48 protein-coding genes and 1 pseudogene (1 of these 49 running past the window's edge) are annotated in these 57,671 nt (G+C 42.6%); 23 read left to right on the top strand and 26 right to left on the bottom strand.

Features of this window, described 5'->3' with window-relative positions:
- The 9 genes from L4C33_RS03715 to L4C33_RS03675 all read right to left on the bottom strand — a co-directional run.
- A protein-coding gene (locus tag L4C33_RS03715; protein WP_428811101.1) for a hypothetical protein crosses the window boundary here: on the bottom strand, positions 1–485 show its start. Its footprint begins 1,420 nt before the window's first position; the window shows 485 of its 1,905 coding nt (coding positions 1–485); its start codon is at positions 483–485; the stop codon falls past the left edge of the window.
- Positions 486–681: 196 nt separating this feature from the next.
- Positions 682–1,380, bottom strand: coding sequence for a hypothetical protein (locus tag L4C33_RS03710; protein ID WP_428811100.1), 699 nt, complete (start codon positions 1,378–1,380; stop codon positions 682–684).
- A 202-nt stretch (positions 1,381–1,582) separates the two neighbouring features.
- Positions 1,583–2,389, bottom strand: a complete 807-nt coding sequence (locus L4C33_RS03705; RefSeq protein ID WP_428811115.1) for a LytR/AlgR family response regulator transcription factor — start codon at positions 2,387–2,389, stop codon at positions 1,583–1,585.
- A 47-nt stretch (positions 2,390–2,436) separates the two neighbouring features.
- Positions 2,437–3,474, bottom strand: a complete 1,038-nt coding sequence (locus L4C33_RS03700) for a sensor histidine kinase (protein WP_428811099.1) — start codon at positions 3,472–3,474, stop codon at positions 2,437–2,439.
- Positions 3,474–4,892, bottom strand: a complete 1,419-nt coding sequence (locus tag L4C33_RS03695) for a hypothetical protein (protein ID WP_428811114.1) — start codon at positions 4,890–4,892, stop codon at positions 3,474–3,476. The genes L4C33_RS03700 and L4C33_RS03695 overlap by 1 nt, the downstream gene beginning before the upstream one ends.
- Before the next feature lie 2 nt (positions 4,893–4,894).
- Positions 4,895–5,659, bottom strand: a complete 765-nt coding sequence (locus tag L4C33_RS03690; RefSeq protein WP_428811113.1) for an outer membrane lipoprotein-sorting protein — start codon at positions 5,657–5,659, stop codon at positions 4,895–4,897.
- A gap of 82 nt (positions 5,660–5,741) precedes the next feature.
- Positions 5,742–7,085, bottom strand: a complete 1,344-nt coding sequence (locus L4C33_RS03685; protein WP_428811098.1) for an ABC transporter permease — start codon at positions 7,083–7,085, stop codon at positions 5,742–5,744.
- Positions 7,073–7,768 (bottom strand): ABC transporter ATP-binding protein, encoded by a 696-nt coding sequence (locus tag L4C33_RS03680; protein ID WP_428811097.1) that lies wholly within the window; start codon positions 7,766–7,768, stop codon positions 7,073–7,075. Before L4C33_RS03680 ends, L4C33_RS03685 begins: the two co-directional genes overlap by 13 nt.
- A gap of 36 nt (positions 7,769–7,804) precedes the next feature.
- On the bottom strand, positions 7,805–8,518 hold the full coding sequence (locus tag L4C33_RS03675; protein WP_428811096.1) for a hypothetical protein: 714 nt from the start codon (positions 8,516–8,518) through the stop codon (positions 7,805–7,807).
- 297 nt (positions 8,519–8,815) lie between these two features.
- Here L4C33_RS03675 and L4C33_RS03670 point away from each other — a divergent pair, with 297 nt between their 5' ends.
- Positions 8,816–9,568 carry a substrate-binding periplasmic protein gene (locus L4C33_RS03670; protein ID WP_428811095.1) on the top strand — a complete coding sequence of 251 codons (753 nt, stop codon included), beginning with the start codon at positions 8,816–8,818 and terminating at the stop codon, positions 9,566–9,568.
- 123 nt (positions 9,569–9,691) lie between these two features.
- Here L4C33_RS03670 and L4C33_RS03665 read toward each other — a convergent pair whose 3' ends face one another.
- Positions 9,692–10,567 (bottom strand): NAD(P)-dependent oxidoreductase, encoded by an 876-nt coding sequence (locus L4C33_RS03665; RefSeq protein WP_428811094.1) that lies wholly within the window; start codon positions 10,565–10,567, stop codon positions 9,692–9,694.
- Positions 10,568–10,579: 12 nt separating this feature from the next.
- Positions 10,580–11,482 carry a LysR family transcriptional regulator gene (locus tag L4C33_RS03660; protein ID WP_428811093.1) on the bottom strand — a complete coding sequence of 301 codons (903 nt, stop codon included), beginning with the start codon at positions 11,480–11,482 and terminating at the stop codon, positions 10,580–10,582.
- 122 nt (positions 11,483–11,604) lie between these two features.
- Here L4C33_RS03660 and L4C33_RS03655 point away from each other — a divergent pair.
- A pseudogene (locus L4C33_RS03655) lies at positions 11,605–11,823 on the top strand (DUF2798 domain-containing protein); the annotation flags it as partial.
- A 272-nt stretch (positions 11,824–12,095) separates the two neighbouring features.
- Here L4C33_RS03655 and L4C33_RS03650 read toward each other — a convergent pair.
- The 3 genes from L4C33_RS03650 to L4C33_RS03640 all read right to left on the bottom strand — a co-directional run bounded on the left by L4C33_RS03650 (position 12,096) and on the right by L4C33_RS03640 (position 15,576).
- Positions 12,096–12,812: a YebC/PmpR family DNA-binding transcriptional regulator gene (locus L4C33_RS03650; protein WP_428811092.1), complete on the bottom strand. Its 717-nt coding sequence runs from the start codon at positions 12,810–12,812 to the stop codon at positions 12,096–12,098.
- Between the two features lie 96 nt (positions 12,813–12,908).
- The gene (locus L4C33_RS03645) at positions 12,909–13,118 is read right to left on the bottom strand and encodes a DUF3283 family protein (protein WP_428811091.1); all 210 of its coding nucleotides are present in this window, start codon (positions 13,116–13,118) and stop codon (positions 12,909–12,911) included.
- Positions 13,119–13,230: 112 nt separating this feature from the next.
- Complete coding sequence (locus tag L4C33_RS03640; RefSeq protein ID WP_428811090.1) at positions 13,231–15,576, bottom strand: response regulator; 2,346 nt, start codon at positions 15,574–15,576, stop codon at positions 13,231–13,233.
- An 85-nt stretch (positions 15,577–15,661) separates the two neighbouring features.
- On the opposite strand from L4C33_RS03640, the gene L4C33_RS03635 reads away from it, so the two are divergent.
- Complete coding sequence (locus L4C33_RS03635) at positions 15,662–16,420, top strand: substrate-binding periplasmic protein (protein ID WP_428811089.1); 759 nt, start codon at positions 15,662–15,664, stop codon at positions 16,418–16,420.
- Positions 16,421–16,575: 155 nt separating this feature from the next.
- Here the strand turns inward: L4C33_RS03635 and ribA are convergent, their stop codons facing one another.
- Together ribA and L4C33_RS03625 are read right to left on the bottom strand one after the other, a co-directional pair.
- The gene (gene ribA / locus L4C33_RS03630) at positions 16,576–17,628 is read right to left on the bottom strand and encodes a GTP cyclohydrolase II (RefSeq protein ID WP_428811112.1); all 1,053 of its coding nucleotides are present in this window, start codon (positions 17,626–17,628) and stop codon (positions 16,576–16,578) included.
- A gap of 200 nt (positions 17,629–17,828) precedes the next feature.
- Positions 17,829–18,026, bottom strand: coding sequence for a PA3496 family putative envelope integrity protein (locus L4C33_RS03625; RefSeq protein ID WP_428811088.1), 198 nt, complete (start codon positions 18,024–18,026; stop codon positions 17,829–17,831).
- Between the two features lie 386 nt (positions 18,027–18,412).
- Here L4C33_RS03625 and L4C33_RS03620 point away from each other — a divergent pair, with 386 nt between their 5' ends.
- From L4C33_RS03620 to L4C33_RS03610, 3 genes are read left to right on the top strand one after another with little or no spacing between them, the layout of a single operon-like run.
- Positions 18,413–19,240, top strand: a complete 828-nt coding sequence (locus tag L4C33_RS03620; protein ID WP_428811087.1) for an ABC transporter ATP-binding protein — start codon at positions 18,413–18,415, stop codon at positions 19,238–19,240.
- A gap of 8 nt (positions 19,241–19,248) precedes the next feature.
- On the top strand, positions 19,249–20,181 hold the full coding sequence (locus L4C33_RS03615) for an ATP-binding cassette domain-containing protein (RefSeq protein ID WP_428811086.1): 933 nt from the start codon (positions 19,249–19,251) through the stop codon (positions 20,179–20,181).
- Positions 20,178–20,648, top strand: a complete 471-nt coding sequence (locus tag L4C33_RS03610; protein ID WP_428811085.1) for a transcriptional regulator — start codon at positions 20,178–20,180, stop codon at positions 20,646–20,648. Before L4C33_RS03615 ends, L4C33_RS03610 begins: the two co-directional genes overlap by 4 nt.
- Before the next feature lie 278 nt (positions 20,649–20,926).
- Here the strand turns inward: L4C33_RS03610 and L4C33_RS03605 are convergent, their stop codons facing one another.
- Positions 20,927–22,900 (bottom strand): replication initiator protein RctB domain-containing protein, encoded by a 1,974-nt coding sequence (locus L4C33_RS03605; protein ID WP_428811084.1) that lies wholly within the window; start codon positions 22,898–22,900, stop codon positions 20,927–20,929.
- Positions 22,901–24,133: 1,233 nt separating this feature from the next.
- On the opposite strand from L4C33_RS03605, the gene L4C33_RS03600 reads away from it, so the two are divergent.
- From L4C33_RS03600 to L4C33_RS03525, 16 genes are all read left to right on the top strand, one after another.
- Positions 24,134–25,351, top strand: a complete 1,218-nt coding sequence (locus L4C33_RS03600; RefSeq protein WP_428811083.1) for a ParA family protein — start codon at positions 24,134–24,136, stop codon at positions 25,349–25,351.
- 8 nt (positions 25,352–25,359) lie between these two features.
- On the top strand, positions 25,360–26,337 hold the full coding sequence (locus L4C33_RS03595; RefSeq protein WP_428811082.1) for a ParB/RepB/Spo0J family partition protein: 978 nt from the start codon (positions 25,360–25,362) through the stop codon (positions 26,335–26,337).
- A gap of 121 nt (positions 26,338–26,458) precedes the next feature.
- Entirely contained in the window at positions 26,459–28,519 is a 2,061-nt protein-coding gene (locus L4C33_RS03590) for a tRNA(Met) cytidine acetyltransferase TmcA (protein WP_428811081.1), read from the top strand.
- A 318-nt stretch (positions 28,520–28,837) separates the two neighbouring features.
- Positions 28,838–29,113 (top strand): STAS domain-containing protein, encoded by a 276-nt coding sequence (locus L4C33_RS03585; RefSeq protein ID WP_428811080.1) that lies wholly within the window; start codon positions 28,838–28,840, stop codon positions 29,111–29,113.
- A gap of 9 nt (positions 29,114–29,122) precedes the next feature.
- Complete coding sequence (locus L4C33_RS03580; RefSeq protein WP_428811079.1) at positions 29,123–29,482, top strand: response regulator; 360 nt, start codon at positions 29,123–29,125, stop codon at positions 29,480–29,482.
- 65 nt (positions 29,483–29,547) lie between these two features.
- Positions 29,548–31,713: a chemotaxis protein CheA gene (locus L4C33_RS03575; RefSeq protein ID WP_428811078.1), complete on the top strand. Its 2,166-nt coding sequence runs from the start codon at positions 29,548–29,550 to the stop codon at positions 31,711–31,713.
- Positions 31,714–31,826: 113 nt separating this feature from the next.
- On the top strand, positions 31,827–32,291 hold the full coding sequence (locus L4C33_RS03570; RefSeq protein ID WP_428811111.1) for a chemotaxis protein CheW: 465 nt from the start codon (positions 31,827–31,829) through the stop codon (positions 32,289–32,291).
- 3 nt (positions 32,292–32,294) lie between these two features.
- Positions 32,295–32,759: a chemotaxis protein CheW gene (locus L4C33_RS03565; RefSeq protein ID WP_428811077.1), complete on the top strand. Its 465-nt coding sequence runs from the start codon at positions 32,295–32,297 to the stop codon at positions 32,757–32,759.
- Positions 32,760–32,767: 8 nt separating this feature from the next.
- Entirely contained in the window at positions 32,768–35,560 is a 2,793-nt protein-coding gene (aer2, locus tag L4C33_RS03560) for an aerotaxis transducer Aer2 (protein ID WP_428811076.1), read from the top strand.
- Complete coding sequence (locus L4C33_RS03555) at positions 35,545–36,411, top strand: CheR family methyltransferase (RefSeq protein ID WP_428811075.1); 867 nt, start codon at positions 35,545–35,547, stop codon at positions 36,409–36,411. Before aer2 ends, L4C33_RS03555 begins: the two co-directional genes overlap by 16 nt.
- 68 nt (positions 36,412–36,479) lie before the next feature.
- Positions 36,480–37,103, top strand: a complete 624-nt coding sequence (locus tag L4C33_RS03550; RefSeq protein WP_428811074.1) for a chemotaxis protein CheD — start codon at positions 36,480–36,482, stop codon at positions 37,101–37,103.
- Between the two features lie 2 nt (positions 37,104–37,105).
- Positions 37,106–38,152 (top strand): protein-glutamate methylesterase/protein-glutamine glutaminase, encoded by a 1,047-nt coding sequence (locus L4C33_RS03545; protein ID WP_428811073.1) that lies wholly within the window; start codon positions 37,106–37,108, stop codon positions 38,150–38,152.
- A gap of 45 nt (positions 38,153–38,197) precedes the next feature.
- A complete protein-coding gene (locus L4C33_RS03540; protein ID WP_428811072.1) occupies positions 38,198–39,367 on the top strand; it encodes a methyl-accepting chemotaxis protein in 1,170 nt (389 codons plus the stop codon).
- A gap of 9 nt (positions 39,368–39,376) precedes the next feature.
- On the top strand, positions 39,377–39,676 hold the full coding sequence (locus L4C33_RS03535; protein WP_428811071.1) for an STAS domain-containing protein: 300 nt from the start codon (positions 39,377–39,379) through the stop codon (positions 39,674–39,676).
- Between the two features lie 103 nt (positions 39,677–39,779).
- Entirely contained in the window at positions 39,780–41,462 is a 1,683-nt protein-coding gene (locus L4C33_RS03530; protein ID WP_428811070.1) for an ATP-binding SpoIIE family protein phosphatase, read from the top strand.
- 163 nt (positions 41,463–41,625) lie between these two features.
- Complete coding sequence (locus tag L4C33_RS03525; protein ID WP_428811069.1) at positions 41,626–43,296, top strand: flagellar assembly protein A; 1,671 nt, start codon at positions 41,626–41,628, stop codon at positions 43,294–43,296.
- Positions 43,297–43,409: 113 nt separating this feature from the next.
- Here L4C33_RS03525 and L4C33_RS03520 read toward each other — a convergent pair whose 3' ends face one another.
- The 6 genes from L4C33_RS03520 to L4C33_RS03495 form a co-directional block, all read right to left on the bottom strand.
- Positions 43,410–45,524 carry a type I secretion system permease/ATPase gene (locus L4C33_RS03520; protein WP_428811068.1) on the bottom strand — a complete coding sequence of 705 codons (2,115 nt, stop codon included), beginning with the start codon at positions 45,522–45,524 and terminating at the stop codon, positions 43,410–43,412.
- A 17-nt stretch (positions 45,525–45,541) separates the two neighbouring features.
- A complete protein-coding gene (locus tag L4C33_RS03515) occupies positions 45,542–47,452 on the bottom strand; it encodes a bifunctional diguanylate cyclase/phosphodiesterase (protein WP_428811067.1) in 1,911 nt (636 codons plus the stop codon).
- 5 nt (positions 47,453–47,457) lie between these two features.
- Positions 47,458–48,126, bottom strand: coding sequence for a transglutaminase-like cysteine peptidase (locus tag L4C33_RS03510; protein WP_428811066.1), 669 nt, complete (start codon positions 48,124–48,126; stop codon positions 47,458–47,460).
- A gap of 53 nt (positions 48,127–48,179) precedes the next feature.
- Positions 48,180–49,571, bottom strand: coding sequence for an HlyD family type I secretion periplasmic adaptor subunit (locus L4C33_RS03505; protein ID WP_428811065.1), 1,392 nt, complete (start codon positions 49,569–49,571; stop codon positions 48,180–48,182).
- Between the two features lie 103 nt (positions 49,572–49,674).
- Positions 49,675–50,916 carry a sigma-54-dependent transcriptional regulator gene (locus tag L4C33_RS03500; protein WP_428811110.1) on the bottom strand — a complete coding sequence of 414 codons (1,242 nt, stop codon included), beginning with the start codon at positions 50,914–50,916 and terminating at the stop codon, positions 49,675–49,677.
- A 2-nt stretch (positions 50,917–50,918) separates the two neighbouring features.
- Positions 50,919–52,706 (bottom strand): ATP-binding protein, encoded by a 1,788-nt coding sequence (locus tag L4C33_RS03495; protein ID WP_428811109.1) that lies wholly within the window; start codon positions 52,704–52,706, stop codon positions 50,919–50,921.
- Between the two features lie 205 nt (positions 52,707–52,911).
- Between L4C33_RS03495 and pdxH the strand changes: the two genes are divergently transcribed.
- Positions 52,912–53,547, top strand: a complete 636-nt coding sequence (pdxH, locus tag L4C33_RS03490; RefSeq protein ID WP_428811064.1) for a pyridoxamine 5'-phosphate oxidase — start codon at positions 52,912–52,914, stop codon at positions 53,545–53,547.
- 72 nt (positions 53,548–53,619) lie between these two features.
- Here pdxH and L4C33_RS03485 read toward each other — a convergent pair whose 3' ends face one another.
- From L4C33_RS03485 to L4C33_RS03475, 3 genes are all read right to left on the bottom strand, one after another.
- Positions 53,620–54,336, bottom strand: a complete 717-nt coding sequence (locus tag L4C33_RS03485) for a helix-turn-helix transcriptional regulator (protein ID WP_428811063.1) — start codon at positions 54,334–54,336, stop codon at positions 53,620–53,622.
- 372 nt (positions 54,337–54,708) lie between these two features.
- Entirely contained in the window at positions 54,709–56,529 is a 1,821-nt protein-coding gene (locus L4C33_RS03480; RefSeq protein ID WP_428811062.1) for a formylglycine-generating enzyme family protein, read from the bottom strand.
- Between the two features lie 132 nt (positions 56,530–56,661).
- Positions 56,662–57,669, bottom strand: coding sequence for a PEGA domain-containing protein (locus L4C33_RS03475; protein WP_428811061.1), 1,008 nt, complete (start codon positions 57,667–57,669; stop codon positions 56,662–56,664).
- Positions 57,670–57,671 lie beyond the last annotated feature (2 nt).

Genomic DNA, 57,671 nt, shown 5'->3' with positions numbered 1-57,671 from the left:
TGAGTATCACGGATATCTCCATTGCGGTCGACAAAGGCATTAGATCCCGTTTCATTGTCAGTTATGTGCCAACCCGAGCTTGTTTCAGAGATTGAGTACGGGTCTTGAATTGGATTACTTTGATCCACACTAGGTAAGTGTGATGGGGAATGCTCAATAGGAAGCTCTATACCAGGTAAGTCATTGCCGTTGCTCGAACTAGAAGACGAACTAAGCAGCCCTGCAAACAAGGCCGCTGACGCTGCACCTACCGCAGCCCATGTTCCATCAGATTGCTTTTCATAAATAACATCATCGACCACTGCAACATTATTGCTTTGTGCATTTAGCTTAGCTAATGCTGAAGCCTCAATATCTGTCATTTGGGTTTCAATTAATTGGTGAGTATGTTGATCCGCTAATTGACGATCAACTTGCATAGGTGCCGCAACAACCGGAAGAGAGATGGCCGCTGTAATAGTTAAGGCTAAGATAGTCTTTTTCATAATGTACTCTTTTATATCTAGGTTAATAACGGCATCCGTGCGTTGAGTGGCTATATAATAGACAGCTCTATTCATGAGTAATAATGAGTTGAAGATATAAGCGTGATAACCAAATGGAATCACCAAGCTATCTGATATCAGAAGATCCCAGATACAAAAAAGCCCCTATTAAGGGGCGTTCTAAAAAATACGTAGATTAAAAATCGAAAGTGAGCCCGAACTCCACGCTATTTTCAAAATGTTCACTTATGGTGTACGTCACCGATGGACGGATATATTTTAAGTTCAAATACATGATAGCTTCGTGATAAATGAGGTTTGTTCTTGCGACTTTTACTCGACCTGAATCAAAAGCTGTAATGACGTTATGCGAGGTGCCCACTTCTTGGTTAAATTTATAAAGTAAATCAACGTAAGTATGCGCGCTCCACATTGCACCTAAGCTGTAGTCGATACTGTCTGATGGCAAGTAGCTCACCCCAAAAGGGTTTCCATTACAAATATCCATCCCTTTACAAAGTGGATCATCAACCTCCAGTTTATAGTTGTAATTGATATCACCAATAGCAATCCATCTATCATTCAATACTTTAGCGACGAATATTCCCGTCGAGTATTGGCGATCATTCACCTTAATTGTATTTTCAGTGTAATACGTTTCACCTTGCCAAAACGAATAGCCAAATCCAGCCTCCCAATTGGATTCCGTATCAATATCACCAAAGACTCTTAAATTATCAGTGACGTCATAAGTAACATCTAAGGTATAGATTGTTTCACCGTTGCTATTGGATAAGCTGACACCAAAAATATCGGTAAACTTTTCTATAGATTCAACAAGATCAGCGTGGCTTGGGAGAGAAATTAAACTCAATATTAGTAGGCTGCGTTTCATGGGGCTCTGTGTAATTAGCTTTCCCTAACGAAATTCAACTGACCTAATCCATTAGGTAAAGCTCAGTCGTGATAGCCAAATTACAGGGGTGTCTCGAAAGGCTATTTACTCATATAGGATAAATAGCCATGATTGAAAGGAATAATGAAATAGAGGTATTAGCGTGATAACCAATTGGAATGATGTAAAACTAAGCCGTAACTTACATTCCTTTAAATAACGATTGAGATGAACGACTGACGGGTAATTTATTCCCTTCAATGAAGGCTGACATCTGCCCAGTAAAATCTTTCTTTACCTTCTCAATAGCCGCGACTCGGACTACGGTTGAACGGTGAATTTGCCAAAACTCATCAGGATTCAGCTGAGTAATAAGTTCTTTCAACGACGTTCGTATAATGTACTCCTCTAACTGAAGCTCTCCCTTTTTAAATACAGAGACATACTTGTCTTCAGCCTTAAAAAACAAAACATCGGAAATAGAAATAAGGTGTAAATCTTCGCCAGCTGTTGCTTTTATCCAACTTAAATATTGAGGTGTTTGAGTAGGTTGAGACAATTGCTGGATCTGGTTCATTAGCGCTGTAAGGTCTGGAGCGGTCTGATTAATATTCTGCACCTTGCTGGTTTCTGATAAACGCGCTTTGATCTTGTCACAGGTCGCAACCAGTCGATTTTCACTGATCGGTTTAAGGATGTAATCAATAGCATTATGTTCAAAAGCTTTCACCGCGTATTCATCGTAAGCGGTAATAAATACCACAATAGGAGGGTTAGGCAATTTTTGAAGTTGCTTCGCTACGCTCATACCATCAAGTTCAGGCATGCGAATATCCAAAAAGGCAATATCTGGTGAGTGTGCTTGGATAGACGTTAACGCTTCTGTTCCATTTTTAGCTTTTACTATAACTTCAAGTTCCGGCCAAACTTCCGCTAACGTCTTATCAAGGTGATGTCTCAACAAAGCCTCGTCGTCAGCTATAATCGCAGTGATTGCACTATCCAAAATCGTTCCATCTCCTTTGTCGGTTTCAATTCACACTGTAAATTGAGCGGTTAGCGGTTCATTTCCATCGGAATTGAGATTGAAGACGTGACACCGCCAGATCCATTTTCAATTATTGTCATTTTGGCTCGCCCTTCAAACAAAGTATTGATTCTCTGGCGAATGTTATCCAATGCTACACCGTGACCAGTTGTCACAAAACCGGCATTGAGCCCAACACCGTTATCAGAAACCGTCATCGTTAACATACCCTCTTTCGATGAGATTTCGATATCGACACATCCACCATTAACACTCGGTTCAATGCCATGTGTTAACGCATTTTCAACCAAGGGTTGAATAAGAAAGGGCGGCAATGCTTGAGTATCATCAACACCTAGCGCTGTTATTGAAAAAGCTAAACGTTCACCTAAACGGATTTTTTGAATGTTTAGATACGCATCATTCAGTGCCAGCTCTTGCCCTACCGTTGATGATTCATTACGGCTGTTTTTCAGCGTTGCTCTCAATAAATCAGTGAGTTTTTCCAACATAAGCTTTGCTTTGTCGCTGTCGGATTCTATCAAAGCACTAATATTGGCAAGTGTATTAAACAGAAAATGCGGTTCAATTTGGCTCTGTAGCTGCTTTAACTGGCTAACCACAACCACTTTTTCTTGATCAGCTTGACGACGTTTCGCGACTTCAAGTTCATGTTCCGCGAGCATTTTTTGCTCTTTTGTGTAGAAATAGTAATAACACATGCCACAAAAAATCACGCCAAGCAGTACGACTGATTTCATCTCTGAGAAATTGTAATCGAAGTAACCATTAATCCAGAATTGAGCGTTTATTGTTCCGACCGATATTGCAATTATCATTGAAAGAATCGTCTCTACCAACCTAGAGACTTTAGGGAACAACTTTGCAATAACAAACGAAGAGACTAACGCGCTATAGCCAAACCCAAGACTAATAATGACGTTACCGAAAAAGTCCCCTCCCCAAATAGTTTGAGTGGTAATGGCAATCAAAAGACAAAATAGTGTAGTGAGAAGAGAACTCTTCACCCAAGATGCGCTGTTTGAACGCGAATTAGAATCTGTCATTAAAATCGTCCTTTGATATTTAGAAGAATCATATGGCTTTCAGGTAAATTGGCGTAAGCAGAATCGTGTTTACCGGCTAAGAATCGTGCGGCAAGTTCCAAATCAATCGACGACTCACCTGTGTCTGATAACTGATAGTTCAGCCACTGCGTCGCAATAATGCCGCCATCTTGGGGGGCGTAGATAAGATCAAATGTTGGTGTTAAATTATCCAGCCAATCAAACACACTAGCAGTCACGTTGTCTGACGAGCCAGAAAAAATCTGAGCCCAGGCCGAAGAGTCTAAAGACCAGTGGAACATAAGGTTATGCTCAACGATATTAGCGTGTTGGAAGCCTTGACCATAAGACAGCCCCAACATTTCAGTCTGCGATTGCCCCGTTAAAGACTTCGCATTACCTTGCGCTTCGTTCCAGTCAGAATCACTCCAGGCGCGGCTATCAAACCAATATTCAAGCACCACATTATGCCCAACCTCATTCGCCCAAGTTAAACCAAGTAAAGCCTGAAGTGCGTCACCTTGCTCCCCTAATTCAACAGGAAGGTACACACTACTCGGTAACTGATATCCAACACTCTGACGCTGATACACCATAGACCCATGAAACTCCCACGCCAAGTTCAGTACAGACACTAGGCTAGCGCCCACGAGCCCGTGACGAACATCATCGTAATAAGCTAACCATTGATATTCATGCTCCCCAACCATGTTGTAACGGCGAATACCCACGCCTTGTTGAGCATTCGCGCTTTCAAATTCGTTGACACTTTGCGATGTCCATGAGGAGTCGCTGTAAAGTAGTGTCCATTCACCCGACGTATCGAACAAGGATATCGAAGCAATACCGGCTCCCTCTTCAGCGACAATACCAACAGGATTTTGTCGGTAAAGCTTGATGATATCTAACGGGCGATAACCGTACCCAACTCCCCAATCTAAACGAATTTTACCAAGAGCAAGATCAAGGTAGTGATCGCCAAACAAGGTATTAGAAACTTCCACGCCCCCCTGCCAAAACAGCTCTTGAATTATAAATTCTGCTTCAGGATCTGGCTCTGGTGGATACTGACTCGAATTGGCATCCAATGAGCGTTCAAACCATAAATCGTTACCTTTTATGGCAAATAACCCAAGCCAGTTTTTATACCCTACCTCTAAATCAAGTAACGCATTCAAAGACTGAGACTGAGACTGAGACTGAGACTGAGACTGAGAATGATATTGAGATGAGTCTCCTTGCGAAGTATTCGAATTGAATGATGTTTCTCTTGACTGACTAGACTCAATGCCCACTTGCCAATCCCAACCAAAACTCCACTCTTGCGCACTTACCGTAGAAATCTCACCTAGCAATGCTGCGCAGAAGATCGGGATATGCAATCCGAACACAGAATGAGAGAGACTCTTATTTCCCATCACTACAACCCCGACACTTTGTTACGTGAAAGGTAAGCAGGGTTATAGTATTTATCTTCTAGGCTCTGCTGGCTGATCTCTTGGTATTCAATGACCGTTTTCTTACTTGACTGTATCTTATCGAGCAAGGTCATCGCAGTCACACTGGGAAGTCCGTTCCTTTCACCTTGTTCAAACCAAGCCTGTTTGGCTATTTTTCCGGAACGTAGATACATATCCGCTTTAATAGGAAACGAATCCTCTGTACTCAACCAAAGATCGATGGTTTGATAGCTTGCGCCTTTGGTTTTAGCCACCAGCTTTATAAGGTCAGTCGATATTTCCTTCCCAGAAAGCAGCTTCACCGTTTGTTGCTCAATCCACTCCCCTTGGTAATCCTCACTCCAGGTTAAGGTAGAAATGTCCCCGACAGATGCTTCACCCAGCAGTTTTTGCATCGGCGTGATTCGAATTGGACGACGACTTTTAGGCATTAATAGCCAGTAGTTGCCTTCAACCATCAACATCTTTTGTCCTGCCTCAACAGCTGATTTGAAAATAACTAAAGATTCACGGTTCGGCCGTGTATAGACATTATATTCTCGGGTTTTATCCAGCTTTTCGCTCTCGTACAAGCTGACTAGTGACACTACTTTGGAGGCTTCATCCGAATTGAGGCGGAATCGATCCGCTTTTAAAATCATCTCGCTAACGGCTTGTTTGTCCATAGACTGCATATCGAGAACTTGCGAATCGGCAGACTGTCCCGCGACCGAAAACCCACTCATTAACAATGCACTCAAAACCCAGTATTTTCTCGCTGATACACTGACGTTGGTGACCAGAGCCCAATGGCTGAATCGTTTTGAATTACACATACACTAGCGCCTCTGTTATTGGTTTATTTACGCCTTTTTTTGCAGACAGGTAAGCCGCACACAAACAAATCAGCATCACTCCTAGAGTTGCGTATGCGACAAGCTCGATAGAGAAGTAAATATTCAATGGATAGCCATCAGTTCTGCCAGGAGGTGGCGGCATCTGCACATCAACAATCAACAACAGTAAACTCATTAAGCCACTCGCCAGCGCGCCAACCAAACTGCCGATAACAGCAAGCAAACCAGCCTCTTTCATAAAGCCAGAGATAATTTCAGACGGGTAACTCCCAAGAGCAGATAAGGTGCCGATCTCTCGTGTGCGCTCCGTGACTGACATCGTCATAGTGTTAAACAGCGCGACAAATACCACCAATGCCATAACTGCGCCCATGATGCCGAAAATTCGGTCGTATAAATCTTTCACTTTGGTGTAGAAAAAAGCGCGATCTTGCCAAGGCGTAATCTCAATGGTCTGCTCGTTTATTCCCAATGGTTGATCAGGTTCTGAAACTGCCCCTGAATCGCTCGTGTGCGAACTTGCTAGCTGAATGTCTAATCGGTCTTGGACGGTAGAAGTCAATTCTGTTTCAAACAAGAAAACAGAAAGCGTACTGACTTTTTCTGAGGCTAATAGCTCTTGCGCACTCGTGATATGAACATAAAGCTGACGTTTATCTAATTCAGGAACACCTGTGGAGTAAATACCGCGAACCTTAAAATCAAACGCATTTAATGCGCCATCGCTGGTGGTTGCGAGCAGAGTAACCCAGTCCCCGACAGCCACTTTAAGGTTACGTGCGAGTTCAATACCAAGCATAACTTGAGGCTCTTGTGCGTTGTAACGTGGCGAATTGACACCTGATAAAGTACTGCCGCTACGCACATCCAAAAAAGGGCCTTTCATATCAAACTCGCGTTCGTTAACGCCAGTCCCCATAAAAATGTTCGATTTAGTACCGTTTGAAATTAAGCCACTAAAGTAAACCCTAGGTTGCACACCTCTCACATCAGCATCACCTATGATGTTACGCATTATTTCCTGAGCATTACGCAAACCATTACTCAGAGGCATGTCTTCATCTGCTTCAAAGTAACCAGGAATACTTAACGTTAAATGACCAGTATCGCGGGCGGTAGACTCTCGCAAAGATTCATAAGTATAAAGGCCATACCCCCCAGCACTGGTTAACGCAAATACTGCAATGGCAATGATCAAGACGGTAAGCAAGCTTCTACGTCCATTTCGCAATAAGTTTAACCAAGCTAAACGTAGCGCATTTGGTAAGAACCAAGTCTGAATAGAAGCGACTGGAGAATTCATTAACTTGCCCATGAGATAGCCTCCACTTGCGCTGAAGAAGCCAATTTCCCATCAAATAGTTCTATTGCTCTATCACAACGCTGCGCCATTCTAGGATCGTGTGTCGCTACAATAAAAGTCGTGCCAAACTCGTAGCCTAACTCTTTCATAATATCGATAACCAAATTGGCGCTTTTACTATCTAAACTGGCGGTAGGCTCATCGGCTATAACTAGCTTTGGGTTATGTACGAGGGCTCTAGCAATAGCGACACGCTGTTGCTGACCACCAGAAAGATTATCTGGCCTATGATGAACAAACTCTCCTAGTCCAACACGTTCCAACATCGCTTTAGCGCGGTTATACAGCTCTGGTTGAGCCATATTGTTTAACATCAGAGGGTAGGCAACATTTTCAAGAGCCGTCATAACAGGAACTAAATTAAACTTCTGGAAGACAAAACCAAGTTGCTGCCTTCGAAAGTGTGCCGCCGCTATACGTTCGGTTGGGTACGCCTTCCCATCAATCACAATGCTTCCTTGGTAGTCCATATCAAGCAAACCGAGAATATTAAGCAAACTGCTCTTTCCTGAACCTGACGGACCACAAAGTGCGACCATTTCACCTTGCTGAATGTTGCCGTCTACGCCTTGTAGCGCGCAGACGGACTGCTTCCCTAGCTGATAGTTCTTACTTAACTGTTTAAATTGAATCATGCTCACTTCCTTCTAAGCTACTCACAAAACACTCACCTAGCCGCGTGCTTTTTCCAGTAAAGCGCTCGCCGTCATCGTCTCGATGTTCTTAGCATCTTTGCTTTCCATTAGTGCTAACCACAACTCGGCTTGTTGCAGATCTTGTGCTCGAATAGACGCTTCAATGGCATAGCGATACACCCAGGCTGTTGCGGAAAAGTGTTGCTGTGAAAATGGTTCTTCAGCCAGCAAAGAAAGGAATAAATCGTAGCCTCGTTCAAAGTGATTAAAGATATCAGGCAAGGAAGTATAAGTGACTGCTGCCATTGCACGAGTAAGGTACGACTCTGGTAAACCTTGGATACGTTCTTGTTCATGAAGAGGAGAGTCAACGTCGTTGAGTAAGTTTAAAGACTTATCAATCGTTGCTAAGCCCTTTTCGACATACTTCATCTTATTCCAAGGTAAGAAGGCATCGCGCCCCATGAGCGTCTCTGTGCTGCCGATGTACACCAAAGTCAGTGGTGTCGCTCCTTGTGCCTTTAGGGTTTCATTTAGACGTTGGTACGCGACATCTACAGACTCTTCATCACCTTGCGCCGCTTGGTTGTAAATAGACAAAGTTTCGAGGCTTGGGTTAGCTTGAGCGACGGAGTAGCCCGTCATACCAAATGACATCATTGCGATAAGAAAAGACTGTTTAAGTACAGAATGAGATTTGCGGTTTGTGTTACTTACGTTATTCGTGTTGACCTTGCTAATAGTTACCATAACATGTGTCCTTTCATAAGTTGATGATGAAAGGTTAACGACTCTTTGTCGCGCTTGTTGCTCAATGCGACAAACGGTCATTATGTTAGATGAACGGCAGAAAATAAGAGTAAGCGGTTTGTTTGGATCTGCGTTATGGCTATTTGGAAAGGGGAAATCTCAATATCCTGCTGATCTTCAGCGTCGATTCAGCCTCCCCTAAGCTAACGTGCAATCCCATTCAGAGATATTTGTTGAAGTGAGTAAAAGCTACTAATCTTTTTATCATTAGAGGCGTAACTTAAAGGACTATCCGCCATGTTTCATGTCATCAATAAATATCTATTACTGGTAACTGCATTACTGTTTACCAGCTTAGTCGCAGCCAATACCGTCAAACTCGCGACAGGTGAATGGGCTCCGTACCAATCTAAATCGCTAAAACACGAAGGCTTTATTACTCAAATTATTACGGAGGCGTTTGCTGCCGAGGGTTATACCGTTGAGCTTACGTATATGCCTTGGAAACGAGGATATGAAGAGGCTAAATCAGGTAATTTAGATGGCTCGTTTATCTGGAGTAAAAACCCAGATCGAGAGGCTTCCTTTCACTATTCTGACCCTGTAATCACCTTAAGTACTTCTTTGTTCCAGCAAAAAGGTAAGAGCATCAATTGGAGTACCCTAGAAGACTTAGCCAAGTACAAAATTGGAGGGGTAGTTGGTTACGCATACGGAACGGAAGAACTAGAGAAGCAGGGTAAGTTGAAAATATTACGTATTTCTAAAGCGGAAAGTAATTACAAAAAACTAGGTGCCGGACGGTTGGATATCATATTGGAAGATACCGATGTCGGTAAAGAAACCGTTAATCGTTTAGGTTTATCCGGAAAAATTGAAACGAACAGCAAAACGCTGACCGAAAGAGATTATTCACTCATCATTTCTAAAAAGTCCCCAAGAGCACAAGAAATCTTAGACGCTTTTAACCGTGGCCTCTCTAAACTGAAAGCAGAAGGAAAAATCGAAGCGTATCGTGAAGCTTCTGTGAAAGGTGAGTATAAGCAGTAAGCTATAGGTGGAAAACGCAAAAATTGATTCAAAACTAACAAAAAGGCGCAGATACCATTCGAATCTGCGCCTTACTATTTATACCATTCTGTTAGCTCAAACTATCAAGCTAGACGGTTCTCGTTACTTCTTAGTTTGTTCAACTACAGCTTTCATGAGTACCGAAGTATCCATACGGTTATCACCTCGTGCAGATAAAGCCTTGTAAGAAGCCATTGTCTTTTCAGTCAAAGGCAGCTGTAGCCCTTGTCGTTCTGCTTCATCTAGACAGAAACCAAGGTCTTTGATCATCCAATCAATGGCAAAGCCAAAGTCGAATTTATTCTCAGCCATCGTCGTGGCACGATTTTCCATCTGCCAAGAACCTGCAGCACCATTTTTCAAGCAATCCACCAGCGTAGGGATATCTAACCCCGCTTTCTCCGCCAGCACTAAGCCTTCAGATAGACCTGTAAGGATGCCGGTAATACAAATTTGGTTAACCATTTTCGCACGTTGACCTTGGCCAACTCGTCCCATCAGAACAGAAGATTTTCCGTAAGCTTCGAAGATAGGCTGTAGCTCGTCAAACAACTCTTGCTCGCCACCACACATAATCGTTAGCACGCCATTCTCAGCTCCTGCTTGACCACCAGATACAGGAGCATCCATAAAGCGGATCCCCGTTTCATCAGCAGCAACTTGAAGCTCTTCAGATAACAAAGCCGAGGTCGTTGTATGATCAACTAAGATTGCATTCTTTTTCATGGCCTGTAACGCACCAGTTTCACTGGTAGTCATGCTACGAACATCGTCATCGTTGCCTACACAAACCAATACCACGTCAGCATCAGCAACACATTCAGCTACGGTTTCAGCTGCTTTACCATGATACTTTTCAGCCCACGCCACTGCTTTAGCATGAGTTCGGTTAAATACTGTTACATCAAAGCCAGCACTTTTTAGGTGTCCAGCCATTGGGAAACCCATTACGCCCAGTCCGATAAAACTTACTTTCATTACTTTCTCCTTTTATTTGACTGGTACTAATTTCTGCGCCAATTGAATACCTTCAATCAATGCTTCAATCAGCAACGTCAGTGCCTTTGGCTGATATTTTCTTTCTTTGTACACTAAATACGCTTGGCGGTCACTTCGATGATATTCAGGCAGAATTTGAATCAAATTCATACTGTGGGAAACATGCCTAAATGGTAACGAAGCGATACCAATCCCTTTTTCTGTCGCTTGAACCACCGCGTGTATATCATTAACGATCAATTTAGGGGTAATAGAGATCATCTGAAGCAGTTCTTCACCTTGAAACACTGGTATTTGGCGCAGGTTATCAACGCTCACCCACAGGTGTTTTTCAAGATCATCTGCCGTTTCTATCGCAGGGTGGCTCTGCAAATATTCGGGACTGGCAAAAAAACCATGCCGAGCCGTAAATAGCGGCCGCGCAATCATACCTTCCAATGACGAGATATCAAATGTCATCAATAAGTCGCGATCGGTTTGTGGTACGGCCTGCTCTTGGCTTAACACTAAATCGAGCTGAACATTGGGATACTGACTGAGAAACTCCTCAATGATTTTCCCAACAAAGCCTGAGTAGAAGTTATGAGGGATTGCCAACTTAATTCGACCTTGTACGGACTCTCTGCCTGTCAGCAGCCCAGTGAAGGCTGTTTGTATAGACTCCATGCCACTGTTTAACGCCTTGAACGCCTCTTGACCAACCATGGTTGGTACTAACTCTCTACCCTGTTTTTCAAGTAAACGAATATTGAGGCGTGCTTCTAAAGCTGTGAGCCGGCGAGACATAGTAGAAACTGGAAGTTGTAGCTTCTTGGCCGCGGATAACAAAGAGCCTTCTTCCACCACCGTACAAAACAAGAACAGATCATCTACGTTTCCAAATATGGAACTCATACTTCTACCTTTGCCTATTTATTTCATATATGGATAGTTATAACCTTTCTATATCAAAGTTCAACTATTCACTGTTGGGCAATCAAATTTATCGAATCTCAAACACATAGAAAGGAGAAAGCATGAACAAAAAACAAATGTGGCTAAATACCATTTTGTCTTCTTTCGTCATGGCAGCCATCATGTCAGGAATTATCTCTGGCTCAAAAATGCACTTTAGTGCGGAGTGGCCACCAATCTGGCTACAAAGCTTCACTATGTCTTGGCCTTGCGCACTCGTATTGAGCTTTACCGTTTTGCCTCAGGTGAGAAAATTTTCCGCTTGGCTAACCACACCTAGAGTTAAGAAAGCAGACAAAAGTGACATATTAGATTCATTAGAAATCGCACAGCTACAAGGTACTCTTCCGGTATTCGCTCAAGAAGCGCTCAATGATAAACGATAAAAATACGGAAGTATGATCAAGGGGTGAACGATGGTTTTAGAAGGGAAAGTTGCACTGTCTTGTCTGAGCCCTAACGGGCATGATGCTTTCAAAGACGATATAGAAATCCAGACATAAAAAAACCGAGCAAGTAAGCTCGGTTTTTTTACATCTACGACTAAGGTAAATTATAGTTCAGCGTTGTGGTAAACCTGCTGAACATCATCACAGTCGTCAAGCATGTCTAGGAACTTCTGGAATTTCTCAGAGTCTTCTTCAGCGATTGGCGTCGTTGTTTGAGGAACGAAAGTGATTTCCTCAACATCCAGAGCTAGCTCTGGGAATGCAGTGTGTAGCGCAGTCTTCGTTTTGAAGAACTCAGTCGTTGGAGCGAACACAGTGATTACACCGTCTTCTAGCTCAACGTCAGTCACGTCTACGTCATCCATCATCAGCGTTTCTAGAATGATTTCATCATCTTCGCCTTTGAACTGGAATACAGCTTGGTGAGCGAACATGTGAGAAACAGTACCTTCAACACCGATTTTCGCGCCCGTTTTAACGAAACATTGGCGAACATCTTGGAATGTACGGTTACCATTATCTGTTAGACAGTCAATGATTACGCTTGTACCACCAGGGCCAAAACCTTCGTAGCGAGCTGGTTGGAAGTCTTCACCACCGCCGCCGTTTGCTTTATCAATCGCTTTGTCGATTACGTGAGCTGGTACTTGGTCTTTCTTCGCTTTAGCAATCAGGTGCTTAAGAGCTAGGTTCATGTCTGGATCAGAACTACCGTTCTTAGCACACATGTAAATCTCTTTACCGTATTTAGAATAAACTTTAATTTTTGCGCCTGCAGTTTTAGCCATTGAGGCTTTGCGCACTTCAAAACTTCTTCCCATCGGGATCTTCTCTCTGATTCAATTAACGGGGCAAATTTTAGCAAAAAGCTGAATCATTACAATTGTTCAGCATTGCTTAGTAAGGGTTGCTACGCATTATGCGACGCCCATTACTCGCTTATATTTTTCCACTGACTGTTCAAACCAAGCCTTTTCTTGTGGATCCGTAATTTTAGCCGATTGTTCAACAATGGCTTCAGGACCACTTTTCGCATGTTTTAGTTTCCAAACTAAAAATGAGGCTTGCTTATCCAACTCGATTTTATTCTTTTCATCGGGTGGAAGAAGTGACAGGTTGATAGACATGTAAAGCCTTAGTCAGTAATACACTTGGCGAAGAAATATAGCATAGAGCGAGCCTAGAAAACCAATATATTGAACAGATTCACCTGCTCTCGACGGTTTTCTAGGCGGTAAATCAAAGGATCCGCTTATCGCTATTACTCATTTGGTCGAGTAAATGAGGAATATAGTGATGAACGACTCGGCTTAACTGAGGTTGGTTTACTGGTTTAGATAAAAATTCATCCATGCCAACATCGAAACAAAGGTGTTTATCCTCTACCACGACATTGGCAGTCAAAGCGACGATGGGTACTCTTTTACCTGTGGTTTGCTCTATTTCTCGAATCTGTTTCGTTGCTTCAAAACCATCAAGAACCGGCATTTGGCAATCCATAAAAATCAGCTCATAGTCGTAAAGCTTGTACATATCGACCCCTATCAAGCCATTTTCAGCAATATCGACAGCAACTCCCAGTTTCGCCAGCATCATTTTAGCGACTTGCTGATTCACTAAAGAATCTTCAACCACTAGAACTTTGGGCTTGCCTTCTAAGCTCTCTGAATTGAGCTGAGTGACCACGGGTTCCGCTGCTTTAGGGCTAACCTCAGGTTCTTGTTCTATCTGAGGAGGATTTAACTCAGGGAACGTATTACACGTTCCAGATAACGCGGTACGTATAAGCCATTTCAGTTGATTGTCTTGATATGGGCGCGATAAGTAAGCGACAAAGCCGGCTTGTTTAGCTCGTTGTTCATCACCAGTACCAGAAAATGCAGAAACCATGACTAACTTAGGGCACTTATCGGAGAAGCGAGAAACAAGCGCTTTACCTAGCTCAAAGCCATCCATAGTCGGCATGACTTTATCAATCAAAACTAAGTCATAGGGCTTATCGTTAGTGATGGACTGTTCAACCAAATCAAGCGCTATTTCAGCCAACTCGCAACAAACAGAATTCGCACCAAAGCTCTGTAATTGAGAAGATGTGATCCGCATATTCAGTTGACTGTCATCGACTAGCAGAACAGATAAATCACTAAAGTTTAACTGCGTGAGATCTTCCTGAGTCCCAGTTTCAAATTGAACAGTGAAGTAAAAAGTACTTCCCCTGCCCTCTTCACTGTCCACAATCAGAGTTCCGCCCATCAAAGCCACGATTTTCTGACAAATCGCTAAGCCTAAGCCAGTACCACCATAATTACGTGTGGTGCTACCGTCTGCTTGCTGGAATTTTTCAAACACAGATTCTTGCTTATCACTAGCGATACCAATTCCGCTGTCTATCACTTCAAAGCGTACATTTACTTTGCCTTCAGATTCCGACTCTAACTGCACATGCAGATGAACATAACCATTTTCCGTGAACTTAATGGCGTTCCCAATAAGATTGTTCAGCACCTGTCGTAACTGGCTGCTATCACCAATGACTGAGTTAGGTGTGCGGTGGTCAATCGTCGCTTTAAAAAGTAGGTTCTTTTGCTCTGCTTTCACTTTAAAGGTCGACTCGACGTCTGAAACTACATCTTCCGGGTTAAAGAGCGATTGTTCTAGCTCTAAGCGACCAGCTTCAATTTTAGAGAAGTCCAAAATATCGTTAATCAGATCAAGTAAAGTCAGTGATGAGCTATTGAGCATATCCACATACTCTTTTTGCTCACGACTCATTTCCATTTCTGATAGCAATGAAGATAGCCCGATGATCCCATTCATCGGAGTTCGAATTTCATGACTCATATTCGCCAAGAATTCACTCTTATTACGGCTCGCAACCTCAGCCGCTTCTTTGGCTTTTTCAAGTTCACTGTAATGAGAGCGAATCTGTTCAACGGTTTGGTTATAGTTACTTTCTAAGACTGTAATTTCATCATTGTAACGACGTTCTGACGTGACCAATAAGGCGGGTTTATTGCCCTCTTCAAACTGACTGATCACTGAAGACATCGACATTAAGCGTTTCACGACCAATCGATAGACGACCAGCATAGTGACTACGGTTAACAAGAATATTTTGATGGCTTCGAATAATAGGAGGAGAACGATACGTTGTTCGAAGTCTTGTAAAATTTGATTGAGATCAGAATGAACAGTTAACGTCGCTAAGTAAAACTCTCTTCCAGCCATTGAATGAACCATGTCCCACGATTGGACGTAGGCATTTTTATCAACGGGCTTACCCAGCTCAACGATCACATCAGAACCGTCTTTGATAACCGCGTACTGCACTTCCGGCAAGCGGAGGATACCTTCTGCCTGAACTTTTAACTGTTCTCGGTCTTCAACCCACAAACTGGCACTTAAACTTGACAGGTAGCTCGCTTCTACCTGTTCAATTTGCGTGCTGATTCGAGAGACTCTATTTTGATAGTCAATATAAAAACTTAAGCCTGTCACTATCAGGGTAAATAGAGTGCTGATGACAATGATTACCCCTAACAGTTGTCGGGATAACCCTACATAGCGCCCATCCATTTTCACCATATTTATGTACCAACATTTAATCTAGCAACTTCAACGTATTCAACTAGTATATTAGTGTCAAATTACGTATAAATCAGGGACTGATATGAAAAAACGTATAATCTTCACATCTATTCTTAGTGCTTTGTTTAGCGGAACATCAATCGCTAACGAAAAAATTCATTACTACGTTATTGAAAAACAAGCTCAACCATTTCAAATTGAAACAGGTGGAGATACGCACAAAGGTATCGTTACCGATATCGTTCAGGCCGTATTTCAAGACAGCAGTTATGAAATCAACTATCACACTTATCCATTTAACCGAATGATCACCCTTTTAGAGGCGCGTGATGAAGAAAATTGGATAACATACGGAAGTCCTAGTTGGGGTAATATCCAAGCTGAAAACTTATCCGACATACCAATTTACAATGTAAAACACTCACTATTAAGCAGCAGTCAAAAACCATTTAACTTCGAAGAAACGGATGATCTAAACAATAAAGCAGTGGTTCTTTTGTTAGGTTTTGAGTATCCAAACCTTGAACCATTGATCAAGAAAGGGTCAGTCGAAGAGTTACGAGTCAAAGACTACACGGCAGCATTTCGCGTGTTGCAGCGGATCCCCGGCGATACCGTTTTTGTAGAAATGGAATCTCGGATGAAGTACAACTTACAGAAGCAAAATCTAGATCCTGACGCCTTCCTACTGCAGTCTTTCAGCTCTGTAATACCTGACTACCCTATTCACCTTGCTTTTGACCCAAAAATGGATGCCAAACTGCAAAGTTTTATTAACCAACGCTTAAAAACTCTTCAATCAAGTGGGGAGCTTGAGACCATCATCTCTAATTACAATTAGAAATCGCTCGGTACATACCACTTAGTTGGAAGTTAGCGTGCAAAGCTATGAACATTTCACTCTCGTTAATGCCAACCGCCGTTATATCCTTTGACCTATGCAACAGGTCAAAGGGTAGTGGCGAAGCTTACGTTTAAGTTTATAAAATACAAGGACTATTGAACAAAGTTAGCGTCAAACATGTGACCCAGTTTGCTCGCCTTTGTTTTGAGGTAGTGGTTATTGTGAGGGTTATTACCTTCTTGCAAAGGCACTCGCTCAATGACATTAATGCCAGAGCTTTCGAGGGCTTTCACCTTGCGTGGGTTGTTTGTCATTAAACGCACAGAGTCGATATCTAAATAGCTCAACATCCCTCGGCAAAAAGAATAATCTCGCATATCAGCAGCGAATCCGAGTTGCTCATTGGCTTCGACCGTGTCAGCACCATTGTCTTGCAAATGATAGGCTCTAATTTTGTTAATTAAGCCAATACCACGCCCTTCCTGGCGAAGGTAGAATAGAACGCCTCCCCCGGCTTCAACGATGTTCTCCATCGCTCTAGAGAGCTGGAAGCCACAGTCACAACGAGCACTAAAGAGTGCATCACCGGTTAGACATTCTGAATGTAATCGAATCAATGGAGCAGACAGAGGTTCTAAGTCTCCATAGACCAAAGCTAAATGCTCTTTACCAGTCGCTCTCTCCACAAAGCCATACATTTTGAAAGTACCCCACTGGGTAGGCAGCTTTGCGCAGTCGACAAAATCAACATGATTGTAGGGTTCTGTTTTTCTCAATGAATCCCGAACATTCATCAATATATGGCCTAGCTGATTTTGCCCAGTACCATCACCGCCATCCCCCCAAAAAGAATCTTTGTGCGAGTGTTCTTTGATAATCAAATCACCGGTGCTAACAAGCTGGTGGGCGAATCTGGAGTTTTGCTTAAACTTTTCAGAGACGATAAAGGTCATAACATCGACACGAATTTGAAACCAATCAGAGCGAATATCTAACTGGTATTTTCTGCTGAGCTCAAAAGCATGCTCAGGCGTTTTAGCGTGAAATATTTCGCTCCTTTGCTTAGGGCAAGAAAACTTCATCGCTTGATAATAGTGCTCACTGGTAGGCCAAACTTCATCATTTATTTGAATATCGCAAGCCGCGAAGTTCGATAAGTAACCATTACGATCTTCAGGCTCATAAAATAATACTTCATTATCCATCATTAGCTCCTAGCTCATACTGCCGTGTATAGACTTAACACATCACAACACTATAGGTAACTTGTTTTATATTGTGTGATTTATCTATAAAGCTAGTGAGTAGAATAAATACTGTCAAATTCTCACTTTATTAACAGAACATAAAAAGGGTGGCTTACTAGCCACCCTAGGGATCAGGTCAACGTTACTTGGTGAATATCTTAATGTATCAACCCTAGCTCTTTTGCTTCTTCTAGGCTTAAGCCACTTTCTCTGATTTCTCTCAAGGCCTCGATTCTACGACGAGCCTCAGCCGACTTAGCTTGCTTCTCAGGCTTAATCTTCAGCTCTTCTTCAGGGGTATCCCACTTGTTAGTAATATTGGTCATTTCATCATGGTTAATAGAATTAATGGACATTGTTTCCTCCGAAAGCACCATGTATAGAACACGTAATCTGTAGCAAATGAAGTTTTTGTTGTTAAGAAAAACTGAGCCAAAATGTGAAGTTACCGACTGTTATAAAACACCACTAATAAAAATGTTATTTAGACTTTGCCAAACCAAAATTTGAGGATTACATTTAAAAGATTCCCTCAAAACAAAGTGATTTGATCCAACTCTCACTTTCTTGCTCTCAAGAACGAATAACCTTCCCGCGATACATCGTCACTCTCCCATGAAAATCATTGCACTAAACACAAAATAATTTACGAGACACTTCAACCTTTTCATTCCAGCAGCTTCAAGTTCTTACGATTAAACGATAATGATAATAATTATCAGTTAATTTAAAGGACTTAACTATGGCTTCCCATATGCCTCCAAGCGATCCCGTGATTGAGGTGAAAAACTTATGTGTCGATTACATTACTGACAATGGCGACTTTAACGCCGTCAAATCAGTCAGTTTTTCTATTCAACCTGGTGAGATCTTTGGCCTAGCCGGAGAATCTGGATGTGGTAAAAGCACCATAGCTTTTGCAATAAACCGTTTACATAAGCCACCTGCTTTTATCTCTGGTGGGCAAATATTATTTAAAGGGCAAGATCTACTCCGTTTATCCGACTCTCAACTGAATACGTTACGCTGGAGCGAAATCGCAATGGTATTTCAAAGTGCGATGAACTCCCTCAACCCAGTTTTAACCATTCAAGAGCAGTTTGCAGACGTCCTACGCCACCATCGAGGCATGACAGACGAGCAAGCAAAAGACCGAGCAGAAAAGCTCTTAGATTTGGTCAATATTCCACGCAACCGACTCACTGAATACCCACACCAATTTAGTGGCGGCATGCGTCAAAGGCTCGTGATCGCAATTGCGCTTTCACTAAACCCTAAATTGATCATTATGGATGAACCGACCACCGCTTTAGACGTGGTGGTACAAAGAGAGATCCTGCAACAAATTTACCAGCTTAGGGAAGAATTCGGCTTCTCAGTTCTATTCATCACCCATGACCTAGCTTTGATGAGTCAGCTTTGTGATCGCATAGCCATAATGCGCTACGGAGAAATTGTTGAGGTTAACCAAGCTAAAGAGATCCGCAATAACCCTCAGCATCCATATACTCAAAAGCTATGGAGCTCATTCCCTAATATTCACGAAAGTAAACATGCTATTGCTAGCTAGGAGCTTCCATGCGACAACCTATCATTCAAGTTAATAATATCGTTAAAGACTTCACTGTCGGTGGTGGCTTTGGTAAAGAAGAAATATTCCGAGCTCTGCAAGGTGTCAGCTTTGACTTATATGCAGGTAAAACCCTAGCGCTGGTGGGAGAGTCTGGGTGCGGTAAAAGCACGTGCGCACGTCTAATGACCAAGGTCTACCCTGCCACTGAGGGAGAAATTCTATTTCACGGACGAAATATTAATGAGATCACTAAGCGCAAAGATATCTTAGACTATCGAAGCAAAGTACAAATGGTCTTCCAAGACCCATTCGGCTCGCTAAATCCAACTCACACCATTGAGCACCACCTAACTCGCCCACTTAAGATCCATAAAAGAGTGGCTGGTAAAAAGGAACTGGAAAACCGCTTAGAAGAGCTACTTTCTTTAGTAGAGTTACCTCTCGAAACATTGGCTAAATACCCTCATGAGCTGAGTGGCGGCCAACGCCAGCGCGTCAATCTAGCTCGCGCCCTCGCGGTTGGCGCTGAAGTGATATTAGCTGACGAGCCAACTTCGATGCTGGATGTATCTATCCGTCTTGGTGTGCTTAATCTCATGCAAAGAATGAAGAAAGAAATGGGAATTGGTTTTTTGTATATCACCCACGATCTTGCGACCGCTCACTATATCGCGGAAGAAACAGCCGTTATGTATAAAGGGCAGATCGTTGAGTGGGGATCAACTCAGTCGATCCTTAACAACCCGCAACATCCATATACCAAATTACTTATTTCAGCAGTGCCCGATCCTGATCTCCCGTTTGGCGAATTAGTCCAAAATGAACCAAACTATTCATTGGACGCTGATGCAATACGCCAACAAAGCAGTGTTATTCAAAATGGTTACCAAGAGGTAAGCGAAAATCACTTTGTAAAACAATGGGATAATGTTGCATGAATGAACTTGATGTCTGGTTGAAGAAGATCGAATCTTGGTACAAAAATCGAAAGCATGATCAAGTAGAAGCGCTAAGACAGTTGATCTTATCCCCACCAGAAAAAGTATGGGGGCCAAAGATCACCGACCAACAAAGCAAAGCCATTGCGTGTTGGCTGGATGGTTGCCTGCGCATCTACCAATTTCACCAGCATCACCAACAGCCAGATAACGCGTATCAATACCTGATGTTTGCATACAGTAAGTTACAAGCAGTGGCGTGCGATGCAGAATCGCAACCAGAGCTTGCTGATTGGTCGCTTAAACGTATCCAGCACCTTTGTGTACTCGCATTAGAATTGAGTAACCAGCAACAGAGCTCTCATTGGGGGACGCAGGCACAAGAGTTGATCGAAGCGCATGTACAATTCATGGCTTCAATTGCTCAGAAGCATGATCAAGGCATACAAACTCATCGCCTCCAATAAAACGGAAGCATGATCAAGTGACTAATGATCTTGTATCAATGTAAGGGAAGGGGTTGAGGTGAGCACAGAGCAAGTTCTCGCTCAGGATCTCTTTCTTACAGGCAAAAAAAAGCGAGTTCATCAGAACTCGCGAAATCTATCAGTATGATGTAACAATATGAGCCAATCTATTAATCATAAGAAAGGACAAAAGGTTGTCTATTCGGGATAAATATTAACCAGTAGTTGCGCTCACTTTGTCAGCATCGTGTCAGTGGATTGTTCAAGTTTCATCAAATCTAATGGCCAATCGCAACTTCGTCTAACGCTCGGAACACCGTTTCATCTAAATGCCCTTCAAAGACTTGCTTACAAACCTTTCTGCGTACCGCTAATCCAGAAATCAAACGTTCAATCGATAAATGTTTATTGGTGTTTCTTGTATTGTATAGCTCGATCAATTTACTTAAGGTTTCGTAATGAAGGGGCTCACTTTCAACTCTTAACCAATCAAGCTTCTCTATGAGCTCTGAGCACTCTTCTTTAATAGAATTATGGGAATGCCCTGTCATAGCTGATAATGCCGTTATACTGCGCTCTAGGGCCTCTGGAGAAGTATATTTAGACAAGGTTATCGTAATCTCATCTGCATTGATCTCTACAGAATGCTTTTTCAACTTAACTCGACGGCCTAATTTGCCTCTTGGCGACGGTGCTTTACGTTGAATCGGTTCGAACTCCCCATCGATGATTTCAGCCAACTCATCCAGTTTTTGTTTTGAAACCATTTCGTTACGTAATGGGTTCGGTAACGTCGGCGCCATATTGCGTTTACCCGCATTGGTCGTACGAGCACGAGAATATTTCAATACTTCTTCGGCGTTACATTTGATATCGACCTGGTAATCAACCACTTTACCTTTCTCAAACATAGAATGGATCGTTAGGTGATAACCCCAAAGGTTCACCAAAAATACCGGTTCATCACTGTTAACTTCACCTAGTTTGCGAAGCTCACGGATAAGATCCATTGAAAAACGACGCCAATCAATATTTCTAGCCAGTTTTTGGTTCAGTTCACTCAATAGCATGCTATCCGAATGTCGGCGTGCCATACGGCTTCGGAAGTAAGAATAAACTTGGAACACTAAGGTGTGCTGCTTCAGAATTTCTGGTGGAAATAAGAAGAAATAGTCGCGTGTCAGTAGCTCTTCATAGAACGAAGGCTCCCACACAAGGATGTATAGGTTTGGTTTAATGCGTATTTCGCCGTCAGCGCCTTCTGTAGGGGCTTCTTCTGATGCTGTAATGGTACGGGCTAGAAATCTAAAACGATCGCTCTTAAAGCCTTCTGGCATGTTCTCACTAAGCCAACGTCCTGTGAGTTCATGCAATTGAAAATCGGTGAACTCGATACGATCAATACTATCGCGGATAGAATCACGTGCAGGGCCGCTATCTTTCTTACCACGAAGTGAAAGAATGTCTGTGATATATAACGGAGTCTTATTAGGCGTGTACCTAGCATCAAGTTGGTAGTCTTCTTGATGATGATCGTGATATTGAACAGTAAGCGTGAAAAGCGCAAACAAAGTCATTAGATCATCGACTGTCATAATGTTTTTAGAAGATCGTGTTTCGATCACTGCTCGTGTGCCAGAGATCGAGACCATTGATTTTTGGTAATTTTTACGTGTTCTTGGTGGCGCTAATGCTTGATCAATGATGCCTGCCCAGTTGGTTGGCGACACGATAAATTGATCCGCTTCATCTTTCATTGTTGGCGGAGTATTCAGTCCGTGCTCATTCAACAAACGTTTATTGACCTTGGTTTGAGCCAATGCTTTAGAGCGTTTCTGTTTCTCATTTTGCTTAACAGATTCAGTCATTAGGCTTGTAGCACCTAACACAGATACCAGTTGGCTTGGATTCACAAATCGATGAAGCATTGTTTTCCCAGCTAACCCTTCTTCGAAACGAACAGGAACCTGAGTAAACAATCCGATATTAACCGCTGCACGCAGGCGTTGTTGTAGCGCAGCTCGTGTAACTTGTCCATCGGTTGACTCAACAATTTCAGTTGTTGATACATAACCATCTTTACTTGAAAAACCACGTAGTGATATTAGGTTTAAAAGCTCAACAATGCTTTTAGTGACTCCTTTGAAGTGCTGGTATTGTTCTATCCATTCAACCGCGGATTCTGAAACCTCAAAAAGGTGGCCATCTTTGTGGCTGCGAGCTTTAATTAATAATTTTTCTTCAGGCTTCATTTTTAGATCCGTATCACACTTGCCGTAATATCACTATAGTTCCAAGAGGATAATGAAAAAATGATCATAAATAAAGAGATTTTATTGGTTCTTAAATAACTGATCTTTTTGGTAATACTGATCTATATTGATTAAGTGATCTAATGATCTGATTGCGAAATTGACTTTAACTTGCTGTTATTAAAGAGGTTATTTTTTTACTCGCTGAAAGCATGATCATAGATTGACTGAAACGATGATCAAACTGAACGAGAAAGCATGATCACAAAAGATAAGAACGATGATCATTAAAGGGAGCAAAGCATGATCATACAACCTCTGAAAGCATGATCATCTTGTTTATACACCTTATCCACAGATCCCCTGCAAATATTGAATACTGTTGCTCTACTCATCTTAATTACTGTCTCGATTTCTACGGAAAGATGATCAAGGTAACGACGAGAAACTATTATTTTGAACAAGTTTTACCCAAAACGGTAAGCTGGCTTCTGAACTGCCCAACTCAGCATCGGTTTTTACAAAGGTATATGCTTTGTTGAACTTAACGAAAGCATGATCATGATTTACAGCTGTATTTGTATTTTGATTCCGTGTGTCTTTGAATACTATCCCAATGATACTGGTAAAACGCTAAAGTCCCAGTCTATCTACATTAGCCCGTAATTTATGGCGAAAAATTCATGCTTCCGGGGGGGCGTTATACTTGATCATTTTTCCGGTGAAGGATCATTGTAAAAACGATCATTATGTTGCAATGATACGCTGTAAATTACCTTGATCATACTTCCTATTAGTAGCCATTTGCCAATTATTTACACGGTTCTCATACTTGATCATGCTTCCAAGCCTTATCCTGATCACCCTGAGTATCATTATTTGTTATGTGAGATTATCGACCTTTGGTTTTTTCTGTAATTGACCTTATTTTTTGTAAAATATAGTTGAAATCACATTTACCGTAGTTAGTGAAGAAAATTCAATCGTTCCGGAGATTTTTCATGTAATTAGATTTACATTGTAAATAAGTGACAGTGTAATTGGTGAGATTGTGGTGGGTTAACGCAGCAATATAGAGGTTCTTTTTGATGCTTTTTATTACTAAATACATTAATAAGCAATAAATAAGTCAATTTTATGTGATTTTGCTCAATAATGAACGTTCAGCTTTTTATTGTATATGTAGTGGATTGCTGTACAATCTTCTTTAGTTAATCATTACGGAAATTGGCAATGAAAAGAGAACAAACGATTGATAATCTCTATCAATTAGCCGAACAGACTCAACAAGTTCAGGCAGATCGAATCGAGATTGTTTTGGAAGAAAGAAGCGATGATCACTTTCCTCCTATGTCTAAGGCTTTAATGGAAACTCGTTCGGGTTTAACTCGTCGTAAGTTAGATGATGCTATCAGCAAGTTAGAAGCTGAAGGACATCAATTTACAAAAAACAATGCCAACCATTATTCTATTTCATTAGAAGAAGCGCACATGCTGATGGATGCGGCGGGTGTTGAGAAGTTCCACGAAAGGAAAAAACATGGCGACAATAAGCCATGGATTATCAATGTTCAAAACCAAAAGGGTGGTACAGGTAAGTCGATGACTGCTGTTCATCTTGCGGCATGTTTGTCATTGAATCTTGATAAGCGCTACCGAATTTGCCTTATTGATTTAGACCCTCAAGGGTCACTACGTTTGTTCTTGAATCCTCAAATCAGTGTATCTGAACATGAAAATATCTACTCTGCAGTCGATATCATGTTAGACAACGTGCCTGAAGACCAAGAAGTGGATGCTGATTTTCTGCGTAAAAACGTGCTACTGCCAACTCAGTACCCGAACTTGAAGACCATTTCAGCTTTCCCTGAAGATGCGATGTTCAACGCTGAAGCGTGGCAGCACCTTTCTCAGAACCAGTCGTTAGATATCGTTCGTCTTCTAAAAGAGAAGTTGATTGATAAGATTGCAGATGATTTTGATGTGATCATGATTGATACCGGCCCTCACGTTGACCCATTAGTATGGAATGCAATGTACGCTTCAAATGCGCTACTTATTCCATGTGCAGCTAAACGTTTGGATTGGGCTTCTACTGTAAACTTCTTCCAGCATTTGCCTACCGTTTACGAAATGTTCCCAGACGATTGGAAAGGTCTAGAGTTCGTTCGTTTAATGCCGACGATGTTTGAAGATGACAACAAAAAGCAGGTTTCGGTTCTTACTGAAATGAATTACTTGTTAGGTGACCAAGTTATGATGGCGACGATTCCTCGTAGCCGTGCATTTGAAACTTGTGCCGATACCTACAGTACCGTTTTTGATCTGACGACCGGTGATTTTGAAGGTGGTAAAAAAACCTTAGCGACTGCGCAAGATGCGGTGCAAAAAAGTGCTCTCGAACTAGAGCGCGTACTACATAGTAATTGGTCTTCATTGAATCAGGGGTAATTTAGACAATGGCAATTAAAACATCTGACTTGAATGCAAAGCTTTTCGGTAAAGCGAATAAGCGCCGTGTAGTGACTCCACAAGAAGCACAGACTGCTGCAAAAGAACAAGCTCAAGTCATTGAACTTTCGGTGGCGGGGGAGGAGCTTGTCTCATTTGAACTAGTACGTATTCCTGCAGATCAAATTGAAAACAAAACAATTGTATTTGCTGACAACGCACGTGAACAATCTTTTCTAAATGAACATGCTCTGTCGGACGTACTAACAACGTTACGTGACCGTGGCCAGCAATACCCAGCGGTTGGCCGCAAAGGTATTAACGGAAAGATTGAAGTTCTCGACGGCAGTCGTCGTCGCATGTCTTGTATCTTAGCGGAAAAAGAATTCCTTATTTATGTCGCTGAAGGCATTAATACAGAGCATGCTAAGTTCTTATCTGACGTCGCGAACGCTCACAAGCCTTTATCTCTTTTTGAGAAAGGTAAAGAGATGCAAGCTAAGTTAGAAAGTGGTGAAGCTGAAGACCAAAAAGCTTTGGCTAAAATGTTCCAGTGTAGTGAAGCGCTCGTTAGTGGGGCTTTGAAAGCTGCTGATCTACCACTAGAGCTTCTGCAAGCTTACCCAAATGTGAGCGATTTAGGCCGTCCAACTATCGTTAAGCTGCATAAACAGTTTGGAACTTTGGATGCTGAGCAACAACGAGATCTGCTAAAGAAATGTGCAAACACTGATGGTTATGTTTGGCAGCGTAGCCAAGCTCAAGGCGTTTCTCGTTTAACTAAAGAAGTGACAGAAACGATAGAGTCATGGATTCTTGAACTTGCGCCGCTTCCAACAAAAGCTCCTTCGAGTAAAGTTGAACTCATCAAAGGGCGTGCATCATATAGCCGTAAAGGTTCTAACCTGGCATTGAGTTTGAAAAAAGTAGACGATGCAACAATGAAAGAAATCCTAGCTTTCGTTGAATCGAAACTGGAACAATAAATCTTTGGTCACGCAGATTTTTCACTAACCAATGACCTAACTGATTAACCTTGAAAGCCGCCTTGTGCGGCTTTTTGTTTTACTGTGCTACTATGTCCGTAATGCAACATTGGACATTTTTATGAACTCATCACTTTCTTATCTTTCCCAAATTTCAGATATTTCCCAGCAAAACTTCTTCCGGTATGGCGTTGTGTTGCAAGGTTCAGATACTTGGCAGCGATCTTTAATTCAAGAATATATCGACTCCAGCAATCCGATGAACGTATTCCAAATTGGTGGCTCACCCATTATAGATGCGCAAAAGACAACTCACGTTTCTATGAAGAAGGGGCATGCGTTGCTAGGGCGAGAGTGCCACTTGCTGATATGTGATTGTAGCGAAGGGTTTGATGCTAATGGGTTCAGCGCTGCGCTAGGTGCACTTGTTGGGGGAGGGTTGTTGATTGTCATTCCTCCTCATGAACTTGTGAGTAGCGAACAGTTAGATGCCGGTCAATCTTGGTTAAAGTTACATTTTGATAAGCTCATTCAATTATCTGAATGCACTGCCCATTATCCGCTTCCCCAAGTTCAGCAGAGTACTTCTAAGGAAGACCTGTTTTATCAGCAGAAGCAAGCGGTTGAGTTGATCCACAAAGTCGTGGCTGGTCATAGAAAGCGTCCTTTGGTTATCACAGCAGACAGAGGACGAGGAAAAAGTAGTGCACTCGGTATTGCGGCTGCGCAGCTAATGAAAGACAAAGCGATACGAATTGTCATTACAGCGCCCAACTCCAAGTCAGTACAACCTGTTTTTTCTCATGCAATAGCATTGCTAGAGGGGGTCACTCAGGTTAGGCCGAATCATATTCAATGTGGCAATAGCGAGCTAAAATTTGTTGCACCTGATGAGCTAATAAAGAGTTCGGTTGATTGCGATTTATTGTTAGTTGATGAAGCTGCAGCTATCCCATTACCTATGCTCAAGCGTATTGTTGATATCCATCACCGTTTAGTATTCTCTACGACTGTTCATGGTTATGAGGGGAGTGGACGAGGGTTTGGACTTAAGTTTCAAGTTTGGTTGTCTGAGTCTCGAAAAGGTTGGCGACTGTTTGAAATGGATCAGCCAATTCGTTGGAATAATGAAGACCCGTTAGAAAAGTGGCTGTTTGATGCCTTTTTATTAAATGCTGAAATTCCGGCTCAAACACCAAGTCATATTAAAGAACATAACTCGCTAACTTGGCAAAAACTGAATAAAGAAGATTCTGCCCAACAACCTCAATTGCTCGCTCAATGTTTTGCATTGCTTGTTAACGCACATTATCAAACCTCACCGAACGACCTAATGCAGTTGCTTGAAAACCCTGAGATGGAACTGTACGCGTTGCTCAACGAACAATATTGTGTGGGCTGTATTTTAGCGGTACGCGAAGGTGGGTTAGGTGAGAGTTTAATTTGTGATATCCAAAGTGGAGTGAGACGACCTCATGGGCAACTTGCACCAACGCTATTGGCGAATCATTTAGGTGTCGACGAAGCGGCTTCGCAGCAGTGTATACGAGTGATGAGAATCGCAACCTCGCCGGAATTACAAGGTAAAGGTTTAGGTAGTTTTATGTTGAACAAGCTGAGCGAATCAACTACCGGTTGTGATTATTTGGCAACTAGTTTTGGAGCGACGGCAGAGCTAATTCGATTTTGGGAGAAGAATGATTTTGTGCCTGTTCATATTGGTCATCAGCGCGACCAAGCAAGTGGCTGTCATTCTTTACTAATGGTTCGTCCTATTGCCTCAATAGCGAAAGAGTGGGTGTCGTATTCTTCTCGCAGTTTTAGTGACAACTTGCCTTGTTTACTATCGAGTTCTTTGGCAAGCATCGAGATTGATATGGCGCGAGCTTTGTTTCCTCATAAAGCTATACCTGGTTTAGATGAGCGCCAGCTTCGATTAATTAAGAATTACACCATCGGTGGTAATGGGTTCGATAGCATTGGATATTTAATCGAGCGTGTTTTGTTTGGGCTAAGTTCGACAGCATATAATGAAGTGTCCGATTTAATATTTGCGAAAGTGGTGTTAAAGAAGGATTGGAAGCAGTGTGTTGAGCTATTCCAATTTTCTGGTCGTAAACAGGCAGAAGCCCAAATGAGGAATGACATTTCGGGTTTAATTGCGAATTTACACTGTAAATAAAACCTTTTCATATCAGCCGCTTTTTTCATTAGTTTACAGTGTAAATCTAAACCAAAGTTCAGTCGTGAATTTACACTGTAAACCAACCCACTTTCAGAACGTTATAGCATTCATGCTAATTTCTTGACTAATCGTTAATGATAATTACTTTTTCACAAGTCCCTGTTTTTCAATAGCCTTTCTTACTCGTTCGACTAACTTATGGAACGCCCCGATTTTATTTCGTTACTGATTTGATTAATCACTATTCCTATCTACACTCAAAGATATGCAACACTGTCACGTTGGCGAAATAATAATAAAGTAGCAGGAAGTAACATGGAATGTTTGCTCGAAGAGTCCATAGAGATCTCGACTGTGCTTAACTCTAAAGATAAATACCTAGAATGGCTTAAACAAGATACTCCAATCTCAATTGACGCCTCTCATGTGGTACGAGTCGATACAGCAGGCCTTCAAGCCCTTGCCTCTCTTTTCCGTTCAGCTAACCGTGCCGGTTTAGTTATTAGTATGAAGAATCCATCTTCGGTATTAACCGATGCGATTGAATTACTAAATCTAGAACAACAGTTCTACTCCGAAAAGGAACTTTGAGGGTTATATATGAAGAAAATCTTAGCTGTAGATGACTCTGTATCTATCCGCCAGATGGTTAGTCACACCCTAAAAGATGCAGGATACCAAGTTGAAACTGCCAATGATGGTAGCGACGCTCTGCGTAAATCGAAGACCACTAAGTTTGATGTCGTTATTTCCGACGTCAACATGCCCATTATGGGAGGGTTTGATTTGGTAAGAGCTATTCGCGGTATTCCTCATTACAAATTTATTCCTATCTTAATGCTGACAACAGAAACAAGTACCGAGAAAAAACAAGAAGGTAAGTCGGCAGGTGCGACTGGATGGTTAGTGAAACCATTTAATCCAGACACCTTGCTAAAAACGCTAAAGCGAGTTCTATAGTCAGCGCCTATTAGACAACTCAATAACCAACTTTAATATTTTGCTCCACCAGGGTAGGGATGATTATGGCTTTAGACATGGACCAGCTACGGAAGATGTTTTACGAAGAATGTCGTGAAAACTTAGAAGTATTAGAAGAAGTGCTTCTAGAGCTTGACCCTACCTCCGTCGACATCGAAATTATTAATACTATTTTTAGAGCTGCTCATTCCATTAAAGGAGGAGCGGCAACGTTCAATTTATTCGACATCAGTGAGTTTACTCATTCTGTCGAAGCTTACTTAGATCTTGTGAGAAATGCAGAACTGCACTTAACCAAAGAGAGTGTTGATGTTCTTTTAAGAAGTTGTGACTGCATTAAGAACATGCTTGAAGGTCATGAAAGCAATCTCGCTGTGGATGAAGACTTTAAAGCCTCTGTTAACGTTGAGCTAAAGTTATTACTTGAACGTCCTGGCACCGCCAATGAAACCCCTCCTGAAAGTTGGCCACAACAAACAGAAAGTGAAGCGTTAGAAAGTAATGACGATTCAGCTGACATTCCATGGTCTGTTTCTTTTGTCCCTCACTCTGAAATATTTTTTAGCGGAAACGACCCACTTCGTATTATCCGAGAGGTTCGAGAACTTGACGCCAATGCGGTTATCCAATGCGATACACCAGAGCTTCCAGATCTAAATGAAATCGAGCCCGAGCTGTGTTACCTCAGTTGGTCTTTCACACTCGCTGCGAATATTGATGAACAAGACATTATTGAGATATTTGAATGGGTTGAAGATGAGTGTGATCTCACTATCCAGAAGAAAACTGACACAGTGCCGATGGAGTCTACTCTTGAGGATGTGGATCAAAGTTCTGGTGCAGTAACTGATGCTTCTGAGAATAGCGGACAGGAAAATAGTAATCCATCCACGCAAACCAAGACTCAAGTTCAACAAGGAACGTCTAGTTCCGAAAGTCAGCCACCAGCTACTATTTCAAACGCAGCTGCTTCCAACAAACCGGCAAAAACTGATTCAGGTGTGAGCTCTATTCGCGTTGATATCGATAAGGTTGACGGACTGATTAACCTCGTAGGTGAGCTTGTGATCACTCAGTCCATGCTTACCGAGATAGGCAACGACTTTAGCGTCGACAAATTAGAAAAGCTTAAAGCGGGTCTTGATCAGCTTTTACAAAACAGTAAAGACCTTCAAGAAAATGTACTCAATATTCGAATGCTACCGATGAGTTTTGCGTTTAGTCGGTTTCCTCGTTTAGTTCGCGATTTGTGTGGGCGATTAGAAAAAGAAGTCGATCTACAGATTGTCGGTGAAAATACTGAACTGGATAAAACGGTATTAGAACGGATTGTCGATCCACTGGTTCACTTGGTCAGGAATGGCATCGATCACGGTATTGAGCTTCCTGAACAACGCGTACAAAGCGGCAAGCCAGAAATGGGAGTCATTCGATTAGATGCATTCCACCAAGGTGGCTCGATTGTTATTGAAGTTGAAGATGATGGTGCCGGAATCAATTGCGACGTGTTATGGGAAAAAGCAGTGAAGAAAGGCGTTATTTCTGCCGACTCTCGTCGAGAGGAAATGACCGACAAGCAAATTGTAAATCTTATTTTCGCTCCAGGCTTTTCTACCGCCGATGAGGTATCTGATATCTCAGGGCGTGGTGTTGGTATGGATGTGGTTAAACGAAATATCGAAGAGCTTGGTGGGCACATTGAAGTTGAATCCAAGTTCGGTAAGGGAAGTAAATTCACTATTAGCCTTCCTTTAACTCTGGCGATCTTGGATGGGCAGCTAGTTCGTGTGAGCGGAGAAGTTTATATCATTCCACTGCTAACCATTATTGAGTCCATTCAAATAGATACCAATTGCGTTAAGCATGCCGCTGGCGGGGTGGAGCTTTACCGATTAAGAGATGAAAACATTCCAATACTTCGCCTACAAGATGAATTCAAAATGGGCGAAAGCGGCGAGTTGCAAGACAGAATTTTGTGTTTCGTAGAAGCGGCGGGTAACCGAGTTGGCTTGTTGATCGATGAACTGTTGGATCAGCAACAAGTCGTAATTAAAAGTTTGGAATCGAATTACAGCAAAGTGGCAGGCATTTCAGGTGCCACCATTTTAGGCGACGGTTCAGTGTCACTGATTTTAGATATACAAGGTTTGATTACCTCTTTCTTAGATAAGAACGCTGACAGTGGTGTGAAGAAAGGCATCGCTGCATAGCGTCGCGTACGCGCGCAGTAACTAATAAATTACCGACGGAAAAATTCAGGTAAAGGAGCGGAACAATGGAAGCAGTTCCCCGTGTAGAAGCAGAGCAAGAACGAAGCAACGTGATGAGTGCTGAAATCAGTGAGAATGCTGATTTTCTTAGCTTCTGCTTAGATAAAGAATTGTATGGCGTGGTCATTCAAGATGTTGAAGAGATCCGCGTTTGGGAGCGTCCGACTCCGATTCCTCGTTCCCCAAGCTTTGTGAAAGGGGTGATCAACCTGCGAGGGATGATCGTGCCAATCGTCGACCTGCGTGCGAGGTTTTCTATCGGGAGTTGTGACTATTTACCAACGACCGTGGTGTTGGTGCTACGTAGTTCAATCGGAGAATCTGAACAGTTGATGGGGTTAGTGGTTGATGCCGTGTCTGATGTGATTAGCCAAGGTGATAATGAACTTTACCCAGCGGTTGGAGAGTCGAGTATCGGTCCATTTATTCAGGGCTTATTGAATGTCGACGAGCAAGTGATGTCGTTACTCGATACAGAAGAACTTTTGAATATTGATCTTATTTTGAAGGCAGGTTAGAGCATGGCAGCTGAAGAGTATTTAAGTTTTATCTTGGAAGAAGAAGAATACGCCGTCCCAATTTTAGACGTTCGTGAAGTCCGCGGATGGAATGAAGTTAGAACAGTGCCTAACTCTCCCGAGTTCTTGATCGGTGTTCTTGAAATCCGCGGTGAGTATGTCCCCATCGTAGATTTACGAATGCGTTTTAGTTTGCAGCCAGCTGTTATTAATGCAACGACCGTAGTTATCGTTCTTAACGATTCCAATAAACATCCACTCGGTATTATCGTTGATGCTGTCGCTGAAGTGTATGCCTTAGAACCGACCGCGATAAAACCCGCTCCACACATGTCATTAACCGTCGATGAAAGTTATATCAAAGGTATAGCTTCTGGGGTTAACGGGCATCTAATAATAATTAATCTTGAAGCTCTGTTTGATGTAAATGAGCTAAATAATTCGTCAGTAGAAGAAGCGCTAATGTGAGGTAATTTATGTCATTCTGGAATAGAAGAAAGGAACCCGTGTCACCTTATGTGGCACCTGTAGAAGATACATTAATGGACGAAACTCCAGTTGAAGAAGAAGGCTTATCGAAAGCACAGTTGCTCTCGGCATTAGGTGCGGCACAAACCGCATTAATGATGGTCGATCGAGACTTCAAAATTACCTACGTAAATGAACGCTCTGTTCAATTACTCAAGAATCACGAAGCGTTGTTTCAAACTGTGTGGCCCGCTTTTAGAGCGGAAAAAGAATACCTTGAAGGCTTTTGTATTGATGGTTTTCATGCCAACCCTCAGCACCAGCGCCAACTATTGTCGAACCCTTCTAACCTTCCTTACACAACCACGATCAATGTAAAAGACGTTTTGCTTGAATTGAACGTGGGAGCAATTATTGACGCTTCGGGCAATTACACAGGTAATACACTGGAATGGAATGACGTTACCGAGTTAAGAGCGCAAGAAAATAACGTATCAAGGCTGCAGTCTGCCGTCGATCAAGCGCAAACCGCGATGGTTATGATTGATCGAGATTTCTTGATCACTTACGCCAATAACGAAACCGTGTCGTTATTTAAAAAAAATGAAGCGACAATCAGAACGGTTTGGCCTGGATTCATTGCAAGTGAAGAGTGGTTGATGGGGCGCTGTATTGACGAGTTCCATAAGAGTCCTGCTCATCAAAGGCAAATGCTAAGCGATCCAAGCAACTTGCCTTACACCACAGACATTTCTATTGCAGACCTAAAAATAGAGCTTAACGTTGCCGCGATTATTAACGCTCAAGGCGAATACATAGGTAATACACTTGAGTGGAAAGATGTCACCCAAGAGAGGCTTCGTGAAGATAACGTTGTTCGATTGCAGTCTGCAGTAGATCAAGCACAAACCGCAATGGTGATGATCGACAGAGATCTGTTAATCACTTATGCCAACCAAGAAACCATCGCGCTATTTAAAAAACATGAAGCGACATTAAGATCGGTATGGTCTGGGTTTACCGCGACAGAAGATTGGTTGATGGGGCGCTGTATCGATGAATTCCATCGTAACCCTGCTCACCAAAGACAGCTTCTTGCCGACCCAAGTAATTTACCTTTTACTACCGACATTTCGATCGCAGATCTAAAAATTCAGTTAAACGTTGCTGCTATTCTGGACTCAGAAAGAAATTATATTGGTAGCACTCTAGAGTGGCAGGATGTTACTGAAGAGCGAGCGAAAGAAGCGGAAATTGGGCGCTTGGCCTCTGCCGTTGAAGGTATGACTACTAATCTTATGATGGCGGACCAAGATGGCATCATTCAATATTTAAACCCATCACTTTCAACTTTGCTTAGATCAAGAGAGCGAGATATTCAGGCGGCACTGCCTAGCTTTGATGCAAGTAACCTTATTGGTAAGAACATTGATATCTTCCATAAAAACCCTGCCCACCAGCGTGGCATTATTGCCAATCCTGATCGTCTCCCATTTTCTGCTGATATTAAAGTTGGCGGTCTTGAGTTCAACCTCACCTGTATTGCCATGCGAGATGCAGCCGGTAACTACATGGGGCCTGCGTTGCAGTGGGTAGATATTACTGAGCAGCAAGATGGACAAAGACAAGTGGAAAGCTTGATTCAAAAAGCCATCGCAGGCCAATTAGACGAACGCATTGATACATCTGTTTACAGCGGCTTTATGAAAGAGCTAGGTGACGGCGTTAATGGGCTACTGGATACATTGGTTGATCCGTTAGGCCAATGTATTGATGTTATGAGTAAAGTCGCGGATGGCGATTTGAAAAGTACCATGCCAGATGATTACCAAGGCGAATTTGGCCGCTTAGCAGAGGCGGTTAATACTTCCATTCTTAATATTCGTAACATGGTAGAGAAGATCACAACTTCGTCTGCTCGTGTAGCGACAGCATCAACCGAAATTGCAGATGGTAATAATGACTTAAGCCAACGTGTAGAAGCGCAAGCATCTAACCTGGAAGAAACCGCCGCTAGCATGGAACAAATGACGGCAACCGTGAAGCAAAATGCAGATAACGCCAAAGGTGCGAATGAACTATCAGATGACGCTGCGAAGAAAGCGGGTAAAGGTGGTGAAGTTGTCGGGCAAGCCGTTTCGGCAATGTCTGAAATCAATAGTGCGAGTAAAAAGATTGCCGACATTATTGGTGTTATTGATGAAATCGCCTTCCAAACCAACTTACTTGCATTGAATGCTGCGGTAGAGGCAGCCAGAGCCGGTGAGCAAGGTCGAGGCTTTGCTGTGGTTGCGGGTGAGGTTCGAAATCTAGCACAGCGTAGTGCTGCCGCTGCGAAAGAAATCAAAGGGCTGATCAATGACAGCGTAGAGAAGGTAGATGAAGGTTCACGTTTAGTGGATGAGTCAGGTGAGACACTCAATGAGATTGTAGATGCGGTTGCTCGCGTATCTGAACTAATTCGTCAAATAGCCGATTCGAGTATTGAGCAATCGACGGGTATCGACGAAATAAACCGCGCTATCACCACCATGGATGAGATGACGCAGCAAAATGCATCTCTGGTAGAAGAAACTTCCGCGGCTAGCCAATCACTTCGCTCTGAAGGTAAAGAGCTACTTAACTTAATGAACTTCTTTAGTACCGACAGTAACGTTTCTCAGTATGGAAGCAGCTCAGTCAGACAATCAACAGTATCCCCAATGAAACCCCGAGCGAATGTTAGCGAACTCAAAAAAAGTCGAGTCGTTAATTCGGGGCTGACAATGGGAGAGGATGGTGATGAATGGGAAGAGTTTTAAGTAAGCAAAGTGATACGGCTGCTATGGATGGTGTAAACCGAGAATTTGAACTGACCAAAAAGGATTTCAAATTCATTCAGTGGTTTATCCATAAGAATGTCGGTATCCATCTTACGGATCAAAAGTATGCCATGGTTTATGGCAGGTTGAGCCGTAAGTTGCGAGAGAAAGGCCTTGAACGTTTTGTTGATTACCGTGAACTGATTGAGCATTCCGATCACGATAAGAGAGAGTTTATTAACTCTCTCACAACCAACAAAACATCCTTCTTTCGCGAACAGCATCACTTTGATTACCTTGAATCGACGCTTCTTCCGTTATGGAAACAGCAAGGTAAAAGGGAGATTCGAATCTGGTCGGCTGGTTGTTCTACAGGAGAAGAGCCATACAGTTATCTTGCTTCTTTAGCCTCGGAAGGGGCTTTTGAAGATTTTGATAGCGTATCGTTACTGGCAACGGATCTTGATACTGACGTGCTGTCGCACGCTAAAGCTGGGGTTTATGAAGACGAGGTGCTCGCGAGTATTCCAAGTCACTACTTAAAGCGTAACTTTGTTAAGGGTAAAGGCAGCTTTGCGGGTAAGTTCAAATGTGCGATGCACTTGCGTAACCACGTTAAATTCAACCAACTTAACCTACTTGGTGATTGGCCGATGAAAAAGACATTTGATCTTATTTCCTGCCGAAATGTCATGATCTATTTCGATAAGCCAACCCAAACAAAGCTGATTAAACGCTTTCATCAACAATTAACCCCTGACGGTACATTGTTTATTGGTCACTCGGAAAGTGTTGGTAGTGATTGCCACATCTTCCAACATCTTGGTAATACCATTTATAGCAAGTTGTAGTAGGCATAGAGCAAGTCTTTAGCTCTGTAGATATCTAACGTAACAGTATCAAATACATTGAGGTTTCATTGTTAGCACATGATCACAGCACCTACTACAGCCGCTTTTATCACGAGCAAAAACAATTGCACATGGTCAAAGTGCTCCCTGGGGGAATGTATTGCACGAAGAAGCGAGAAATCATCACCACTGGGCTTGGTTCATGTGTCGCTGCCTGTATTTGGGACCCTTATACCCATGTTGGAGGTATGAATCATTTCTTGTTACCCATTGCTCATAACACTGAGCATCACCATTGGTCGCATGATGATGTGGTGTCTACCGCTGCTCGTTATGGAAGTTACGCTATGGAGATGCTGATAAATCAATTGATTTCAAAGGGAGCCGATCGCTGCCATATGAGAATGAAATTGTTTGGTGGTGCGCAAATGTTAGGGAGAAAGTCAGCAATAGGGGAGAAAAATGTCGATTTCATTCTGCGCTATGCCAAGCAAGAGCACTTTGAAGTCGATGCTTATGATCTTGGTGGGCTTGAACCAAGGAAAATACTGTTTGATCCGTTGACTGGAAAAGCTTGGCTAAAACGAATTCCATTCGCAGAAATAAGCCACCTCAAGCATGAAGAAGATCATTACGCTCAAGAAGTAGAAAGTGAAAGCCAAAATCCAACCGATGATGTGGAGCTGTTTTAGTTATGAAGAAGATCAAAGTACTTGTTGTGGACGATTCTCCAGTATTTCGCTCATTGCTTACGGAGTTGATCTCATCCGATCCTGATCTTGAAGTGGTTGGAGCTGCGGAAGATCCTTACCAAGCCCGAGATATGATCAAGAAGTTAAATCCTGATGTACTTACTCTCGATATAGAAATGCCAAAGATGAATGGCGTTCAATTTCTAAAAAACCTGATGAGATTACGTCCAATGCCAGTCGTTATGATCTCAACTCTGACTCAGCATGGTGCGGAAACAACGTTGGAAGCATTAGATCTAGGTGCGATCGACTATTTCCCCAAACCCGCAATGGATAGCACAGGTGACATGCTCAATTATAAAGATCTGATCAACGGAAAATTGAAAGTAGCGGCAGGCGCGAACGTCAATTCAGATCTCGTCACTAGCGCTTCTCATTCTGTAATAACTGAAGAAATTCATTCTGGTAAAAAATCCAATTTCGAATTGATAGCAATAGGCGCCTCGACTGGAGGTACGGAAGCGGTGCGTAAGGTGCTGTCCTCCTTGCCTATTGGTTTACCGCCTATCGTCATTACCCAACATATCAGCGCCATGTTTTCTAAACCATTTGCTGAGAGGCTAAATAGTGTTAGCAAACTGAGTATTCAAGAGCTCGGTACTGGGGTCGTACCTTTAATTAAAGGGCATGCCTACGTAGCACCGGGTGATAAACATATCGTCGTGATCCGTAAAGGAACAAAGCTATACGCGCAGATCGATGACCGCCCGCCAGTCAATCGCCACAAACCGTCAGTCGATGTGATGTTTGATTCTATCGCTGAAACTGTCGGGGTTAACGCGATGGGAATCATTTTAACGGGAATGGGTAGCGACGGGGCGCAAGGGATGCTCAAAATGAAGCAAGGCGGGGCCATCACGATAGCGCAAGATGAACAAACGTCTGTTGTTTGGGGAATGCCAAGAGTCGCGGTCGAAATAGGGGCTGCGCTGCATGTAAAACCACTCCCTAAAGTTCCAGAATTGATAGTTAAATATATTAATAAATAACGATAACAATCGTCACTAATTTCAAGAAAACGTCAGGACGCCACTATGAAAAATGGAAAGGAATCGCAATCGAAAACGAGATATATACTCGTCGTTACTTGCCAAATTTTTCTACTTACGATTGCAGTTTTTTATGCAACTTCAAGTATTCAAATTGGGCTGATGATCGCGGCAGCAGGCCTGCCTTGGTGTACGTTCCCGTATTTATCATCCAGAGATGCCTCAAACTCAGATGAGAATCAACCGTCACATTCATGCATAAAAGAAGAAACGCTCGAACATGTCCGCTCAATCTATGTTGAAAACCTTCCGAGCATTCATGATTCTTTAGCCAAGCAGCGCACGATTATTGAAGAGTCGGCACAAACTCTCAATGAAAGTTTCTTTGGTTTACAAGCAATCAGTGAGCAGCAAGCACAAGTGTCGGAAGCGTTGGTCAACGAAATGCTGTCTAACCCAAACAACCAATATAGCCTTTCAAGAGTACTGCCACGTACTGAAGATATCATTAACCAGTTTGTGATGACCTTAGTCGATGTGTCGGAAAAGAGTATCTCAGCAGTACACAGTATTCATGATATGTCGGATAAGTTGGACTCGGTATTTAAGCTGCTTGAACGTGTTCGTGGACTTTCAGAGCAAACCAACTTATTGGCATTGAATGCGGCTATTGAAGCTGCAAGAGCCGGTGATGCTGGGCGTGGTTTTGCGGTTGTCGCCCAAGAAGTTCGAGAGCTATCCGTAAAAGCCAAAGACCTAAATGACCAAATTGAAAGTGAAATTAATATCGCGCAAAACACGGTTAAACAAGCCAACGCGACAGTTGGAGAAATGGCGTCTATTGATATGACTATTGCGATTGAATCTAAAGAGCAAATTGACGACATGCTGAAAGGGGTACAACAGGTCAATATCGAGGTCGAGCAAGAGGTGAACAAGATCCGTGATCTCGGAAATCAACTATCAGATCAAGTAGGCAACGGTATTCGTGCATTACAGTTCGCCGATATCGTTAGCCAACAAGGTGAGTACGCCAATGGGGCACTGTATCTATTTGATGAAGTGGTGAAGTTAATGAATAACTTCACTAATAAGGAATTAAACGAGGATGAATTTGAGGAAGAACTGCGCCAATTATTGAGTGACTCTAGAGGCAGATCTGGCCCTGCGGCTAGCCAAGCTAGTATTGAAGAAGGTGAAGTTGAATTGTTTTAGGGAGTATTTATGACGGTTACAAGCAAAATAAATCATAGCGACAACAAGATCGAAATTGCAGTTGAAGGTGCATTTGGTTTCAATTTAGTGCAAGAATTTCGAACTTGTTATTATGAAAAGCGCGACTTTCACTATGAAATCGACTTTAGAAAAGTGGACTATATTGACAGTGCGGGCTTAGGGATGCTGCTCAATATGCAAAAGTATTTAGAGCCCATTGCAAAGAAAATCAAAATCACTAACACCATGCCTCAAGTTAAGAAAATATTGCTGATTTCGCGCTTTGATAAAAAGTTTCTTATCGAGTAAGCCTGTTTTAATTTGTTAGATGTAGATGTAGATGTAGATGTAGATGTAGATGTAGATGTAATTAAGTGGGACATAGCTGTTTGGCATCATTAAGGAGAGTGGAATGAGAGTAATGGTTGTTGATGATCATGCTACCAATCGCGAGCTTTGCCGCATTATGCTTGAGGGAATTTATACCCATTTTGATGCTTATGAAAATGGAGAGGTCGTTGTCGCCTCAATGCAAGAGATGCCACAGCTACCTGATGTGATCATTCTTGATGTTATGATGCCAATCAAAGATGGTTTCGAGACAGCTACAGACATCCGTGATGCTTTCCCAGAGCACCATATTCCAATTCTTTTCCTCAGCGTTTTAGACGATCACGACTCTTACCAAAAGTGCTTGAGTTTAGGGGATGATTTTATTCCTAAGCCCATCGATAAATCGGTATTGATCGCTAAGGTTCAAGCTCATTATCGGGTTGCTCGTATGCACAGCGAGATGAAGCAACAGCGAGATGAACTTAGCCATTTCCATGGTCAGGTAAAGTACGACTACGCTATTGCAGAGTCGATATTTGCTAATTTAGCTGAAGAGATGAGTTCTCAGCTGACCGATGTTCATGGCATTGAATACATTTCTACGCCCTCAACCGTTTTCAACGGTGATCTCATCGTGGTCGCTAACCGTCCTCATGGTGGCGTATATGTGATGATTGCTGATGCCACAGGTCATGGTTTGCCTGCTGCTATTTCTGCTATTCCGGCTAGTCGTGCGTTCTTTTCGATGGCGGCTAAAGGGTTATCTCTAGGTGAAATAGTTTCAGAGTTAAATGACTCGCTTGTTAAGTTCTTACCAATGGGAATGATGCTGGCAGCTAGTGTCTTTGAAATCAAAAGTAATGGCTATGAAGTTAGCTGGTGGGGTGGGGGCTTACCAGACAGTTACGTATTGAATTCAAAAGGTGAAATTGAACGACGATTGGCTTCTACTCACATGCCGCTCGGTGTACTCGAGCGTGATGAATTCGAAGTGAATTTAGTACACTTAAAGCTTGATGAAGGGCAAAAAATTGTTAGCTATACCGATGGTGTAACAGAAGCCGAAAATAGTGCCGGTGAGCAATTTGGTCAACAGCGCCTTGAGCAAGTGTTACTAAAGCCTCAACCGATCATTAAAACTCTACATGATGAAGTAAAAGCGTTTTCGACCGAACGCGAAAGCGACGATGTTTCCATACTTTCAATGGAATTCCCTATTCAAAATGACAGTAAAGTGTCCACCCTATCTAGTACGAGTCACTTCAGTAAAGTCCCTTCAAAAGCTGCGCTGTTTTTCCCTAAGTCAGTATTGGCTGAGGTAACCATTATGGCTGAAGTTCGTCAGTACTTAATGGGTATTATTCCTGGAGGGGCCGATCTCGATTTGGTCTGTTCAGTGTTGTCTGAACTGTTTGCTAATGCAATCGAGCATGGTTTGCTGCGGTTGGATTCAAAACTCAAAGATGACCCTGATGGTTTCTATACTTTCTATCAGTTAAGAGAAGAGCGTTTAGCGAGCCTAAATGAGGATGCTTGGGTAAAACTTGATTTAGAGTTCAACCCCGTTGAAAAGTCTTTAGTGATGCAATTGGAACACAATGGCGATGGCTTTGATGTCGATAAGCAAAGAACGAGTGATGAGCTCAAAACTCATGGTCGTGGCATCATTCTCGTTTCAGAGCTGTGCCAGTCTTTGAGCTATTTCAATGAAGGGCGCGGTGTGACTGCAGTTTATCGATTAAATTTAATGGAAAACCGCTGAAATAGAATTACCTATACTTAATGATGAAATCTTAGATATGAGACTATTTTTCAGACAAAAGCTAAGTGATGTGAGTCTGATTCTTTAATGCACATCATTTTTTGTATTTTACATATTCTATACACTCGACGATGAGTTTATCTATTATGGAAATTGTGGCTGTATGTGGGATAGCATTATTACATTATCGGAAGACAAGCAGGAGGTCATCGCTAAGCTGCCCCCAGAGCTTGTTGTGGAGCAAAGTTTCGACCAGGTTGGGCTTGCTGAAGCGATAGTGGAGATAGATGCTGAGGATTACTTTCTTGATGAAGAGGAAGTACTTCGCTTCGTCACACTCGCACGTGAAGGACGAGGTGAAGCATACAGCGGCATATCGATAGCCGAAGTTAGAAACGCAACTGCAAAGGTTGAAGTTTCAACCGATGAAATGCTTGCCAGTATTGTTGTTACTGGTGCCTATAAAGGGCGTGGGTTACGTGGAAGTGAAATCGTTCATTGCCTTGCCCAAGCGCATATTAGCAAAGGTATAAATAAGCTGGCGCTCAAAAAAGTCATGGTAATGAGTAATCAGCTCAAAAAAGGAGAGAAATTTACCCAAGCGGTTGCTAAAGGGCTACCTGCTGCAAAGGGTAAAGATGCTCAGTTTATTCCTTTGGTTGAAGACGTAACTAAACGCATACTCAAGCCACAAGATGATGACTCCGATAAAATAGATATGCGGAACCTGGGCGAAACCATAACAGTTGATGAAAATTCTGAAGTGATGCGACGTGTTCCAGCAACCAAAGGTAAGCCAGGGTTTACCGTTCAAGGTCGTGTTATTCCCCCTTTACCTGGTAAAGATAGCCTCCTCAAAGCGGGTAAAGGCACCCATATTTCTCCTACCGATCCAAACCTTCTTCTTGCGACAAGCTCAGGAATGCCTCTAATTAAAGAAAAAACCATCGAAGTCGATCACGCTTTATATTTGAACAGCGTTGGCGTCGGTACTGGGCACGTTAAATTTAAAGGCAATGTTGTTGTTTCCGGTGATATTGAACCGGGAATGGTAGTCAAAGCGTCTGGTACTGTAACTGTTGGTGGTTTTATCGAGTCCGCTGAAGTACAAGCTCAGGGTGATATACATGTAGGAAAAGGAATCATCGGTCATACCGTTAGTGAAGGTCAGCCGAAAAGTTGCCGTGTTTTTACGAAAGGTGAGATCACCGCGAGCTATGCACAGTTCTCTGAACTGCAAGCCGGGCATGATATTAAGCTGAGCGTCCACAGCATGAATAATGAATTACGCTGCGGGCATGATCTTATAGTGATGGATGCAGCGAAACGACACGGAACATTGAGTGGCGGTGAAAGCAAAGTTGGCGGTAAGGTTACATGTGTATTCTTAGGCGTTGAAGGTGATACGGCTACTAAAGTGCACGCTTTTGCTAAATACGAAGGGTATAAGCAAAAAATTACTGAGCTAAAAGAAAAGTATACCGAGGCTCAAGAAGCCACTATGGATGTGATCCGAAAAGAGCTTGAGTTTAAGAAAAAGCCTAAAGCTGAACGCAGCGAAGAAGAGCAACATTTAATTGAATCAATGAAGACAAAAAACAACCAAGTTTTAGAGTCTACGAAGTCTCAGTTAGAAGTCGTGGAAGCTGAGTTTGAAGAGGGGCTTCAACTGAATATGATTGAAGCAACAGAGAAAGTTTTTACTCGTGTGACTGTGCAGTTTGGTGATGAAGTCGTCACGACTAAACGAACACATGGGCCAAGCATATTTTCATATGATCAGTACAAAATTGAATGTGCTTCCAAGATGGAAGAAGAAGACATTCAACTTTAAGTCAGTAGAATCAAAAACAAAAAAAGGGAGCTTATGCTCCCTTTTTTAATTCTATCGTTGTGAGTTTTTCAATACTTGGTAATGGTCTTAATTGACCGCCGCATATTTGATGCTTAGCTAACGGCTTTGACCTTACCTTTCTTGAGATCTGACAGAACTTGCATCTTAGGACCATCTGCAATGATGCAACCTTTCTCCATAACGATGACTCGGTCTACGATGTCGAGCATCGACGTTTTGTGAGTAATTAGGATTAAGGTTTCACTTGAAACAAGTTGGCCAAGTTGATTCTTAATATGCATCTCTGAACGGTTATCCATGGCACTGGTTGGCTCGTCCAGTAGTAGTACTGGAGGACGTCCAAGGAATGCTCTTGCGATAGCGACTGATTGACGTTGACCACCAGATAGCTGACCACCACCTTCTCCAACCTGACGTTCTAACCCTGCAGGGTCTTGCTGAGTAAACACGGTTACCCCTGCTCGGTTAGCTGCATCCATCACATCTCTATCATCTACAAGAGGACGACCTAAGGTGATGTTATCGCGAATAGAACCGTAGAACAGATTACTATCTTGAGGTACACAGCCAATGTTACGGCGAATATCGACATGATGGAGTTGCTCTATGTCTGTTCCATCAATACGTACGTGTCCTTCAGTGGGTTTATACAACCCCATAATCAAACGTTCTAATGTGGTTTTACCTGAGCCAATACGACCAATAATCGCCACCTTTTCGCCAGGGTTAATCGTTAGCGAGAGGTTGCGTATTGAAGCGACTGGCGAATCAGGGTAGTGGAAGGTCACTTTATCAAGTTCAATGCGTCCTTGAACGATTGGGCGATGTATATAACGCTTACCTTCCTCTTGCTCGTCAGGCATCGCCATTATTTGTTCCATGATGGTCATCGATGACTTTGCTTGGTTGTAGCGAGTCGATAGCAAAGAGAGCTGAACCAATGGACCAATAGCACGCCCACTTAACATGGTCGCAGCGATCAAACCACCCATGGTCAATTCACCTTCAGCTATCAGGTATACGCCAAAAATAATCATACCTACGTTACAGCTTTGCTGAACAAAGCCGGCTGCGTTTTGAATGCTATCGGTGATACGACGGCTTTTGATATTCCAATTAGCCATATGAGCAACTGCTTCTTCCCAACGGTATTGGAATTGGCTTTGAGCACTAAATAGCTTAACGGTTTCTAGCCCTGCTAGGCTTTCAATTAAGTTCGCGTATTTCTGTGAGGCTAAGCGAGAACCTTCTTCTATGGTTTTTCTTAGTGGGCCTTGAATCAGCAAAGCATGGATAACCAGTATTAGTACGCCAATGATTGGTACAAGTACAAGGTTACCTGCCATCAACCAAATTAACCCGAGGAACAGTAGCGCAAAGGGTAGGTCGATTAACGAGCCGATTGTCGCTGAGGTAAAGAACTCTCGAATGGACTCGAACTCTTGCAAGTGTTTAGCAAATGCACCGACAGAAGGCGGCTTTGCTTCCATTCGAATGCCTAGAACTTTACTGAAGATTTTTGAAGAAATCAGAATGTCAGACTTTTTCCCCGCCACATCGATAAAGTAGCTTCGCATTAGCTTGAGTAAGAAGTCGAACAAGAACACAACGAAGATGCCACTCGCAAGCACCCACAACGTTTCAAATGCCAGGTTAGGAACGACTTTGTCGTACACCAAACGTGTGAACATTGGGGCAGCGACCGCGAACATGTTGATCAGGATTGACGCAATCAAAACATCACGGTAGATATTTCTAGATTCCCAAATCGTGCTCCAAAACCAGTGGCCGTCACGTGTTTTTAGAACCTCAGGTGAACGTTCATCGTATCGAAACTGCTTTTTGACTAGGAAGTAGCGACCTATATATTGCTCTTGAAGTTCCGCTAATGGGATCACAATCGGAACCATTCCACTTTCAGCAGTAATGACTTCAGCTTCTTGCTTCTCTCTATCGATACTATTTAGAACACAAGAATCTCCACCTTTCAGCAGTAATACTGCCGGTAAGATGAGCGAAGGAATCGTCTCTAAAGTCGCACGGTTCTCTTTCGCGACAAGCCCCGCTCGTTCTGCTGCCCGTGGGAACAAAAACGGTGTGAGCTTACCATCTGAAAGTGGCAGTCCATTGACCAAAGCTTCTGGCGAATTAGCCAGCCCATAATAGCGGCTGACGTAAATTAGCGAATTGAGTAACGCATCTTGCATTTAAAGTGACCTTACAACTATTTGTCTACAATGAAACCTTGGAACACTTCAACAAAGTGTTCAGACAAGAAATCTAACTGTGTCTGAGTTTCAATCCGAGAGGCGATAGTAGTGATACCTAAGTTATGTGCCGTACGAGAGATTGAAGTAAGCGTGAACTTCTGTTTTTCATCATCTAAGTTGTGCGTGAACAAGTAGTCGAGCTTCACGTATTCCGGTCTGAATTCATTGATGTAATCAAGAGACTGGAAGTTACGACCATAGTTATCTACGCCAAATACCGCTTTTGAGTTTCGAATTGTATTACACAAAAGTGCAGTGTAATGAGGTTCGTGAACAAAGCAGTTTTCTGGTATTTCAAAATGAAGCTGACTTGTATGCGAAGCATTGCTCGCCAGTATTTTACCTAGCCAACGAATGAAACTTGGTTGAGAAACACTGCTTGGTGATAAGTTGATCGCCACTGGATGAGTGACTTCTCCAGAGTTTAGTTTCTCTAGCATCTTTTCAATTACGTATTGATCAAGAATATGACCGCACTCAAGTTGTTCTAGAGCAAACAAGTATTGGTTTGCACTATAGCGTGTCCCGTCTTTTTCAATGGCAGAGAACACCTCTTGGTGGAATGTCTTGCCGAAGCTATTGTTGGCAGCCTGGAAGCGGAACGTAATATCATTATTATGGATCGCTTCTTCGACTAAGCTACGCCATTGTTGCTTACCAAGAATGTTGGTTTGTTCATCGCCAGAAATGTAGCCGTATTTGAGTTCTGGGTTCGCTTTCGCCAGTGACAACGCATTATCTGCCAGTGACATTATCTCGGTGCTGGTTTTGCTGCGGCTACTGTAGGTTACGCCTAGTGAAAGGTCAGCATCAGCCATTCCAGTAGGGTCTGATTGTAAGCCCTGAATACAAGTCACGATGCTGTCGGCTGATAGCTTGAGTTCACTTTCGTCGATATTAGGTAGGATGAAACCAAACTCATCTTTAGAGATACGTGCGATGGTAACGCCCTGCGTAGTGATAGAGGTTTTTAGCAAATCAGCTAATTGGCGAACGAGCTCATCACCCTCTTGGTAGCCTTTCTCTTCGTATTCATCACTCACAAATTGTGCATGTAATACGGCAAGGCCACCAACACTTGACTCAGTTAGCCATTGGTTGAGTTGACTCATGTAGAACGCACGGTTACCTAAGTGTGATACAGGATCAATGTAGGCACGTTCACGCAGCTTTTGAGCTTCTTTGGCTTGGTTTTTAAATGACAACTCGACTTGAGAAGACATGCGATTGATGCCATCGACGACCAATCTTAAGTCTTTGGTTTTCGGTTTATGGAGTGGTTCACCAAAATTGTTATTCGCGATTTGATCCATCTTTCTGATAATGAGAGTCAGTGGACGCAGCGCTCTATTTAGGATTAATGAAATTGCAGCCATACCAATGACAAATATCGCAGCAAATGCAGTTAATAGATTCAAGAACGATTGCCACAGCTGTTCATAAGCTGAGCCAGGGTGGCTGACGATTTCCACTTCAGCAAGTTGCATCCACCCACTGGTGACTACTCGGCGATCATGGATTTTTTGGAATAGGTGCATATCCGTAAACCATTTAGGCACACCATTAGGCTTAATTGGGTACGAACGTAGGATCTCATCACCCGTATCTAAGAAAATAAGTCGAACAACTGAGTAAGAGCTGCCATCAAACAAAGCGTTGATAACAGATTCTACAGCGACAGGATCCTTATTTTCTAGGTATGGCGCTAACGCTAGACCTACGGTATTGATGGTGTTGTTCACTTCAGATCGTTGTTGTTGCTCTAAGTGATTTCGGGTGGTGTTGAACTCAATCATGAAGACGGATGCCATCAACAGGATAAAGACCGCTACCATTCCGACTACGAGTTGTTTATATAAAGTCATTGTACCTACTCATCGTAATTGATAATGGGTTTGTTTAATTTGAGGTTACGCTCGCGAGAACGGAGATCATTCCAAAGGCTTAAGCGCGATGATTTACCAGCCAATTTTCCGCTTCCTGCCGATGACTTCATAAGCCATAGATTTTTACCGTTGAAGCTGTAGATCGGCAGTAAGTCTCTTCGTTTAGAGGCTTTTTTAATTTGAGGGTTAATATTATCTAAGATTAACGGCTCTGCACTTGGGGAGGTGTAGTAAGCAAGAACCATGTGGAACTGGTTGAGTTCCAAAGCTTTAACGTAGACAAGGCGGAGTTTTTTATCTGAGACGCCTAGCTCCAGTAATGAAAAGTACTTAGCGATAGTGAAGTCTTCACAATCGCCAGCATTACTTCCAAGGAACTCTAAAGGCGTTGCCCAGTAATCATTTTTTCCCCATAAGTTAATGTCATTAACGAAGTAGAGCTGATTAAAGAAGCCGTTCACCGCAGTGAGTTTTTCTTTTTCTGAAAGCTTTTTATATTGGCTTAGATTATTACGCCAGGTCGTTACTCGTTTTCCTGCTCTTTCCCCATAGGTAGAAGTGACCGCATTTACCCATTGCTGCTCTTTGGTATTGAGAGCGCTAGAGGAAAATGAGGTCGCTAATATTATGAGCAGCGAGAGCCGATACTTCATTCAACGGCTCTTTGGTTGTAATTCGGTGATGAGTCTTGCATGGGTATCCTTACCTACTCTTTAAGGGCGTTATTCTTCGCACCTAATATTGGTTTCATTAAGTATTCCAAAACCGTTCGCTTACCTGTAATGATATCGACTGAAGCCGTCATTCCTGGAATGATAGGCAGTTCTTCATTCTGGCCAAAGTTATGCTTATCAGTACGAACTCTAACGATATAGAAGCTATTGCCTTCTTCATCCTGGGTAGTATCGGCACTGATATGCTCAAGCTGGCCTTCTAACCCGCCGTACTTCGTGAAGTCGTAAGCACTGAATTTAACGATGGCTTCTAGTTGTGGCCTTAGGAACGCAATGTCTTGAGGCGCAATCTTAGCTTCAACCAATAGCGAATCTTCGGTTGGAACAATCTCGACAATGTCCATACCTGGCTGGATTACACCACCAACCGTGTTGATACCCAGTGTTTTGACTGTACCCGTTACCGGAGAGACAACCACGGTTCTGTTTACACGGTCTTCAAGCCCCACTGCGGATTCGGTAAGAGAAGATAATTTGTCTTGTGCCTGATTAAGCTTTTCTTGTTGTTCTGAACGAAACTTCAACGCTGCATCAATACGGCTGAGCATAGATTCTCGAATGGCTGATCGCAGTACTGGAATTTTCAATTCACTTGACGTGAGCTCGCGTCGCGTATCATTTACCTGGCGCTGCAACTTCAGGAGTTCGATACGAGGAACAACACCTTCATCGGCGAGCGGTTTGGTGATTTCAAGTTCCTTTTTCGCATAACGGTAGCTTTGTCGAAGGTTTTCAACTCGGGCAATGATTTCTATTAGGTCTTGTTCTTTTTGCTTAACTTGTTGGTCAAAAACAGAAAGTTGGTTTTTCAGATTGTTTAAATCTTGGCGGTATTCGGCTTTTTGGCGAGCAACAAGTTTTGGCTGTAACTCATGAAATTTTGGAGGGAAAGCAAGTCTGTTGTAGTCAAGGCTAACGCTATTTTCCCAGCTTTCTGTTGAAGCATCTTCATTTATAACAACACTGGTTAATGACGCTGAAAGTTGTAAAACGCTGGCTGTAAGGTTGGCTACTTGCTGCTCTCGCTCTCTAAAGTCAGATCGAAAGCGCGTATCATCAATTAACAGCAATTGTTGACCCTTTTGAACTTGCTGGCCTTCTCTTACTAGGATTTCTTTTACCAAGCCACCTTCTAGGTTTTGTACGACTTGGATTTGAGAAGAGGGGATAACCTTGCCCTGACCAACTGTTACCTTATCTATCTGAGCCCAAGATGCCCAAAAGATGGCAGCAATAAAAAACGTCACAATAACCCACAACATAATTCGTGCGCTTGTTGGTGTATTCAAGAGTAACGCAGCGGTTTTATCGTCTACGTAGTCAAGCTCGGTTGTTGAGAGTTTATTAAGAGCTTTTTTGCTCATTGCTCATCCTTGTTCTCGTTAAAATGGCTAACACGCCTTGAGTGTATTCTTAGTTCAACTAAAAGTTAAGGTTTTGTTTTATATGACCCTTACAACTAATAATTTATAATAATGTTTTCATCTTATAATTAACTTTGTCGAGCTGATGCTTCTTCATTTTATCGTAGAGTGTTTTACGGGATATTTGTAATTCTAGTTGTACATCCTTCAATCGACCATCATGACGATGCAGTGCTTCAATTAATAATAGTTGCTCAAATACATCAATCCTTTGGTTTAGAGAGTTTAGCTCGCTGTTCGTTGTTTCTGGATTAGCGTCGAGCTCCTGTTTGTCGTTACGTAAGGCTCTGACTTCTGCGTGCTGCCTGAGCTGTTTGATGTTTTCTGACCAAGAGTATTGTTGAAGCTGTGATATTTCTTGGTGAGTAATGACGGGGGGCTGTAACTGGTAACGACTAGCAGCCCCTCGGACAAAATGCTTAAAGAGGGGGCCAATATCTTCTAAGCGTTGGCTTAAATTTGGCAATTGGAAAACCTGAAATCCGCTCATATCGTTTAATTGAATAGAACTGGAAGACACGATGATTCGAGCATCGTTGTTTTTACAACTTTCTAACCATTGCCAGTGATGATTTTCCCATTGCTCAGTTTGATATATGTAAAGGCTGCCGCCCATTGCCTTCGCTAACTGTTGGCGGATCAGATCTTTGAATACGGTTTCTGAGTAAGGAGCTATCTCAAAAGCGGGGATAGGTAGCATTTCACTGCTTGGGTCACTATGTAAATCATGGAGGTATTGGGCGGTAATACGCTTGCCTGTCCCCACTTCACCGAAGATTGCGATTAGCCTGTCTTGTGGGCTTTCAATCGAGATGAGTTGACGGCGAAGCTCTACCATAGTGTTCGAGTGGCCGATGAGCTTAGGTCCTACCTGAACTTGCATCTCAAGCTCTTTCTTCAATAAATGGTTTTCTTGAACAAGTGATAGTTTGTCGCGTGCTTTATTGATCGCTGTGAGTAGTTTTTCCGTTGAAAAAGGCTTTTCAAGGAAATCATAAGCGCCAGCTTTCATCGCCGAAACTGCTGTTTCTACATCACCATATCCAGTGAGTACGATGATTTGAAAGTGAGGGTTATGTTTGAGTATTTGGCGAGTGAACTCTATACCGTCCATCACTGGCATATGTATATCAGTGATAATAATGCCCGCACGTGAGCTGTCGATAGTGGCAAGCGCTTCTACGGCGTTTGGAAAGCACGTCGCGTCAATGCCTTCAATCATCAATGCTTGCTGAACAGAGTCTCTAATTCTTGGCTCATCATCCACGAAGTAAATATCTAACATCACTATTGAGCTTCCTTACGCATAGCGAGTGAGTCGGGCTTAAACTGAGGCAGCTTGATAGAAAATTGCATCCCCTTAGCTGGCAAATACTGCGCAGTTAAAGTGCCGTTGTATGCTTCTATTATTCTTTTGGAAATAGAGAGCCCCAATCCAAGTCCTTCTGGCTTTGAGGTATAAAATGGATCAAACAATTGCCCTAACTTATTCGGTTCAACACCCTGACCATTATCCCATACGGTAACATTACAATAAGTGTTATCTACTTGCCATTCAATACCTATTTGCGGTGAGTCATGTTCACTAAGTGCTTGAATTGAATTATGTATAAGGTTTACGAGAACTTGCTCCAGTTCAGTAGGGTGGATGCTAACTATGATATCTGGAGGTACTGTCGGTAATCGAACCGTAATACCTTGGTGGATGAATTGAGTACTCAAAAGGCTGGTGGCATTGTGTATAGAGTCATGCAGGCTTGCCTGATGGTGTTCTTGCTTGGTAACTTTTCTTGTAAATACTTTTAAGCGGGCAATGATTTCAGAGATCGTTGAGTTGAGCTCAATCATTTTTTTCAGGTTCGCTTCGACCATAGCGTACTTATCCATAGCCAGTAACTTTAAACTGTTCTCGCTGTAGGTTCTTAAAGCGGCCAGCGGCTGATTAATTTCATGATTGATACTAGCTGACAACTCACCTAGTACTGCAAGTTTGGCCGCTTGAGTTAATTCTTCTTCCGTCTGCTTTAAACGTTGCTGAGATTGTTGGTATTGATGGACGGTATGTTGGAGCTGTTGATTCGCTTGTTGTAGATGTTGGGTTCGTTTTTCAACCGTCGTTTCTAAATATTGATTCACATTGATAAGCTCTGCTTTTGCCTTGTATGTTTGTCGCCAAGACCAAGCGATCAGAGCCACCAGGCTGTAGATAATAAAAAATATAATGTCGGCTTGAATAATGCTTTTTGTCAGATCACCAGACTGCTTTATAGCGATGACTTGGTAGCCATTTTTGTTAAAAGGCAGAGGGTATAAACTGAATTGATCTCTTGTGAGCAATTGATTCGCTAGCAGGTCTTGTTCTACAGGCAGCTGCTTTCCAAAAAAGGAAATTGCAGATATTGATTCATTACCGTATTGGCGTGAGCGTTCAATCTCTTGTTGTTTTGTTTCGGGCAGCGTTTGTATTGATTGGTATAACCAATTTTCATTGCTGGATAGGAAAGCGACCTGATTTTGGTCGATGACTAGAATGTCTGAATTTTCAATTGTGATCAGTTGCTCTATGTTTTCTAAGCTGACCTTGACGGTGATTACGCCAAAAATTTCTTCATTGTTGAATAGCGGAGCAGATAAGAAGTAGCCTCGAACATTGGATCGTGCTCCAAGCGCCACGTACTGTGCATCTACACCTTGTACGGCTTGATGAAAATATGGCCGGTAAGCGAAGTTTTCACCGACAAAACTGTTATGGTCTTGATAGTTACTGGATGCGACCACTTCTCCCGATAAGTTATGAACGTAAATAGTATCGGCTAGGCTTTGTCGTGCCCAACTGTGTAGTAGAGGGTTGAGCTTAATTTTACTGTTAGGGTTATTGAAATAGTCTGACAGCCTTGGATCATTGCTCAAGAGATCTGGGATTTGCTGAAATTTGACAAGCTCTGAGTCCAACTGTTGATTCGCTTTACGGGCTGATTCATTGAGTTGTTCCGTCAACTGTTGGGTATGGTAGTGTTTGGCAAGCTGATGAGTAGAGTTTAGGCCGATAACACCTAGAACCAGAGCTAAAAGCATGAAGGGCGTAGACAAAAAATGCTTGGAAATGCTCAAGGTAGCCTCGAAAGGTAGTCGCAGAATCTCCGAATGATATCAGCGTCGCCACAATATTAACGCGATCTGGCTTACATTGAGTTACGTAGCACATAAAATCAGATTGAGTGGACTTGTGTTTCAAAGTATTAGAGCGCAAAATCACAGAAAAATTCCAAGGAGTTTATAGATGGAACTGAATGATATTCGACGTGAGTACGCTCAAGGCGGGTTACGTAGAAAAGACTTGAAAGCTGATCCTATTGACCAGTTTAACTTTTGGCTAGAACAAGCAATTAAAGCTAACCTGACTGACCCGACGGCAATGACCGTGGCGACGGTTGATAAGAACGGTCAACCTTTCCAGCGCATCGTATTACTTAAAGGGTGCGACAAAGATGGTTTTATCTTTTATACCAACCTTGGAAGTCGCAAAGCTCAGCATCTAGAAGATTGCAGTAAGATCAGTCTGCACTTCCCTTGGCATCCTATTGAGCGTCAAGTGCATGTTACAGGCATCGCGCAGAAGCTTAGCCCGTTAGAGAACATGAAGTATTTCTCTTCTCGTCCAAAAGAAAGCCAGTTAGCGGCGATTGCGAGTAAGCAAAGTAGTCGTATTTCAGCTCGTGGTATTTTGGAAGGTAAGTACCTAGAGTTAAAGCAGAAATTCGCGAATGGTGAGATCCCAGTCCCTAGTTTTTGGGGAGGCTTCAGAGTTGAGCCTGAAAGCATTGAATTTTGGCAAGGTGGTGAGCATCGCCTGCATGACCGATTCCTATTCTCAAGAGATAATGAGAGTTGGGACATCGACAGATTAGCGCCTTAGCTTGAGATTAGCATTTAAGAATAATTAACGCCCATGGATATATGTTCATGGGCGTTTTTGATCTTGCTTGCGCTAAGTGACGTCGCTGTGCAATACAACAGAAACTTGTTTTTTGAGTAACGTCTTAGGGATCACCGAGCCGTAACCGGAATCAAGGGCAAATTCAATAAGTTGGTGTTTGCTGGTGGCTTGAAACTTATTCCGTAGGCGCGCGACATGGCCTTCAACGGTTTTGATGGAGATTTGCATAGAGCTGGCTATATATTGTGGCTTTTTTCCATAGAGAAGTAGGAACAAGATCTCTGATTCTCTAGTCGACAAAGGAGCCATCAGCTTGGATTGTTGTGATGCTTTTATTGAAGAATTAGAGCTTAGTCCTGTTGCACGACAAACCCAGTGGGCGACTTCCAGAATGGCTGTGTCCGTTAATTCTTGTCCATAGAAAATAGTACCTTGAACATTGCCTTGATCATCAAACCAAGGAGTCTTGGTAAATATATGTGCGTGCCAGTGCCCGTCTGGATAGGGGTGAATATCGAGAACCTTAAGTGCTTTGCCGGTCGATATCACGTATTGATCTTGTTCTTGGAAGTCTTGCGCGCATTGTGTAGTTTGGCTTGGCATTTGAAAATCACTCAGCCCGATACAATGCTTACCTGAGTCGACACCAATCAAATCTGCGTAGGCTTGATTAGCATAGACAAAAACGGAGTTTAAGTCTTTACAGCCCCAACAACCGGGAAGTTGTTGAAAGAGGGAGCGCTCGGCTGGGGAAAGGCTTTCTTTCAAGTGATGAGTCTCATTTATAAACTTTTCAATATGATATCAGTTACTCATAGCTCTGTATTGCATGAAAAGCGTTAAATGCTGATTTTGCACTCTACCGTGGACTATAAAACTAGATGTGCTCACAAATTATTCACATCACAGGTGAAAGGTTATCTACAGGCAAAAAAAAGCCAGCCTGAAGAAGGGCTGGCAAAGACAAGATATTACTTGTCGACATGTAGAAGACATCTAAACACAAGCGAGGGTATGCCTGTATCCAGGTAGTTCGTCCGATAACGCGACATAACTACGTCATGGCGTTACAGTACCTAATGCATCAGGCACAAAAAAGGGGGGAAATCCCCCCTTTATAAAACCACGAGTAAAAAAGCGTTATAACTGACGTAGAACTCGGAATCCTAGGTAGTTTGCTGAGGTCGAGCTTGAAGCGTGGAGTTCGCTATACACTTTAGCTTCGCTTGGTGAGAAGCTCCAAGCTCCACCTTTTGCTATGCCAGTTGGGGCGCTAGTCCACTCCCATACATTACCTACCATATCGTAGAAACCACCACTGTTCGCTGGGAATGACTTTAGCGGTGACGTACTGTTATTTGACCAAGGTGTTCCTGCCCAACCAGTATTCGCGTTGCCTGTACCAAAGCTGTCACCCCACCAGTAATCGGTTTGTTTGCCTGAACGAGCTGCGACTTCCCATTCAACTTCAGTAGGAAGGCGGTAGGTGAACCCTGTTTGATTAGACAACCACTTTGTATAGGCTATTGCATCATTTTTGCTAATACAGACCACAGGAGAATTACCACTTTGCTTAAAGCCGGGGTTTCTCCAGTAACTGTCTGGAATTGGTGTGACTTCTGTATTTTCGAAGGCGTTACAGGTGTTCTTGAGTTCAGCGTCGGTTTGGTAGCCCGTTTGTTCAATGAATGCTTTAAAGTCACTGACGCTGGTTGGTGTTGCGGCTAGTGCAAAAGATTGCGTGATACGAACTTGTTGCGCTGAGTTTTCACCAACTAAGTACTCACCTGAACCTACGATAACCACCTCAGGTGCATGGCGCTGGTCACTGATGCTGTCGGCAAATGTGTCACCGATATTGAGCTCGTTTTGCTTTTCACGCAAAACTGCTCGTAGGTTATGATCGCGTTTAATTGCTAGCTCTTGATGGAAAGATTTGTAGCCTTCTTTCGAGATAGTCACCATATGGGAGCCGACAGGCAACATAGCTTCTACAGGTGTACTGCCGTAGTTCACCCCATCAATAGACACTTTATCTTGATATTGATTTGAGCGAATCGTTAGGCTAACCCAAGCAACCTCTTTTTGTGTTTCGGCTGCTTGTTCTGACTCACTAGGAGTAAAGCAATAGTGAGACTCGATACCCAATAGTTTACATGGGGCATTCTTGGCTGGCCTAGTTTCTAAAGTCGCGTCAATGACGGCTTTATGCTTGTTGTTATCATAGAAGTTAGCTGTAGATACATCGTGGCTTAATACGTGGATATTAAGTGAAGCGCTACCAACGTTTTGCTTAATAACAGCTGATTCGGTTGCTTGCTCTACGATACTTCTTTGAAATTGATTTACGCTTTTTTGCAAAGCTAGGTCAGTTGTTTGGTTTGAGCACTGCGCTAACGTCATATCGGCTTGGCAGGTATTGGTAAAGCTAACTTTGCTTTCGGTGGTTTGCGTTAACTCATTTCTTAAACGTTCAACTCTAGCCCTAAGCTTATTTTGCTGTAATGCATTGATGGATGATTCTGCGACTAATACATCAGCTTTGATCATCGATAGGTCAACATCTAAATCTTGAAGTTTCTGCTGAGCTTCAAGGTGCTCAGCTTGTGCGTTCTTCAGAGATGCCCATGCGTCTTGATAACTTGCTTGAACTTGAGACATGTCGAGTTCAGGCTCATCTATCATACGTGCGTAGGATTTCTCTAACCCCACTTTTGCTGATTGGAGTTTTGATTCAGCCTGTTCTGTTATTTTAGATAAACGAGATACTAAAGCTTGTTGGTTATCCACTTGGTTTTGCTTTTCAGATAACTTCTTTTGAACGTCAGACAGTTCAGAGTGCTTAGTGAACAGAAGGCTTTCGATTGATGTGACGGTTTGCGGAGGAGCTTCTGCTAATACAAATGGAGTCACTAAGCTAGGAGCAAGTGCTAATAATAAAGTTGGAAAACCAGGTCGCATAACGGGCTACTTCAATCAAAGTTGGGAATAAACCATTATTCTAAACGAAAACGCCATTTTGTCCGAAGTTATCTGCGTAACTTGGTAACAAAATGGCGCTTTAAATTCAGCTTTGTGAAATATCGCTAAATATTAGCTGTTTTTATTTGGTAATAGTTTTATCCAAATAGTATCGCTGCCGTTAACCGTAACTGTTCGGCTATACGTTTCGTAGCCTTGTTTGGATACAGTTACTTGATGACGACCAGATGGTAAAGAGATCTCAACGGGCGTACTGCCATATTTCACACCATTAACGGTAACAGCATCGTTGTATTGATCAGAGCGAACGGTAATGTTTGCCCATTGCTTGTCATTTTTCTTCACTGACTCTGCTTGATTACCGCTTAGGCAGTAACGCGTTGAAACGTTAAGCAGGTTACAAGCCGCAACCGCTTCTGGTTTAGCTCGTAGCTGAGCTTGCATTTGAGTGAAGTAGGCATTGTTCCCAGAGAAGCCACTTTTGATGATTTGGCTGTCTTGAACATGGATATTTAGCTGAACACCTTGTAGGTTTTGCTTAGCAATTGAGCTTTCAGTGAGCTGCTCAAGCAAGTTCTGCTTAAAAGTGTTAACGGCTTTTTGATTAGTAAGCTGCTTACCTTGATTGACACATTCGCCAAGGGTCATTGTTGATGAACATGTGGTTGTGTAGCTTGTTTCAAGAACAGCACTTTCACGCAGCTCAGTCGCAATGCGTTTTACACGAGCTTCAACTTTAGATTCTTCAAGGTTTGCGTATTCGTTGTTTAGGCGAGCTTTCTTTTGTTTTAGCTGTGAAAGGCGAATTTCTGTTTCACTAAGTGCTTGCTGGTTTTCCAACACTTCTACTTGATTCGCTTTTACAGCAGACCAAGAGTCTTGGTAGCTTTTTTGAAAAGAAATTAAGTCAATTTCAGGATCTTCTAGTAAACGGCTGTATTGCTTATCTAAAGCAGACTTCGCTCGATTACGTTTTGCTTTCAGCTCCTGGCTCTCACGCTGCAGTTTTGCAGTTTGGTTTTGAAGCTGTTTTAGCTCGTCACTGACTTGAGTTTGAATGCTTGAAAGCTGTTCAATGTCGTTGCTTTTCGTATCTAATTTTTTATCGATAGCAGTCACTG

Source organism: Vibrio makurazakiensis, from assembly GCF_050337375.1.
In the GTDB taxonomy this organism is placed as follows: Bacteria; Pseudomonadota; Gammaproteobacteria; order Enterobacterales; family Vibrionaceae; genus Vibrio; species Vibrio makurazakiensis.
The sequence above is the reverse complement of the archived record's forward strand: the minus strand, read 5'-3'. Positions and strand labels throughout refer to the sequence as shown.

Coding starts and splice junctions, on each gene's coding strand:
- L4C33_RS03710 (WP_428811100.1), bottom strand. CDS start 1,380: ATGAAACGCAGCCTACTAATATTGAGTTTAATTTCTCTCCCAAGCCAC.
- L4C33_RS03700 (WP_428811099.1), bottom strand. CDS start 3,474: ATGACAGATTCTAATTCGCGTTCAAACAGCGCATCTTGGGTGAAGAGT.
- L4C33_RS03695 (WP_428811114.1), bottom strand. CDS start 4,892: ATGGGAAATAAGAGTCTCTCTCATTCTGTGTTCGGATTGCATATCCCG.
- L4C33_RS03690 (WP_428811113.1), bottom strand. CDS start 5,659: ATGAGTGGGTTTTCGGTCGCGGGACAGTCTGCCGATTCGCAAGTTCTC.
- L4C33_RS03685 (WP_428811098.1), bottom strand. CDS start 7,085: ATGGGCAAGTTAATGAATTCTCCAGTCGCTTCTATTCAGACTTGGTTC.
- L4C33_RS03680 (WP_428811097.1), bottom strand. CDS start 7,768: ATGATTCAATTTAAACAGTTAAGTAAGAACTATCAGCTAGGGAAGCAG.
- L4C33_RS03675 (WP_428811096.1), bottom strand. CDS start 8,518: ATGGTAACTATTAGCAAGGTCAACACGAATAACGTAAGTAACACAAAC.
- L4C33_RS03670 (WP_428811095.1), top strand. CDS start 8,816: ATGTTTCATGTCATCAATAAATATCTATTACTGGTAACTGCATTACTG.
- L4C33_RS03665 (WP_428811094.1), bottom strand. CDS start 10,567: ATGAAAGTAAGTTTTATCGGACTGGGCGTAATGGGTTTCCCAATGGCT.
- L4C33_RS03660 (WP_428811093.1), bottom strand. CDS start 11,482: ATGAGTTCCATATTTGGAAACGTAGATGATCTGTTCTTGTTTTGTACG.
- L4C33_RS03650 (WP_428811092.1), bottom strand. CDS start 12,812: ATGGGAAGAAGTTTTGAAGTGCGCAAAGCCTCAATGGCTAAAACTGCA.
- L4C33_RS03645 (WP_428811091.1), bottom strand. CDS start 13,118: ATGTCTATCAACCTGTCACTTCTTCCACCCGATGAAAAGAATAAAATC.
- L4C33_RS03640 (WP_428811090.1), bottom strand. CDS start 15,576: ATGGTGAAAATGGATGGGCGCTATGTAGGGTTATCCCGACAACTGTTA.
- L4C33_RS03635 (WP_428811089.1), top strand. CDS start 15,662: ATGAAAAAACGTATAATCTTCACATCTATTCTTAGTGCTTTGTTTAGC.
- ribA (WP_428811112.1), bottom strand. CDS start 17,628: ATGGATAATGAAGTATTATTTTATGAGCCTGAAGATCGTAATGGTTAC.
- L4C33_RS03625 (WP_428811088.1), bottom strand. CDS start 18,026: ATGTCCATTAATTCTATTAACCATGATGAAATGACCAATATTACTAAC.
- L4C33_RS03620 (WP_428811087.1), top strand. CDS start 18,413: ATGGCTTCCCATATGCCTCCAAGCGATCCCGTGATTGAGGTGAAAAAC.
- L4C33_RS03615 (WP_428811086.1), top strand. CDS start 19,249: ATGCGACAACCTATCATTCAAGTTAATAATATCGTTAAAGACTTCACT.
- L4C33_RS03610 (WP_428811085.1), top strand. CDS start 20,178: ATGAATGAACTTGATGTCTGGTTGAAGAAGATCGAATCTTGGTACAAA.
- L4C33_RS03605 (WP_428811084.1), bottom strand. CDS start 22,900: ATGAAGCCTGAAGAAAAATTATTAATTAAAGCTCGCAGCCACAAAGAT.
- L4C33_RS03600 (WP_428811083.1), top strand. CDS start 24,134: ATGAAAAGAGAACAAACGATTGATAATCTCTATCAATTAGCCGAACAG.
- L4C33_RS03595 (WP_428811082.1), top strand. CDS start 25,360: ATGGCAATTAAAACATCTGACTTGAATGCAAAGCTTTTCGGTAAAGCG.
- L4C33_RS03590 (WP_428811081.1), top strand. CDS start 26,459: ATGAACTCATCACTTTCTTATCTTTCCCAAATTTCAGATATTTCCCAG.
- L4C33_RS03585 (WP_428811080.1), top strand. CDS start 28,838: ATGGAATGTTTGCTCGAAGAGTCCATAGAGATCTCGACTGTGCTTAAC.
- L4C33_RS03580 (WP_428811079.1), top strand. CDS start 29,123: ATGAAGAAAATCTTAGCTGTAGATGACTCTGTATCTATCCGCCAGATG.
- L4C33_RS03575 (WP_428811078.1), top strand. CDS start 29,548: ATGGCTTTAGACATGGACCAGCTACGGAAGATGTTTTACGAAGAATGT.
- L4C33_RS03570 (WP_428811111.1), top strand. CDS start 31,827: ATGAGTGCTGAAATCAGTGAGAATGCTGATTTTCTTAGCTTCTGCTTA.
- L4C33_RS03565 (WP_428811077.1), top strand. CDS start 32,295: ATGGCAGCTGAAGAGTATTTAAGTTTTATCTTGGAAGAAGAAGAATAC.
- aer2 (WP_428811076.1), top strand. CDS start 32,768: ATGTCATTCTGGAATAGAAGAAAGGAACCCGTGTCACCTTATGTGGCA.
- L4C33_RS03555 (WP_428811075.1), top strand. CDS start 35,545: ATGGGAAGAGTTTTAAGTAAGCAAAGTGATACGGCTGCTATGGATGGT.
- L4C33_RS03545 (WP_428811073.1), top strand. CDS start 37,106: ATGAAGAAGATCAAAGTACTTGTTGTGGACGATTCTCCAGTATTTCGC.
- L4C33_RS03540 (WP_428811072.1), top strand. CDS start 38,198: ATGAAAAATGGAAAGGAATCGCAATCGAAAACGAGATATATACTCGTC.
- L4C33_RS03535 (WP_428811071.1), top strand. CDS start 39,377: ATGACGGTTACAAGCAAAATAAATCATAGCGACAACAAGATCGAAATT.
- L4C33_RS03530 (WP_428811070.1), top strand. CDS start 39,780: ATGAGAGTAATGGTTGTTGATGATCATGCTACCAATCGCGAGCTTTGC.
- L4C33_RS03525 (WP_428811069.1), top strand. CDS start 41,626: ATGTGGGATAGCATTATTACATTATCGGAAGACAAGCAGGAGGTCATC.
- L4C33_RS03520 (WP_428811068.1), bottom strand. CDS start 45,524: ATGCAAGATGCGTTACTCAATTCGCTAATTTACGTCAGCCGCTATTAT.
- L4C33_RS03515 (WP_428811067.1), bottom strand. CDS start 47,452: ATGACTTTATATAAACAACTCGTAGTCGGAATGGTAGCGGTCTTTATC.
- L4C33_RS03510 (WP_428811066.1), bottom strand. CDS start 48,126: ATGAAGTATCGGCTCTCGCTGCTCATAATATTAGCGACCTCATTTTCC.
- L4C33_RS03505 (WP_428811065.1), bottom strand. CDS start 49,571: ATGAGCAAAAAAGCTCTTAATAAACTCTCAACAACCGAGCTTGACTAC.
- L4C33_RS03500 (WP_428811110.1), bottom strand. CDS start 50,916: ATGTTAGATATTTACTTCGTGGATGATGAGCCAAGAATTAGAGACTCT.
- L4C33_RS03495 (WP_428811109.1), bottom strand. CDS start 52,706: ATGCTTTTAGCTCTGGTTCTAGGTGTTATCGGCCTAAACTCTACTCAT.
- pdxH (WP_428811064.1), top strand. CDS start 52,912: ATGGAACTGAATGATATTCGACGTGAGTACGCTCAAGGCGGGTTACGT.
- L4C33_RS03480 (WP_428811062.1), bottom strand. CDS start 56,529: ATGCGACCTGGTTTTCCAACTTTATTATTAGCACTTGCTCCTAGCTTA.